The organism is Luteibacter sp. UNC138MFCol5.1 (assembly GCF_900110505.1).
Taxonomy (GTDB): domain Bacteria; phylum Pseudomonadota; class Gammaproteobacteria; order Xanthomonadales; family Rhodanobacteraceae; genus Luteibacter.
The window spans coordinates 63,950-112,071 of sequence record NZ_FODZ01000007.1; the positions used below are offsets into that span (position 1 = coordinate 63,950).

Here is a 48,122-nt window from a genome sequence, read left to right on the forward strand (position 1 = left end):
AGGAGCGCGCCCTGCGCGCGACAGCTTCTCGCGGAGAGCACCAGGCCCTGCGGCTCACGGCCTCAAAACATGTCGCGCGCAGGGCGCGCTCCTACGGACCGGCCGGACGATATACCGCCCCCTCCCAAAAACCCGATATCTTTCAAACGGCTTCCCGATTACTATCCGCGCCGTGACGACAGGCGTTTTCAGGGGAACGGGATGTCGGAAGGGAAATCGGGGGCACTCGTCGATCGGCGTTTCGTGGCCGAGATGGACGCGTTGCAGCGTTTCGGGCGGGTGGAAAAAGAAGCCCAGCTCGGCGATGCGGACGCTCAGTACCGCCTCGCGCAGATGTACGCCGCGGGCGATCACGTCGAGCAGGACTACGCGCGCGCCACGCAATGGTTCCGCCGTGCGGCGGAGCAAGGACACGTCGAAAGCCAGTGCCGCCTCGCCGCGCACTTCGCGGAAGGGCTCGGCGTTCCGCGCGATCCCTTCGAAGCCGCGGGGTGGTATCGCCGCGCCGCCGACACGGGCTCCGCCGAAGCGCAGTGCGCGCTCGGCATGCTGCATGCGCGTGGCCACGGCGTCGTCGCGGATCGCCAGGAGGCCCTGCGCTGGTGGGGTCTGGCGGCCGACCAGGGGCACGTGCAGGCCTGCGTGAACCTTGGTGTATCGCATTACTTCGGACGTGGCGTTCCGCGCGACGCCGAACTCGCCTTCGCGTTCTACACGAAGGCGATCGAGCGCGGCGACCCCGGAGCACGTGGCTATGCCGACGCGCTGTGCAGCGTCGCGCACATGTATTGCGACGGCATCGGGGTGCCACGCGACACCACCATGGGGGCGCATCACTACCGGCGCGCGGCGGAGATGGGCAACGGCACGGCGCAGTTCGCGCTCGCCAAGCTCTATCTCGAAGCCAGCGCGCAGCCCGAGGATCGCGAGCAGGCCCGTCACTGGTTCGCGCGCGCGGCGGAGCAGGGCGACAGCGAAGCGCGTCGTATGCTCGCCGAGCTCGAAGCGCTCCCCGTCGAGACCGACGCGACGCCGGAACGCATCGCACAGATCGGCCCACAGGACGCTTCCGCGCAGTTCCTCCTCGGCCAGCGGCTCGCCTCCGGCGACGGCGTGGCACGGAACGATCGCGAAGCCGTGCGCTGGCTGGCGCTCGCCGCCGAGCGCCATCACGTCGCCGCCCAGTACGCGCTGGCCACGATGATCGACGCCGGCCGTGGCGTGCCCCGCCGGATCGACGAGGTGGTGCGGCTGCTGCGCAGCGCGGCGGGCGCCGGCCATGCCGACGCCCAGTTCGACCTCGGCCTCCTCCACGAGCGCGGGGACGGCGTGCCGCGCAATCCCTCGATCGCCCGGGCCTGGTACCGCAAGGCGGCGGCGCGCGGCCACCTGAAGGCGCTGCGCAAACTGGAGAAGCGGTCGTGGTGGCGGTTCTGGTGAAGCGGGGGTCGCAATAACCTGCGCCCGTGACTTCCGGCGCTTTCCCGCGCGCGGCACGAGGACGACCATCGGCGGATGACCGCCGGGCGGATGTCCGCCGGGGTCCGTACATAGGGCAACCCGCATGCGTAAATCCCTCGTCAGCGCGATCGCTTTCGCGCTCGCCGGCTTCTCCCTCGCCACCGTCGCCGCACCCGCGAACGACACGGCCGAGCTCGCCACTACCCAGCTTCCGCGTACCGTGCGGCCGACGCATTACGACGTGGCCGTGGTGCCGCATGCGGACAAGCTCGCGTTCGACGGCAAGGTGTCCATCGCGATCGACGTGCTGCAGCCGACGCCGTCGATCACGCTCAACGCGATGAACATGACGTTCGCCAACGTCTCGCTCGCCGCCGCGAAGGGCAAGGCGTCGTTCGCCGCGCCGAAGGTCGCCGTCGACGCCGACGCGCAGACCGCGACGTTCATCTTCGACCACGCGATCCCCGCCGGCAGCTACGTGCTGACGATGGATTACACGGGCAAGATCGGCACGCAGGCCAACGGCCTGTTCGCCATCGACTACGACACCAAGGCCGACGGCAAGAAGCGCGCCCTGTACACGCAGTTCGAGAACTCCGACGCGCGCCGCTTCATCCCTTCGTGGGACGAGCCGGCGTACAAGGCCACGTTCACGCTTTCCGCCACGGTGCCCGCCAGCCAGATGGCCGTGAGCAACATGCCGGTGGCGTCGAAGAAGGACATCGGCAACGGGCTGGCGAAGGTCACTTTCCAGCCGTCGCCGAAGATGTCGACGTACCTGCTGTTCTTCGGGCTCGGCGAGTTCGATCGCGCCACGACGAAGAGCGATGGCGTGGAGATCGGCGTCATCACGCAGAAGGGCCTGACGTCGCAGGCGCAGTTCACGCTCGACACCGGCAAGGCCGTGCTGCAGGAGTACAACGCGTACTTCGGCGTGCCGTACCCGCTGCCGAAGCTCGACAACATCGCCTCGCCGGGCCAGAGCCAGTTCTTCTCGGCGATGGAGAACTGGGGCGCGATCTACACCTTCGAGTACGCGCTGCTGCTGGATCCCACGATTTCCACGCAGTCCGACAAGCAGGAAGTGTTCAACACCGCGGCGCACGAAATGGCGCACCAGTGGTTCGGCGACCTCGTGACCATGCGCTGGTGGGACGACCTCTGGCTCAACGAAGGCTTCGCGTCGTGGCTCGCCTCGCGCACCACCGAGCGCCTGCATCCGGAATGGCACACCAACCTCGAAGCCGTGTTCACGCGCGAGGGCGCGATGTCGCGCGACGCCGTGGCGACCACGCATCCGGTCGTGCAGCACGTGGCGACGGTGGAGCAGGCCAGCCAGGCATTCGACTCCATCACCTACTCGAAGGGCGAGTCGGTGATCCGCATGCTCGAGGCCTATGTCGGAGCCGACAAGTGGCAGAAGGGCGTGCAGGCGTACATCAAGGCGCACGCGTATTCGAACACCGTCTCGGACGATCTGTGGAAGGCGATCGACGCCGCCGCCGGCATGCCGGTGAGCACCGTCGCCCACGACTTCACGCTGCAGCCGGGCATCCCGCTGGTGCGCGTCGAGTCCGTGTCGTGCGCGAACGGTTCCACGACGCTGAAGCTCTCGCAGGGTGAGTTCACCCGCGACCGCCCGGACAAGAAGCCGCTGTCGTGGCACGTGCCGGTGATCGCGAAGACGGTCGGTGGCGCCACGTCGTCGACCCTGCTGGAGAACGGCGCCGGTTCGCTCACGGTGGCCGGCTGCGCCCCCGTGCTCGTCAACGCGGGGCAGACGGGTTACTACCGCACGCTCTACGCACCGGCGCAGATCAAGGCGCTGCAGGGCGCATTCGCGAAGCTCGATCCCATCGACCAGCTCGGCGTCACGGCCGACGTCTGGGCGCTGGGCATGGGCGGCCTGCAGCCGGCGTCGGACGTGCTGGACCTGATCAAGGCCGCGCCGCTGGACGCCACACCGCTGCTGTGGGACGGCATCGCCAGCGACTTCTCCACGCTGGACGATTATTACGAGGGCGATGCGGCGCGTCAGGCCGCGCTGCGCAAGTACGCGATCTCGCGTCTCGCGCCGAAGTTCGCGCAGCTGGGCTGGGAAGCGAAGCCGGGTGAGGAAGCGCCGGTGGCGATCCTGCGTGCGCACCTGATCGGCACGCTGTCGCACCTGGGCGATGCGAACGTGATCGCCGAGGCACGTCGTCGCTATGCGAGCGACACGATGTCGCCGGAGCTGCGCAAGTCGATCCTCGCCGTCGTCGCCGCGCATGCGGATGGCGCGACGTGGGACAAGCTGCACGCGGCGGCGAAGGCCGAGAAGACGCCGCTGGTGAAGGATCGTCTGTACGCCTTGCTGGCCACGCCGTCGGACGAGGCACTGGCGAAGCGTGCGCTGGAACTGGCGCTGACCGACGAGCCGGGCGCGACGAACAGCGCGGCGATGATCTCCGCCGCGGCGCGTGCCCACCCCGAGCTCGCGTTCGACTTCGCCGTGGCGCACAAGGACAAGGTCGACCAGTTCGTGGATTCGACCTCGGCCGCGCGCTACTACCCGATGCTGGCCGGCGGTTCGCTGCAGCTGTCGACGATCGACAAGATCAAGGCGTTCGCCGACAAGTACATCGCACCGACCTCGCGTCGCGACGCGGAGACGAGCATCGCCAACATCCGCTACCGCGCGATGGTCCGCAAGGACCGCCTGCCGGCCGTGGATGCGTGGCTGAAGAAGAACGGTTGACGGGTGCCTGAAACGAAGCCGCCGGTCGCGAGGCCGGCGGCTTTCGTGTATCTGGCCGCGCTACGCGCGGATCGCCGATACGATCGGCTCCCACCCTCCGGTAGCCATCTTGCGGAGTGTGGGAGCCGATCGCATCGGCGATCCCGCGCAGCGGGCACCCTCGCGACAAGCTATCGACCGAAGGGGTGGGAGCCGATCGCATCGGCGATCCCGCGCAGCGGGCACCCTCGCGACAAGCTATCTACCGAAGGGTGGGAGCCGATCGTATCGGCGATCCCGCGCAGCGGGCACCCTCGCGACAAGCTATCTACCGAAGGGTGGGAGCCGATCGCATCGGCGATCCCGCGCGCAGCGCGGCCCGGTCGCGCTACGTCAGCCGGCCGCGGCGCACGCCGCGACGAGCGCTTCGCGGAAGCACGGCACATCGACCAGTCGCGCGGCCAGCGTGCCCTTGAACACGTCGCCCGATCCGCAGGTCGGCACACGGTAGAGCTCCGACTCGTCGCCGTGCCGGTCGGCACCGTGCGAGACCAGGCAGCTCTTGTCCAGCGACACCACGACCGTCCCCGCGCACAAGCGACGGGCGAGCGCGTTGATCGTCGTATCGTCCATGCTCGTCACCGCCTGCGCCGTGATGTCGATCGACAGGAAACGCCCGCACACGCGAGCGAACTCGTAGACGTCGAGCAACAGCACGTCGGTGCTGGCGAACTCGCGGACCGAAAGGCCAGGCGGCAGCGGGCCCGGATCCAGCACACGAAGGATGCGCTTCTCGCCGGCCATTTCGAGCGTGGCGGCGACGGCGTCGATGTTCGCCTCGGTCGAGACGAGCAGCACCTTCGCTCCCTCGAAGAGATCGGACTGCGCGGCGATGAAGCCGGCATCGAGCCGGTCGTTCGCGCCGGACGACAGCACGGACATGACCTGGCCCTTCGGATCGACGACCAGCGCGGTACGGCCGGTGCGCACGCCGGACACCACCTGCCAGCGGGCCACGACGTTGAGCGGCAGGCCGGAGGGATCGATGGTGTCGTCGCCGATGGCGGCGATGAGGCCGGTGGCCACGCCGGCGTGCGCCGCGGCGACCGCCTGATGAAAGGCCTTACCGCCAGGACGCCGTTCGAACGCGCTGGCGTACGCCGGCTCGCCCGCGCGGGGAAGGCGTGGCGTCTGCCAGCGCTCTTCCTCGCTGTAGCCACCGACGACCAGCAGGCGCGCCGCGGTCATCCGGTCAGAAGCGTTCGAGCACGCCGGCGATGGTCGCCGTCATGAACGTCGCGATCGAGCCGCCCAGCACGGCGCGCAGGCCGAGGCGGGCGAGGTCGCCACGACGGTTCGGGGCGAGGCCGCCGATGCCGCCGATCTGGATGGCGATGGAGGAGAAGTTGGCGAAACCGCAGAGCGCGTACGTGGCGATCAGGCGGCTTTCCGGCAGCAGGTCGGGCAGGTGGCGCGCGAGGTCGGCGTAGGCGACGAACTCGTTGATGACCACCTTCTGGCCGATGAAGCTGCCGACCAGCGTGGCGTCCTGCCACGGCACGCCGATGAGCCACGCGACGGGCGCGAGCACCCAGCCGAAGATCGTTTCGAGGCTGAGCGCGACCGGATGGCCGGCGCTGGCGGTGAGCCACGCGTTGATGCTGTGCTCGCCACCGATCGTGCCGGCCCACTGCACCGGGCCGTTGATCAGGGCGATCAGCGCGATGAAGGCCAGCAGCATGGCGCCGACGTTCATGGCGAGCTTGAGGCCGTCGCCCGCGCCGGTGGCCGCCGCGTCGATGACGTTGGCGGTGGTCTTCTCGACCTCGATCTTGACCGTGCCGCGCGTCAGCGGCTCCTGCGTCTCGGGGACGAGGATCTTGGCCAGCACCATCGTGGCCGGCGCGGCCATCACGCTCGCGGTGAGCAGGTGCTTCGCGTAGAACATGCGCTGCGCGGGATCGTCGCCGCCCAGCATCGCCACGTACGCCGCCATGACGGAACCGGCGATGTGCGCCATGCCGCCGATCATGACGGTCATGAGCTCGGCCTGCGTCATGCGCTCGATGTACGGCTTGATGGTCAGCGGCGCTTCGGTCTGGCCGATGAACACGCTCGCGCAGACGCTGGTGGTTTCCGCGCCGGAGACGCGCATCACCTTGGTGATGACCCAGGCCATGCCCTTGACGATCTGCTGCATCACGCCGAGGTGGTACAGCACGCCGGTGAGGGCGGCGAAGAAGACGATGGTCGGCAGCACCTTCACCGCGAAGATCACGCCGAACTTCTCGCTGTCGAGCAGGCTGCCGAAGATGAAGCGCGAACCGACGTCCACGTAATCGAGCAGGCGCACGAAGCCGGTGGCGATCGCGTCGAACACGTCGCGACCCAGCGGCACCTTCAGCACGATGGCGGCGAAGGCGATCTGCAACAGCACGCCGGTGGCGACGAGCTTCCAGTCGACCACGCGCTTGTTGTTGGAGAAGCAGAACGCGATGCCGACAAGCACCGCCAGACCGAACAGGCCAAACAGAACATGGCCCAGCAAACCCAGCATCGTGACGTACCCCTTGGGAGGCCGGGGGTAGCCCCGTGACCGCTTTAAAAAACGCGAGGTTACGGGAGGTGGCCTTATGGGGCAAGTTCGGATGTGTACGAGGCGGCACGGCCCCTCTCCGTCGCCCCGGCGGGACGGTAGGATAAGGACCGATGAACCTCTTCCTCACCATCGCCCTCGTGCAGATCGTGGCCCTGGTCACCCCGGGCCCCGATTTCTTCTTCGTATCCCAGCTGGCCGCCAGCCGGTCGCGGCGCGAGGCGCTCGCCGGCGTGATCGGGATCGCCCTCGGCGTCGCCGTGTGGGCGGCGCTGGCGCTCCTGGGTCTGCAGATCCTGCTGCACCGGCTGGCCTGGCTGGAGCGGGGCATCGCCATCGCCGGCGGCGCGTACCTGTGCTGGATGGGCTTCCAGATGCTCCGGGCGTCGTGGAAGGCGAAGGCCGACGCGGCCGCGCCCGTGGTCGACGTTCGCGGGTCCAGTCCGGGACGCGCGCTGATGCGCGGGCTGGCCACCAACCTCGCCAACCCCAAGGCCGCGATCTACTTCGCGTCCATCTTCTCGGCGTTCGTGGGCGACGGCATGGGCGCCGCGGCGCGCTGGGGCCTCTGGGCGATGGTCACCGTCGAGACCTTCCTCTGGTTCGCCATCGTGGCGGGGATCTTCGCGCTGCCCGCCATGCGCCGGGGCTACGTGCGGGCCAGCCGCTGGATCGACGGCGGTGCCGGCGCGATCTTCGTGCTGTTCGGGCTGCACCTCGTCTTCGGGCGCCGCGCCGCTTAACCCTTGTCGAGGTTCCGGGTGACCTGCGCGAGACTGGCCGCCAGCACGGCCGGCTGATCGACGCCCTCGAGCGCCGCGCGGGCGAGATCGGCGACGAGGGCGCGGACGCGTTCGGCCATGCGCTTGCCGGCCGGCGTCAGGGCGATGTCCACCAGGCGCCGGTCGGACTCGTTGCGCTCGCGGCGCATCAGGCCGCGCTCGATGCCGGCATCCACCGCGTGCGTTACCGTGCTGGCGTTGACGCCGCATGCGACCGCCAGCTCGGTGGAGATCATGCTGCCGCGGAGGGCGAGCAGCAGGAGCATGTCGCTCTGCAGGGCGGTGAGCCCGAACTCGCGCTGGGCGCGTTTGCCCACGGTGTCGCGCAGCCGGGAGCCGGCCAGCATCAGGTCCCGGCCCAGACCGAGGGCCGTCGTCGTGTCTTCCGATCCCATCTCAGTCGGCCGCCCTGCGCCAGGCACCGGGCGGCATGCCGACGGTGCGCGTGAAAACCCGGGTGAAGTGGCTCTGTTCCGCGAAACCGCAGGCCAGGGCGATGTCCGCCAGCGACAGCGTGGTGTCGCGCAGGAGCTGGCGGGCGCGTTCGATGCGGCGGTCGAGAAGCCAGCGGTGCGGCGGCTTGCCCAGGCTGCGGCGGAACGCGCGGGAAAAGTGATTGACGGACAGGCCGCACGCGTCCGCCACGTCCGACACCGGGAACGACTGGTCGAGCCGCTCGTCCATGTAGGCGACCGCGCGTCGCTCCTGCCAGGTCGCCAGGCCGCCGCGCGGGGCGCCGGTCTCCTCGGGCCCGGTCGGCAGGCTGAGGATCGCCCTCAGCGCGAGCGCCACGTGGGCGAGCAGCGGGGCGTTCGGGGCCTCGGCACGCAGGCTGTCGAACAGCACCTGGGCGAGCGTGCGCACGGCCGGGGGATGGTCGCTGTCCATCGAGCCTTCCGCCTGACCGTGGAAGAGGATCGCCCCGCCGCCGACGCCATCCGACGCGCAGGCGGTGCGATAGACCAGAAGCAGGTCGTCGGCCGCGTCGTCGAGCGCGATCTCGGTGAGCTGGGAGCGGCCGCGCAGGTCGTCGACCAGCCGCAGCCCGCCCTGGCGGTCGTCACGGTCGACGGCGGCGGAGCGCTGCGCGAGGTCGACGATCACCGTGGAAAGGGTGCGGCGGTATGTACTTGGGCAGGACGATTCGGCGCGGTACATGGGCCGATCCTTTTCGGGTATCGGAGGGCGGGACAAGGATTGCGCATGCAAGTATCGGCATCCACCCCCATAAGAGGTAGACCGTCCTCCGACAACACCGCGGTGCCTAAAACGCCCACCTCAGGATGGCCGCGATCACGGCGACGACCACCACGATCACGACGACGTGCCGCAGGTACGGGCCGCCTGAAACACCACCGTCATAACTGGCGTCGTCGTAATCGTGCGACGCGTCGCGGGGATGGCGGACGAACGGGAGGCGGAGGCGTTTGCGGGGTTTTCCGGGCATGGCAGTGTGGCTACGTCAGGGTGGGAGCGCGTTCACGCGCGAATGGTGCTCGCCGCGAGGACGTTCGCGCGTGAACGCGCTCCCACCCCAAGGCAGGCCGCCACCGTCGTCATGGGGACGCCACGCGCGAGGTATTCCTGAGTTCTTCGAGGATCTCGGGCCCGCGCACGTCGATGTGGTCGAGGTTGTTCACGTAGAAACGCACGAAGGGTTTTTCGGCATCCTTCGGCATCCAGGGCCTCGCCCAGACGAACACCACGCAATAGCCGTCCGACTCGGCGATCAGCTTGTCGAGACGCGCACGCAGGAGACGGCGCACCGGATACGCGTCGATCTCCTTCGCCGTGAGGGTGATGGTGGGACGCAGCTCCGCATCGTCGTGGCGGAAAGGACGCGAGAAACGCAGGTAATAGCCGCCTTCCTTCGTCGCCCGAAGCGAGGCGGTGCCCCACCACACGGCACGCGTGCCGAGCAGGTCGGCGACCTTCTGCCGGTAGACGTTTCGGAAGAGGGCTTCGTAGGTCTGCGTCTCGCCGCCGATCTCGACGGTGGCCTCGTCCAGGTCGTTGTCGCGGCGATGTTCGAGGAACTTCTGTACGAGCGAGGAGAGGCGGTAGTAGTGGCTCGCGCGCGGCCTCGATACCGTGCCGGCCGACGGAACCGCGCGCCGCGCCGGTGAGGCGACCGCGTCGGCCCGCGGCGTCGCTGCCGGCGCGCGGAAATGATCCGCGGGGCGTTCGGCTTCGAACACGTCGGGTCGCTTTTCCGCTTTCGATTCGCCGCGACCGTGCGCGACTTCGCAGGTGTCGGCGTGATCTTCGAGCCGGTACGAACGAAAGTAGGGACGGATGCGCAGGTTCTGCTCGGGCTTGTCCAGGCAGGCGCAGATCAGCGGCGCGGAACATCCGCTGCCGACGCACGTGAATCGCGCATCGCGGTCGAGCAGGTCGGCCCAGTGGAGCTCATAGGCGCGCTCGGCGGTGATGCGTTCGTCGTGCCCGGCGGTGAAAGCTTCTTCGATCGACACGTGGGCATCCGGCATCCCTGTTGGCGCCCACTGTAGCGCGATCAGAACGAGCCGAAACCCCGCGCCGGTTCCAGGCCCATGTCGAGCTTCACGCCGCGCAGGAACGCGAGCACTTCCTCGTAACGACCCAGCGCCACCAGCGCCTCGGCGGTGCGCATGCCGAGCGTCGCGATCGGATCGTCGCGGTACCAGGCGATGCGCGCGGCCTCGTCGGGCTCGACGCGCGCGGCTTCGCGCAACACGTGCCAGGCGTGCGACTTGCGCGGGGTCCTCTCGATCGGGGAACGAATATCGACAATCCGGGCGTATGACATGCAACTAACCTCGAGTGGCGGCGGTGGATCGCCCACACGTGCTCTAGACGACAAACGTGCCTAACTTTCCTGTCCCTACCCTTTCCGATACGGAGTGACCGTCCCATGGCCAAAGTCCTCGTTCTGTATTACTCGTCGTACGGCCACATCGAGACCATGGCCCATGCCGTCGCCGATGGTGCGCGCAATGCCGGTGCCACCGTCGATGTGAAGCGTGTCCCGGAGACCGCGCCCGACGAGGTCGTGCGCAATGCCCATTTCAAGACCGACCAGTCCGCGCCCGTCGCCCGCGTCGAGGAACTCGAAAACTACGACGCGATCATCGTCGGAACCGGTACCCGCTTCGGTCGCATGACGTCGCAGATGGCGGCGTTCTTCGACCAGGCGGGCCCGTTGTGGCAGCGTGGCGCGCTCAACGGAAAACTCGGTGGCGCTTTCAGTTCGACGGCGACCCAGCACGGCGGCCAGGAGACCACCCTGTTCTCGATCATCACGAACCTGTTGCATCTGGGCATGATCCCGGTCGGTCTGCCGTACAGCTTCACGGGCCTTACGAAGATGGATGAGATCACGGGCGGAACGCCTTACGGCGCGACCACCCTTGCCGGTACCGACGGGTCCAGGCAGCCCAGCGAGAACGAACTCGCCGGCGCCAGGTTCCAGGGCAAGCACATCGCCGAAGTGGCCGCGAAGCTCTTCGGCTGATCCGTCAGGCTTCCTGCCAGCGCGACCGCCGCCAGTGGCTGGGGCTCTGCCCCACCAGGCGGCGGAACAGGTTGCACAGGTGCGCCTGGTCGGAGAGGCCGCAGGCCAGGGCGATCTGGCTCAGCGGTTCGCGGGTCTGCAGCATCAGGGTCTGCGCGCGCTCCACGCGACGACGCATGATGTACGCATGCGGGGGATCGCCGAAGGAGTCCTTGAAGGCACGGCAGAAGTAACTGCTGGACAGGCCGGCGATGGACGCCAGCTGGTCGATCGTGATCGAGAAACCGAGGTTCTCGTCCACGTGGGCCGCGACGCGGCGCGCCTGCCAGGGCGCCAGGCCCGCGCCGACCCGGCGGCGGGGGGCGGCGGCGGGCGTGAGGGCGGGGGAGGCGGCCGGCTCACGTTCCAGCAGCGCGGCCGCACGGGCGACGCAGGCACGGGTCGTGGCGAGGTCGGATTCGGCCGCGGTCAGGGCCTGCTCGAGCAGGCGCGTGACGCTGGATTCATCGTCGACGGTGGGAAGGGGGAAGGAGGCCATGCCGTGCATGGCATCGGAGGCGCGGGCGCTCCCCGTTCCGGCATAAGCATTCGTTTCGTATCGCATCGCGTCTGCTCCACGGAGGGTGGCTCATGGGCGGGTTTGCCCATGTCGGCAGACTATTCGCGAAGAGGGGGTGGGCTGAATTCTACATAGGATGAGGGCAGGCCATACCAAAGGATTAATGGAGGGTTTGTATATTTCTTGTAGCGACCAGCCGTAACGGTCAAAAACCATCACCGGCGTGCAAGACTCTCGCTACGCGAAACCGGAACACTTCGTGCCGATTCCGTACAAGACACCCATCGACCGGACCCACATGACGATGTCGCGATTCCGGCACATGCAGAGCCAGGCGTACGTCCCCGCCACCCGCCCACGGCGGCTGGCGTCCGGCCTGCTGATGGGCGCCAGCGGCCTGCTCGCGCTGGCCGTCTTTCTCGTGGACACCTTCACGCCCCTGCAGAGCGCCGTGGCGGTCGTCTACGTGGTCGTCGTGCTGCTCGTCGCGGCCAGCGGCAGCCGCCGCGCCATTCTGGGCGCGACCATCGGTTGCCTCCTGCTCACCACGATCGCGTACGTGCGCGTCCACGGCATGCCGGCCCTCGACGCCCCGATGCTGCGCTGCGCCGTCAGCCTCGGGGCCATCGGCAGCACGGGCTGGCTCTCCCTGCGCAACCGCGAGCGCCTGATCACCATCGCCGGCCAGGCCCGCCTGATCGAGCTCACCCACGATTCGATCTTCGTCCGCGACATGGACGACGTGATCGTGCTCTGGAACGGCGGTGCGGAACAGCTCTATGGCTGGACCGCGCAGGAGGCCCTGGGTCGGCGCGCGAGCGACCTGCTCGGCACGGCGTTCCCCGGCGACCGGGTGGAGGCCGACGCCGCCCTGTTCGGGGCCGGACGCTGGGAAGGCGAGGTGTTCCAGCGCCATCGCGACGGCCGCATCGTGATCGTGGAAGCGCGCTGCGCCCTGTTGCGCGACGAACTCGGCAAGCCGCGCATGATCCTCGAAGCGGGTACCGACGTCACGGAACGGCGCGCGGCCGCGGCGGCCCTCGCCGAGAGCGAGCGCCGTTACCGCAGTATGTTCGAGACCGCCCGCTTCTCCTTCTGGGAAGAGGACTACTCGCGCGTGATGGATCGCGTGGACGAACTGCGTGCGCAGGGCGTCACCGACATGACCCAGTACATCGAGGCGCACCCCGAGTTCGTGGCGGAGGCCTGCGCCCTGACCTACGTGACCGACGTCAACGCGGCCACCGTGCGCATGCTCGGCGCCCGTCGACGCGAGGACCTGATCGGTCCGCTCGATCGCATCCTGCCGGCGTCCGAGCGCACGTTCGCGGGCGTGCTGCTGAAGATCCTCGAGGGCGGCGGCGTCGCCGAGGGCGAAACCCATCTGATCAACCTGCGCGGGGAGCGGCTCACGGTGCTCTTCGCGCTGAACATGCCGCTGGGGCCGACCCGCTACGACCGCGTGCTGGTCAGCGTCGTCGACATCACCGACCGCAAGCGCACCGAGCGCGCGCTGATCGCCATGCAGGCCGAGCTGGCGCAGGCGGCGCGCGTCACGGCGCTGGGTGAAATGAGCGCCTCCATCGCACACGAGGTGAACCAGCCGCTGGCGGCCATCGTCACGCATGGCGAGGCCAGCCTGCGCTGGCTGCGCCGCCCGCAACCGGACATCGGCGAGGCCTGCGAGGCCATCGATCGCGTGGTGCGCGATGCGCGGCGCGCAAGCGAGGTGGTGCACCGCGTGCGCAGTCTCGCGAGCAAGGAGCCGCGCCAGCACGTCCGCTTCGATCTCGCCGCGCTGGTGGAAGAATGCGCGCAGCTGCTCGATGGTGACATCGCGCTGCATCGCATCGCCCTGCGCGTCGACATCGCCCGCGACGCGCCGCTTCCCCACGGCGACCGCGTGCAGCTTCAACAGGTGGTGGTCAACCTGATGGCCAACGCCATCCGGGCGATGTCGGAGGTCGCCGGCAAGCGCCTCCTGACGGTGCGCGCCCGCGCCGACGCCGTCGACGGCCTGCTGGTGGAAGTGGAAGACAGCGGCACCGGCATCCCCGAGCACATCGCCCCGCACCTGTTCGATGCGTTCGTCACCACGCGCGGCGACGGCATGGGCATGGGGCTCGCGATCTGTCGTTCCACGGTAGAATCCCACGGCGGTCGCCTGTGGGCGACCAATCGTCCCGGTGGCGGGGCGACCTTTCATTTCACGTTACCGCTGACGGAGGCGGAGGAGGCCCGCGCATGACTGGCGTACCCGTCGCCAACGCCGCTCGCACACCCATCGTCTGCATCGTCGACGACGATGCCTCCGTGCGCGAAGCGCTCGCCTCCCTGTTCCGTTCCGTGGGTCTCACCGTCGCGGCGTTCGGAAGCACGGCCGATTTTCTCGCGCGCGAGAACGCCGACGCGCCCGGTTGCCTCGTGCTCGACGTGCGCCTGCCCGGCGTGAGTGGCCTCGATTTCCAGGCCCAGCTCGCCGCCATGGAAAACCGTCTGCCAGTGATCTTCATGACCGGCCATGGCGACATTCCGATGTCGGTGCGCGCGATGAAGGCCGGCGCGCTCGATTTCCTGGCAAAGCCGTTTCGCGACCAGGACATGCTCGACGCCGTCACCAGCGCGATCGAGCGCGATGCGGCGGATCGTCGCGGGGCCGATGCGCTCGCAACGCTGCGCAGCGCCTATGCCTCTCTCACGCCGCGCGAGCGGGAGGTCATGACCCACGTCACGGCCGGTCTCATGAACAAGCAAGTGGGCGGCCTGCTGGGGCTTTCCGAGATCACGGTGAAGATCCACCGTGGCAACGTCATGCGCAAAATGGGCGCGAAATCCCTCGCGGAACTGGTGAAACAGGCGGAAGCGCTCGCCGCGAACCCTTGATACCAGCGGCCCCGCGCGCAACGCAAACCTCCGTATGATTCCCATCCCCCATCCGGGGGCGCACTGTATCGACGGCAGGTCGGGCACATACCCGGCGAGGAATTCAGGTTGGCCGCTAACAGGATCGTGGCGATCGTGGACGACGACGAAGCCGTGCGGACGGCCACCGTCAGTCTGGTGCGCTCGCTGGGACACAAGGTACGGAGTTTTGCTTCGGCCGAGGAGTTCCTCAGCCATGGCGACGACGAAGGTGTCGATTGCCTGGTGACCGACGTCCACATGCCCGGCATGGACGGCTTCGTCCTGTACAACCGCCTGGTGGAGCGCGGTCGCACCTATCCGGTCGTGTTCGTCACGGGGTTCCTCGACGAAAGCACGCGCGCGAACATCCTCGCCGCGGGCGCCTTTTGCTACCTCGGCAAACCCTTCAGTGGCGACCAGCTGGTCGATTGCCTGCAAAGGGCGCTCGGGGAGTCGCCGCACTAGCGCGAGCGCCGGCCTTTTGTCACCGGGGTTTGCTACGCTCCGGCCCCATGACCCTGACCCTCTTCCTGATCCTCATCGTCATCGGCCTCGTCCTTGTCGCGCGGCGCCGCATCCGGGGAGGCATGGTCCTCTCGCTGCTCGCGCTGGCGTGGCTGCTGTTCGCCGGTTGCGGACCGCTCACGGGGATGCTCCTCGGTCATCTTCAATCCGGTTTCGCACCCGACGTCGCGCAGTGGGGTCGGAAGAACGCGATCATCCTGCTTGGCGCGGGCACGGTGCGCAGCGGGGCCGGCGCGGTGGAGCCCAGCCTCTACGCCAACGGGCGCATCCTGCGCGCGGCGGAACTCTACCGGGCCTGCAAGGCGACGGGCGCGGAGTGTAAGGTGGAGGTCAGCGGCGGCGATGCGATGAAGCTCAAGCAGGCGGAAGCCGACGTCTACGCCATCACGCTCGACCGCCTGGGGCTGCCGCGCGAGGATCTGATCCTCGAGGCCAACAGCATGAACACGTTCCAGAACGCGCAGAACAGCAAGCCGCTGTTGATGGCGTATGGCGCGGACAAGGTGGTGATCGTTTCGTCGGGCGTGCACCTGAAGCGCGCGCTGCTTTACTTCGCGCACTTCGGCATCCGTGGCGAGCCGGTGCGGGCCGATTATGTCAACGCGCGTTACGACTGGCTGCCGAGCTCGGAAAACCTCTCGTTCGCGGACTTCGCGATCCACGAATACGTCGGCGTGTGGCGCTACCACTTCTACAACGCCATGGGCTGGAACGCGCCGAAGATTCCTGAAGATAACGCAACCACGCAGACACCTCGCTAACAATTGGCGTTTTATGCTGTTCAACCGTCCAGCACGGACCTTTCAATCAAGGAGTCGCCCGTGAAGTCACGCACCATCCTCGCCGCCCTGCTGGCCGCCGCTTCCGTCATGCCGGTCGCCGCGTTCGCGCAGCAGGCCGCGCCCGCTCCGGCCGCGAATCCCGCCAGCCAGATCCCGGCGTCGGACAAGCAGGCGATCCAGAACTACAACCTGACCGAAGACGTGTTCAACCGCATCGTGAAGGTGTCGCAGGAAGCCAAGGCCCAGGGCATCCGCCCGAAGGATGCCAAGACCGACTTCTCGAAGATCCATTCGCTCGACGATCTCGCCAAGCAGGTGACCGATTCGGATCCGCGCATCGCGCCGCTGATCCAGAAGAACGGCTTCACGCCGCGTGAGTTCCTGCTCGCGAACCTCGCGGTCACCAATGCGGCTATCGCGTCTGAAGCGAAGAACAATCCGCAGATGGCCGCCTATGTCGACCAGTCGAAGGTCAACAAGCAGAACGTCGCGTTCTACGAAGCGCACAAGGCGCAGATCAACGCGCTGATGAACGAAGACGCCCAGGGCGGCGCGCAGTAAGCACCCCCACCGGTCCGCTCCTGAGTTGGAGCGGACCTGGCCGCGACAGCTTCTCGCGAAAGCGCAACAGGCCCCGACCGGCACCTTGGGCTGTTGGAGCGGACCTGGCCGCGACAGCTTGTCGCGAAAGCGCAACAGGCCCTACCCCGCGAAAGGTTGGTAGAGCGGACCCGGCCCGCTCCTGAATCGTGGGAGCGGACCTGGCCGCGACAACTTCTCGCGAAAGCGCAACAGGCCCTGTAGCTTCCGGCCCCAAACCATGTCGCGGCCAGGGCCGCTCCTACAGGGTCGGCGAGGTGTGTAAAGTCGCCTCCATGACCCCCTCCCGCGCCACCCCTTGGCTCCCCGCGCTCGCCGTCCTCGGTTCCGTCACATCGTTGTGTATCGGCACTTCGTTCGCGAAGAAGCTGTTCCCCCTGATTGGTGCGGAAGGCACGTCGGCCCTTCGCGTCGGGTTTTCCGCGCTCGTTCTTCTGGCTTTTTGGCGGCCATGGCGCTGGCCATTGACGCGCCGCGATGCCGCGTCCGTGATTCGCTACGGCCTCACGCTCGGCGCGATGAACCTGATGTTCTATCTCGCGTTGCGGACGATTCCGTTCGGCATCGCCGTGGCGATCGAATTCAGCGGCCCGCTCGCCGTGGCCATGTGGTCGTCACGCCGTCCCGTCGATTTCGTCTGGCTCGCGTCCGCCATCGTCGGCCTCGCGATGCTTCTCCCGCTGGGCCACGGCAGCACGCTGGATCCGACCGGTGTCGCGTTCGCCCTCGGCGCCGCGTTCTGCTGGGCGCTCTACATCATCTTCGGCAAGCAGGCCGGCCATCTCCACGCCGGCCACTCCGTATCGCTTGGCCTCGTCGCCGCGAGCCTGATCGTCGTGCCCTATGGGGTCGCGCACGCCGGGGCGAGCCTGCTCGATCCCGCCATCCTCGCCGTCGGCCTCGGCGTCGCCATCGTGTCCAGCGCGATCCCCATGTCGCTGGAAATGATGGCCCTGAAGCGGTTGCCGAGCGAAACCTTCGGGATCATGGTCAGCCTGGAACCGGCCGTGGCCTCGTTCCTCGCCATGCTGCTCCTGGGCGAGCGCCTTACCGCTTACCAGTGGCTGGCCATCGGTTTCATCGTGCTGGCATCGATCGGCAGCACGGTGACGGCGCGGAGGTCATCCGCGCCGTCGGTCGAACTTGCCGGTTGAAACGCGGCTCGCATGTAGAGAGCCGGTACGGCTACCAGGTGCGACGGATACCGAAGGTGCCAGCGACACGGCGATAGTTCCGCGCGCCGAAACGTGTTTCGACATCGCCCCAGAAGCGCCAGCCGCTGTGGCGGAGGAACGTGACGCCGAGCTTCAGCGCGTACGCGTTGCGCGGGACGCCGCCGGTGAACGTTTCGCCACCAAGCTGCGTCGCGTCGAGGCGGCCCAGTCGACGCAGCCAGTTCGCTGTGAGGTACGGCGAGGCCACATGTCCGCCGGGCGTTTGCCAGCGAGCGGCGCTGCGCAATCCGATGCGGCCGGTGACGCCGCTGGCGTGTCTCGGACTCACGCGCGCCCCATTGGCTTCGGTATGGACACCGCCGTTGAGGCGTGTCGCGACGATCTGCGCCTGTGGCTCGATGTACGCGTCGGTGTCCTTCGTCAGGGTCGCGCGCCACCGGTGACCGCCTTCGATGCTGCCACTTACGGTGTTGCTGTCGTAGTTCTCAACCGGAAGCCCGCTGCCTTCGACCCGTTCGTTGAAGCGCGCGAACCGTGTCCAGCCGCGAATGTAGCTGCCGGCCTCGGTGCGCAGTCCTCCGTAGATGCCGCCGGCGGCGCCGCGCACACGGCCCTTGGCGGTGTAGCCGGTCACGAGCGAGGTACCGCTGGTGTTCGCCTGACCGACAGCTCCCATGACGCCGACGTACGCCTGAGTGGACTCGCCGCCGCGCCATACGTCGGCGCCGAGCGTCAGTTCGTTCGACGCCGTGGTCGTGGTGATCTGATCGCGGAAATCGAAGGTGGTGTGGTTGCGCTCGAAGCGCGCCCATGCCGCGCCACGTGACACATCGGGCTCATCGTCTTCGCCCGCGCCGGGGCCTGCCTGGAACATCTCGAGCACCGCGGTCTGGTTCGCTCGATAGGTGCCCGTCTCGGGGCGGAGAAGGGGGACACTGGGCGGCACGACCGGCGGCGCGATCGGGTCGTCGTCATCGCCTTCTTCGGGGTCGACGACCTGCTCCGGGACGGCGGAACGCAGGTACCAGTTACCGTCATCCGGCTGGCTCACCGAGCCCTTGTGCAGGAAGTATTCGTTCGCGCCGCCAACGACGCGGCCGGCGAGGGTGAAGGTGCCATCGGATGCCCCATCGACGCGCACGACGGGGATCCCTTCGGCGTTGTAAGCGCCGTTACCGCCGAGGGGCGCGATCGCGAGGCGCGTCGTTCCCGATGCGTTGCCCTGGACGTGGACGAGATCCGATGCGGAAGTGTCGTCGCCGAGCCACGTGCGCAGATGGATCAGGCCGTTGCGTCCTTCGTAGTTGCCGGTGATGGTCAGCGTGGAAACGCTGCCCGCGCCGGGCGATGCGAACGCCACCACGCCGTTGTCGTTGCGGAGCGCGCCGATCACGCTGTCCCCGGTGACGCGCCAGGTGCCGCCGTTTTCGACATCGACGTTACGGACGATGGCGGTCGCGCCGGACCAGACCGCGCCGTGGCGGATGGCGACGGACGCCTTCGTCTCATCGGAGGGTGGCCGCGGGTCGTCGGAGAAGCGGATGTCCCCGAAGGCCTGTGCGGTATCGTCGAGCACGATGGTGAACGGCTTGGTCGACGTGGGATCGATGTCGACGAAGGCACCATTGCCGCCCTTCAATACGGCATCGCCGCCGATGCGGACGAGGCTCGGGTCGAGCAGGCCGAGCGCCGCGAACTGTCCGCTTGCGATGCTGCCGCCCTTGATAGTGAGCTTGCCGCCGGTGAGGACGAGCGCGCCGTAGGCGTCTTTGCCAGTCACATGCACGCGCGTGTCGGAGACGCTGACCTCGCCGGCCGCGCTGTACAGGCCATGCCCGTTGGCGCCCGTCGTCTCGATGGACGAGCCCGCGAGAACGATGCGGCCACCCGTTTCCGCCCGGGCACCGTGGGCAAACGAGCCAGCGGTGGTGATGTAGACGGCGGTCGCCTGGAACATCGGAGACATGCCGGGCGCTGCGGCGCCCTTGGCAAGCATGCCGTACGACGAGGTTCCGGTGGTCTTGATCGTGACCCGGTCGACTTCGGCGAAGGCGCCCCGGTTGTCGATACCGGGCGCCGACTTGCCGGAGGTCGCGATGGTCGTCTGGGCGAGCCGGACAGGCCCGGAGCCATCGTAGATGCCGACCGCGGAGGCCCGCTCGCCGAGGGTGGAGAGGTGGCTGCCCTCGACGGTGACGAGGCCCGCGCTGGAATTGACATTGATGGCGTGGGCGTCCGCTCCTTCGGTGCCGATGGTCGTATCGATGGCGACGGCCTGAGCGCCACTTTCGACGTAGATACCGTGGCTTTCGTCGCCCTTGGTCATGATGGTGGCGGCATTGGCGCGCAGACCCGTGCCGTCGCCGCTGCCGACCATGCCCGATGCGTTACCTCCGGACGTGGCGATCGCCGTGCCGTCGATCGTCGCGGTGGCTCCGTCCGTGGCGTCGATGCCGTGTGCGGCATAGCCGGCGGTGACGATGCTCCCTTTCGCGAATCCCGCGATGGCATCGGAGAGCCGCGCGCCCGTGGCGCCGCCTTCCCGGGTCACGATGTCGACATGATCGAAGAGCGAGGGCCGGTTGCTTCCGGTGTTGGCGAGCTTCACCGCGTAGGCGCCGACGCCGTCGGTGGTCAGCCTGGCGTTCGACAGCGAGAGGTAGCTATCGGCGCCGGTGACGTTGATGGCATAGGCGTCCTTGCCGGACGTGGTGAAGCGGACATCGTCCGCCGAGGCCGTGCCGCCGCCCCGGATGATGAGGACGGACTCGGAATCGCCGGACGTCGCGTAGTCGCCGGGATCGATGAGGAGATCGTCGCCTGCGTCGACGATGAAGGGCGGCAGGGCCGCGGTGTCGTCGCCGGCGACGCCGGCGGGTGCAAAAAAAGCCGCCATGCAGGCGGCGAGGAAACGGCGGGGAAGGGGGGTGGGGGTATTCAAAGACAGTCGCTCCATGGCTGGCGGCAGGGGGCGGGGTGCCCGACTGCAACTTCCGGCTGACAGGGTAGGGACTGGCTTCGGAGAGGGGAACGCGATTATTCTGAAAATGTCTGCGAACGCTGTCTGCGCTGCGCCGTCGGACACCGATGTTCCACCCTGCACGTCGCAGCCTTGGGGAATGGCCCGTCCACGGAGGGGTCTTTCAGAGGGGGTGCGTGTTCTTTCTGTCGGCAAGTGCGCCGATTGTCGTGGAAGCTGCGTCGTTTCGGCGCTATGCTCCGCTGCGCTTGCCCAATACATAACAATGAGGAGCCCTACCATGAAGATTGTTTCGATCACTGCCCTGGCTTTCGTCGCTGCCGCCCTGCTGTCGGGCTGCAACAAGTCGGAAGACGCCGCCCCGGCGCCGGCCGCCGCTTCGACCGCCGCCGCGACCGACACGGCTGCGCCGGCCGCCACCGCCGCCGCTCCGGCCGACGCGACCCCGGCTCCGGCCACGACCGCTCCGGCCGCTGCCGGCACGGCTGCTCCGGCTCCGGCTTCGACCGCCGCTTCGGGTCAGTAAGTCGTTCGACGGCCGCCTCCCGGCGGCCGCCGCATGCGAAGAACACCGCTGCCCCGGCAGCGGTGTTTTTTTTGGCCGTCCGAAAGCGCGTGCGCCGGATGGCAGGGGCCATGGCCCTTCCGGCGGGGATGCGGCACGCTAGGGTGGTTCCTTCGTCCCACTGCCACAGGAATCTCCATGCCGCACCGTCCGCTGTTGCCCCTGCTCGCGCTGTCCCTGGCCATCGGCTCCGCCGTCGCCGTTGCCCAGACGGCACCGATGACGCCCGACATCCCCGCGAAGTTCGACGCCCCGACCACCGCCAACGACTACGTCAAGCGCGTGGTCGAGATCCCCATGCGCGACGGGGTGAAACTGCATACGGTGATCGTCATTCCGAAGAACGCGAAGCACGCGCCGATCCTGCTGACGCGCACGCCGTACAACGCGGATGGCCGCGCGGCCCGCAGCGACTCCCCCACGATGCGCGACCTCCTGCCCCAGGGCGACGAGGTGTTCGTCGACGCCGGCTACATCCGCGTGTTCCAGGACGTGCGCGGCAAGTACGGTTCCGAGGGCGACTACGTCATGACCCGGCCGCTGCGCGGGCCGCTCAACGACACGGCAACGGATCACTCCACCGACGCGTGGGACACGATCGACTGGCTGACGAAGAACCTGCCCGAATCCAACGGCAAGGTCGGCATGATCGGCTCCTCGTACGAGGGTTTCACCGTCGTCATGGCGCTGATCGACCCGCATCCGGCCCTCAAGGTCGCCGCACCGGAGAGCCCGATGGTCGACGGCTGGATGGGCGACGACTGGTTCCATTACGGCGCCTTCCGCCAGACCAACTTCGATTACATCGCCGGCCAGAACGCCAAGCGAGGCAAGGGGGCGGCCATTCCGCGCGCAGGTTACGACGACTACGCGAACTTCCTGCAGGCCGGCTCCGCGGGCGACTATGCCCGGGCCGCGGGCCTCGACCAGCTGCCGTACTGGCGCAAGCTGAGCGAGCACCCGGCTTACGACGCGTACTGGGAGGAGCAGGCGCTCGACCGCGAGATGGCGAAGCATCCCCTGAAGGTGCCCACGATGTGGCTGCAGGGCCTGTGGGACCAGGAAGACATGTGGGGCGCCATCCACAGCTACGCGGCGGTGGAACCGAAGGACAAGGGTAACGACAAGAACTACCTGGTCATGGGCCCGTGGCGCCACAGCCAGGTGAATTATGGAGCGGCCTCGCTCGGTGCCCTGAACTTCGATGGCGACACCGCCCTGCAGTTCCGCCGCGACGTGCTTCTGCCGTTCTTCAATCAATACCTGGTGGACGGCGCGCCGAAGGCGAACACGCCGCCCGTGCTGATCTACGACACCGGCGGCAATCACTGGGACCGCTACAAGTCTTGGCCGCAGGCCAAGGGAAGCCGTCCGCTGTACCTCGGCGCCAACGGAAAGTTGTCGTTTGAGGCCCCCGTCGAGGGGGCCGCCCGATTCGACGAGTACGTCTCGGACCCGGCGAAGCCGGTGCCGTATGTGCCCCGCCCGGTGCACTTCGGCGACCGCCAGTCGTGGACGACCTGGCTGGTGCAGGACCAGCGCTTCGTCGACGGCCGTCCGGACGTCCTTACCTACGTCTCCGAGCCGCTCACGGCGCCGCTGAAGCTGGCGGGCGCGCCGCAGGTGAACCTGTACGCCTCGACGAGCGGCACGGACAGCGACTGGGTGGTGAAGCTGATCGACGTCTATCCGCCTTCGGATGCTTCGGAACCGACGATGGGTGGCTACGAACTCGCGATCTCGATGGACATCTTCCGCGGCCGCTATCGCGAGAGTTTCTCGGCGCCGAAGGCCCTGACGCCGAATACCCCGCTGCAGTACCGTTTCGGCCTGCCCACCGTGAACCATACCTTCGAGCCCGGCCATCGGGTGATGGTGCAGGTGCAGTCGTCGTGGTTCCCGCTGTACGACCGCAACCCGCAGACCTACGTGCCGAACATCTTCTTCGCGAAGCCCGAGGACTACCGGAAGGCGACGCAGCAGGTGTGGCACGCGCCGGGCACGGCCAGCAGCATCGAACTGCCGGTGGTGGAAGCGAAGTAGCGGGCACTGCGTTTGCTCCTGTGGGAGCGGCCTTGGCCGCGATGGGTGCTTGCCGCCAGCACCCATCGCGGCCAAGGCCGCTCCCACACAAGCTCTCCACGCCGCCGCCCCTATCCTCGCGACACACCCCGCGTCGAGGATCACCCCATGGCTCGCCCGATCTGGACCGGAACGCTGTCGTTCGGTCTGCTCAACGTCCCCATTCGCCTGATGTCCGGCGAGCGCCGCAACGACATCCATTTCCGCATGCTCGACCAGCGGAGCAACACGCCCGTGCGCTACGAGCGCGTCAACGCGGAGACGGGGGAAGAGGTGCCCTGGAAGGACATCGTCAAGGCGTTCGAGTACCAGAAGGGCAGCTACGTGGTGCTCGAGGAAGAGGACATCAAGAACGCCGCGAGCGACGCGCACGAGACCGTCGAGATCGACAGCTTCGTCGATGGGGCGGACATCTCGCCGCAGTACTTCGAGAAGCCGTATGTACTGCTTCCGTCGAAGAAGGCGGAGAAGGGCTACGTGCTGCTGCGCGAGACGCTGAAGAAGACCGGAAAGGTCGGCATCGCGCGCGTGGTGATCCGCACGAAGGAATACCTCGCGGCCGTGATGCCGCAGGGCAACGCGCTGCTGCTGAACATCCTGCGTTACCAGTCCGAGGTGGTCGACGCCTCCGATTACGAGTTGCCCGACAAGGCGGCGTCCGACTACCGCATCACGTCGCGCGAGATGGAGATGGCGACGGAACTGATCGAATCGATGTCGGGCAAGTGGAAGCCCGAGAGCTACCATGACGAATTCCGCGCGAAGCTTCGCGCCGCGATCGAGAAGCGGCTCAAGAGCAAAGGCGTCACCACCACGGTGGAGGAAGACGAGCGGACGCCGGAGAACGCGACGACCAACGTCGTCGACTTCATGGCGCTGCTGAAGAAGAGCCTCGGCGCGAAGACGCGCACACCGGCGGCGAAGTCCGCCCCCGCGAAGAAAACGGCGACGAAGAAGACCGCGACGAAAAAGACCGCCGCCAAGAAGGCGCCCGCGAAGAAGACCGCGTCACGCAAGGCGCCCGCGAAGCGCCGGGCGGGCTGAGTCGTGACGGGCCTCGTCGTCGGCGGCGTCACCATCACGCATCCCGAAAGGGAGGTGTTCGGCGACGGCGGCCCGACCAAGGGCGACGTCGCCGCCTATTACGAGGCGGTCGCCGCATGGATGCTTCCGGAGCTGCGCGACAGGCCACTCTCGGTGGTGCGCTGTCCGCAGGGTTCGACCGGGCAGTGCTTTTTCCAGAAGCACCATGCGGACTCGCTCGGGCCGGACGTCAAGGCCGTCACGCTCGACGAGAAGGATGGCGAATCGGCACAGTACATCTACGTCGACGACGTGCGGGGCGTACTCGAGCTGGTGCAGATGAACACGCTCGAGTTCCATCCCTGGGGCGCGCGCGTCGACGATCCCGATAAGCCGGATCGCCTGATCTTCGACCTCGATCCGGCGCAGGGCGTGGCCTGGAAGGCGGTGGTCGCCGGTGCGCGCGAGATTCGCGAGCGGCTGTCCGCCGCGGGGCTGGAGAGTTTCGTGCGCAGCTCGGGCGGCAAGGGGCTGCACGTCGTCGCGCCCTTCCGGCGCGGACCGTCGTGGGCGGCGGTGAAAGCGTTCTGCGAGACGCTGGCGGACGACCTCGTGGCGGAGTCGCCCACGCGCTACATCGCGGAGGCGAGCAAGGCGAAGCGCGAGGGCATGATCTTCATCGACTGGCTGCGCAACACGCGAGGTGCGACGAGCGTGACGGGGTGGTCGCTACGCGCGCGCCCCGGCGCGCCCGTGGCGATGCCGCTGCGCTGGGAGGAGATCGCGCGACTGAAGACGGGCGGCGCGTTCGACCTGAAGAAAGCGCTGAAGCGCGCGAAGACGCTGGAAGCGGATCCATGGGAGGGAATCGGCACGCTGAAGCAGGTGTTGCCGAAAGCGCGCTGAGCGCCCAGCATGAGCGAGCCGGGCTCTGTATTTCGCCGCGCGCTTCCGGCCAGGCACGACACGATGGCCTGTAACTGCTCGATTCGAACGGCACCCGCCCGCCTTGCGAACCAGCCGAACGACGGTACGCTGGGCACCACGCGCAAGCCGGTTCGCCGCCGGCACACCAGGGAGGATGCCATGCGCTATGGAAGCTGCGTCAGATCTTTGTTCGTCGTCGGAGCCGCATTCGGATTGTCCGCGCCTGCATCCCCAGCCGATCTGTTCTGCCCGGACGCCGGAGCGATCACAGAGAAAGAAGCTTCGGATCCAGATCTTCCTGGGATCACTGTCATCGCGTACGGCGCGGAAAACGCCGCCGGAAAATGGGAGGGATCGAACCCGACAGGCAAGCTCGGAGATCGCTATAAGTTGTCGTTCCTGGCGGCCACGATCGATAACGGTACGGTGTACTGCGACTACTACGACAGGTATCGGGTCGGGCAATCCGAAGTGCGCATTTCCCTCGTGTCGACGGAGAAATTTGCGCCGACGAACGCAACCTCATGGGCGATGGTCACAGCGGGTGCGAAGACGGTCGCGTACTGCCACGTGACGGCGCCGAACGAGCATCCGGAGACGCCGAAGGAAGCGGCCACACTCTGTCCGTTCAGGAAGTCCTGAGCAGAAAGCGGGTTTCCAGCCCCGCAAAGGACTCGCATCGAACTGAAGTAGGAGCGCACCTTGTGCGCGACAGCCTTTCGCAGGGCGTAACAGGACCTGTTGCGCCCGTCGATGAGGGCTGTCGCGCGCAGGGCGCGCTCCTACTTCTGCATGCGGCGCAGCGACGCCATCACTTCGTAGCACGCGCCCATGGTGTGGTAGTCCGTCTTGCCGGCGGGGCTCTTCTCGTCGTCGTACTTCGTGTTGTCGCGGTGCAGGATGCGATACCACGCGCCGTACTTATGGTCGACGAAGTGTTCCCAGCTGTACGCCCAGATCTTCTCGTACCACTCGTCGTACTTGGCCTCGCCGGTAGATTCGAACAGCAGCTGCGCGGCGCCGAGCGATTCGGCCTGCACCCAGAAATACTTGTCGTCGTCGCACACGTCGCCCTCGGGCGAGAAGCCGTACGCGATGCCGCCGTATTCCTTGTCCCAGGCCTTGTCGAGGGCCTCGTCGAAGAGGTGCTTCGCCGTCGGCACGAGCCACGCCTTATGCTTCGGCGTGCCCTTGGTGTAGCGCTCGAGCATCATGAGCAGCTTCGCCCACTCGGTCTGGTGGCCGGGCTGGAAGCCCCACGGGCGGAACAGGTGCTTCGGGTTGTCGAGGTTGTATTCCCAGTCGATCGTCCAGTTCTCGTGGTAATGCTCCCACACGAGCTTCTGGGGCGTGAGGCCGGCCTGGCGCTGCGTCATGTTCTCGGCGAGCACGAGCGCGCGGTCGAGGAAGCGGTCGTCCTTCGTGGCTTCCCACGCGGCGATCATCGCCTCGGTCATGTGCATGTTCGCGTTCTGGCCGCGGTAACCGGTGAAGTTCCAGTCCTTGTCGGCCTCGTCGCGGTAGAGGCCGTACGACGGCTCCCAGTAGCGCTTCTCGAGCAGGTCCCAGATCTCGTTCTGCCAGCCCTTGGCTTCGTCGAAACCGACCTTCACGCCGCACGAGTAGGCGAGCAGCATGAACGCCAGGCCGTAGCAGTGGTTCATCTGGTCGTCGCGCTTGCCGTCGGCGATCGTCCACGCGTAGCCGCCCGTTTCGGGGTTCAGGTGAACCTCGCGCAGGTACTTGATGCCGTGCATGGTGAGTTCCTTGTCTTCGGGCTTGCCGAACTCGAGGAACGCCATGGCGTGGTTGAACACGAAGCGCGTGCTGGACACGAGGTGACGGTGGGTGCGGTCGTAGACCGAGCCATCGTCCTTGTAGTACTGGAAGAAGCCGCCGGCCGGATCGACCTCGTTGGGCTTGTAGAACGCCATGGTCTTCGCGACGTGGTCGCGCAGGACGTTCACGTCGTGGAAATCGGGGAGGGGAACGGTCGTCATGCGTGCGTCTCCATGAAGGCCTTGACTTCGGCCTGGTCGGGGATGGCGGTGAACGAGCCCTTGCGCGTGGCCGTGATGGCGCCACAGGCGGCGGCGAAACGGATCAGGTCGACGAGGCGACCTTCGTCCGCGATGAGCGTGTCGAAGCGCGCGGGCGTGACGCCTTCGGCGGAGAGACGCGCGAGCAGGCCGCCCACGAAGGCGTCGCCGGCGGCGGTCGTGTCGACGGCGTCGACGCGATAACCCGCGAGCGTGCCGCGCGCGCCGCGCGAGAACCAGCGCATCGGCTCGGCACCGTCGGTGACGAGCAGAAGGCGGGCGTTGCCCTTCCACAGGCGGTCGAGCACGGCGTCGTCGGAACCCGCGCCCGCGTGGATGAACGCGAATTCCTCGGCGCTCAGCTTGATGACGTCGGCCTCGTGCAGCGTTTCCCACAGACGCGGCAGCGGCGCCTCGTCCTTCGGCCACAGCGCGGGGCGCAGGTTCATGTCGAAGCTGACCAGCGCGCCGGCGGCGCGCGCGCGGCGCATGCCCTCGACCGTGGTTTGCGCGATGGCGGCTTCGGTCAGCGAGTTGGAGCAGACGTGGAAGATCGCCAGGTCGTCGAACGCGGACGCGCGGAAGTGTTCCGGACGGAACAGCAGGTCTGCCGCGGGCGGACGGTAGAAGCTGAAGCTGCGGTCGCCCTTCTCGTCGTGCGCGACGAACGCGAGCGCGGTGCGCGCCTCGTCCGTGCGGGCCACGTCGTCCGTGCCGACACCGAGGTCGGTCAGGCTCTTCAGCAGGAAGTCGCCGAACATGTCGCGTGCGAGCATGCCGGCGAAGCGGGCGTTACCACCCAGGCGGGCCGCGGCGACCGCGACGTTGGCCGGCGCGCCGCCGGCGAAAGGAACGAAGGCGGGAGGCTGACCGGCGCCGCCCTGGGGCTGTGCGTGGAAATCGATCAGCGCCTCGCCGAAGCAGAGGATGGAAGACATGCGTACGGCCTGTCCTTGGGGGCGAGGTGGATGGGGAAACGCGACGGCCGGCCTTGCCGGCCGGCCGTCGAGAGGACGAGGTCAGCGCGTGGCGACCGGGAGGTTGCGGATCTTCGAGCCGCTGATGCCGTAGAACACGATGTAGGCGTAGCAGATCAGCGGGATGAAGAACGCGTGCTGCAGGCCGATGCCGTCGGCGATGATGCCCTGGATCCAGGGGATCAGCGCGCCGCCGACGATGGCCATGATGAGCAGGGACGAGGCCTTGCCGGTCAGCGGACCCATGCGCTCGATGCCCAGCGAGAAGATCGTCGGGAACATGATCGAGTTGAACAGGCCGATGACGACGATGCTGTACACCGCGACGGTGCCGGTCGTGACCATCGTGGTGATGACCAGCAGCATGTTGATCAGCGCGAACACGGCCAGCAGCTTGCGCGGCGAGAACTTGGCGAGCAGGGCGGAGCCGATGAAGCGGCCCACCATCGCGCCGCCCCAGTAGAACGCCACGTGGCTGGCGGCGACTTCACCCGACATGTTGCCGATCTCGGGCAGCTGCAGGTAGTTGATCATGAAGCTGCCGATCGACACTTCGCCGCCGACGTAGAAGAAGATGCCGAGCACGCCGAAGAACACGTGCGGGGTCTTCAGGGCGTCCATCAGCGAGTGATGGCTGTCGTCGGCCTTCTCGGTAGTCTCTTCGAGCGCTGGCAGGTTGAACAGGTACACGCCGATGGCGAGCAGCACGAGCACGATGGCCAGGCCGATGTACGGACCCTGCACCGAAGCGGCTTCGTGCGCGCGGTAGGTGACCTGTTCGGCCGCCGAGAGCTTCTCGACGTCGGCGCTCGACTTCACGGCGTTGGACAGGATCAGGACGCCGCCGAAGAACGGGGCGAGGAACGTGCCGAACGAGTTCAGCGCCTGGGCGAGGGTGAGGCGGCTGGACGCCGTCTTCTCGGGACCCAGCAGGGCGACGTACGGGTTGGCGGCGACCTGCAGCACGGTGATGCCCGTGGCCAGGATGAACAGCGCGCCGAGGAAGAAGGCGTACACGCGCAGACCCGCCGCCGGCCAGAACAGGGCGGCGCCGATGCCCGTGACGATGAGGCCGAGGACGATGCCCTTCTTGTAGCCCACGGCGGCGACGATCTTGCCCGCCGGCAGCGACATGATGAAGTAGGCGCCGAAGAAGGTGAGCTGGATGAGCAGCGCCTGCGCGTAGTTGAGCTCGAAAACCGCCTTCAGGTGGGGAATCAGGATGTCATTGAGACACGTGATGAATCCCCACATGAAGAAGATCGTCGACATGACGCCGAGCGCGAGGGGAAAGTAGGTGTAGCGGTTGTCGCCCGCGTTCGTCGAGGACGAGCTGGGCGATGGCGTATATCCGGTGGCCATGGGTTGCTCCAAGTGTCGGTTCAGGGGGAGGACGGCGGGCAGCTGCTTTCGCGGACGACGAGCCGAACCGGCGCGATCGTATAGGCAGTGTCCGTGTCGGGATTGGAAAGTCTGTCGAGGATCAGTTCGGCGCTGCGCCGTCCGAGTCCACGCGGATCCACCGCGATGGTGGTCAGGGGCGGCACGCACACCGAGGCTTCGGCGACGTCGTCGAAGCCGGTCAGGGCGAAATCCTCACCCGGGCGGCGGCCCCGCTTGGTCAGGCCAAGCATAAGCCCGAGCGCCACCGCGTCGTTGTAACAAACCGCCGCCGTCGGGGCCGGGTCGCGGGCGAACAGCGCGCCCGTCTGGCGCGCGGCCTCCAGGCGCGTCGGCGCGCTCTCGACGAGCCAGGCGGGATCCACGGGCAGGCCGGCGTCGCGCATCGCGCCCGCGTAACCGCGGCGGCGCTGCTCCACCGAACTGGACTCCCGGTGGCCGCCGAAGAACGCGATGCGCTGGTGGCCGAGTGCGATGAGATGTTCCGTAGCCAGCCTGGCGCCGTGCTCGTTGTCCATCTCGAGAGTGTCCCAACGATGGGTGCCGTCGTCGTCGGGCAGTTCGCGGTTGAACACGAGCAGGGGCGTGTGCATGCCGACCGCGGTCAGCACCTGCTCGCCTTCGCTGCCTTCGGCGGGGGAGAGGATGATGCCGGCGGGGCCGTGCTCGATCAGGGAATTGAGCACGGCCTGCTGGCGGGCCGGGGACTCGCCGGTATTGCCCAGCAGGGTGACGTAGCCGGCCCGGGCCAGGGCCTCGTCGGCGCCGGCCGCGAATTCCGCGAAGAAAGGGTTGCCCAGGTCGTTGATGACCAGGCCGATGCTGGAGGACGTCCGCCGGCGCAGGTTCGCGGCCGCGCGGTTATAAACGTATCCCTGGCGCTTCAGTTCGGCCTCTACCCGGGCACGGGTGGCGGAGTTCACCAGCGGGCTGCCTCGCAGCACCAGCGAGACCGTCGCCCGCGATACGTCGCAACCCTGGGCGATATCGGCCAGGGTCACCTTGCGGCGCTGCGGGGTAGTCCTCGGCATCTGAACTCCTTCAAACGATCTAAACCGGGCGATCATCGCGCGGCGGGCTTTGGGATGCATCACGCACTGCAACATGCGCGATGGCGCTATCTTTGCTACGTTCGACCTGTTTGTCACGATCCAAATGCTCGTGACCGCCCGAAACGTGCTGACCTGAGGGGATCCACCGATGTCGAGAACCACCCGCCTCCGTCGCGGCCTGCTGGCCACCGCCCTGACCCTCGCCCTGCCGGCCCTGGCCCTGGCGGCCTCCAGCGACAAGGGCGGCGCCTACGCGGCGGTCGACCCGATGATCGGCACGGGCGGTGACGGGCATACGTTCCCCGGCGCCACGGTGCCCTTCGGCATGGTGCAACTGTCGCCGGACACGGCCATGCCGGACGTCAAGCACGGGTACAAGTGGGCCGCCGGCTACCAGTACGGCGACTCGAGCCTGCTCGGTTTCTCCCATACGCACTTCTCCGGCAGTGGCCATTCCGACCTGGGCGACGTGCTCGTCATGCCGATCGCCGGCGACGTGAAGCTGGACCCCGGTTCCCCCGACCAGCCCGGTAGCGGCTATCGCTCGCGGTTCGACCACAAGACCGAGAAGGCCGAGGCAGGTTACTACGCCGTCACGCTGGCCGACTACGACGTGCGGGCGGAGCTGACCGCGGGCACCCGCGTGGGCTGGCATCGTTACACCTTCCCGAAGGGCAAGCCGGCGCACCTCCTGCTCGACCTGCGTCCCAGCATCTACGACTACGACGGCAAGGTGCTGTGGTCCACGCTTCGCGTCCGCGAGGACGGCACCGTGACCGGCGGCCGCACCACGCGCGGCTGGGCGCCGGGCCGCCAGCTCTACTTCGCCATGCGCTTCAACCAGCCGCTGGCCTCGCGCAGCCTGAAGAACCGCGAGGAGAAGATCCCGTACCGCGGCTTCTCCGGCCCGGGCAACCGCGCCGAGGACACCGACGGCATCAGCGGGCGCGCGCTGGAAGGCGTGTTCGACTTCGGCGACCTCGCCAAGCCGCTCGTGGTCAAGGTCGCGATCTCGACCGTGAGCGAGGACAACGCGATCGCCAACCTCGACAAGGACGGCGCAGGCTTCGATTTCGATGCCCGCCGCGCCGAGGCCCGCCAGGCCTGGGAGAAGAACCTCTCGGTGGTCGACGTGCAGGCCCCCGCGCAGACGCGCAAGACCTTCTACACCGCGCTCTACCACGCGATGCTCTCGCCGACCCTGTCGATGGACGTCAACGGCCAGTACCGCGGCCCGGACAACCAGGTGCACACGGCCAAGGGCTTCGATTTCTATTCCACGTGGTCGCTGTGGGACGTCTACCGCGCCCAGCAGCCGCTCATGACCCTGCTCGAGCCGCAGAAGAGCAACGACTTCGTCAGCTCGCTGATCGCCGCCCAGCAGGCCAGCCCGTTCGGCATCCTGCCGATCTGGGCCTATGGCGGCATGGAAACCTGGTGCATGGTCGGCTACCACGCCGTGCCGGTGATCGCCGATGCCTATATGAAGGGCATTCGCGGCTACGACGCCGAGGCCGCGCTGAACGCGATGGTCAAGAGCGCCACCTATGGGCCGTACGGCGGCCTCGACGACTACATGAAGCTCGGCTACGTCGCGATCGACCGCACGCCGGAAGCGGCCTCCAAAACCGTCGAATACGCCTTCGACGACTGGTCGCTGGCGCAGATGGCCAAGGCCATGGGCAAGGACGATGTGGCCGCCACCTTCATGAAGCGCGCGGGCTACTGGAAGAACAGCTTCGACACGAAGACAGGCTTCCTCCGCGCCCGCAAGAGCGACGGCAGCTACCGCGAACCGTTCGATCCGTCGTCGGCGGCGTACGGCAGCGATTACACCGAAGGCAACGCGTGGCAGTACTCCTGGTACGTGCCGCAGGACGTCGCCGGCCTGATCGAGGCGCTGGGCGGTAAGGACGCCTTCGTGAAGAAGCTCGATTCCGTGTTCGACGCCAAGGTCGATCCGAAGTCGTTCGCGCACGTGGAGGACATCACCGGCCTGATCGGCTGGTACGCGCACGGCAACGAGCCGAGCCACCAGGTGGCCTACATGTACGACTATGCCGGCCAGCCCTGGAAGGCGCAGGAGCGCCTCAAGCACATCATGGAGACCCAGTACACGCCGACGCCGACGGGCCTGGTGGGCAACGACGATCTCGGCCAGATGTCGGCCTGGTACATCTTCACCTCCCTGGGCTTCTACCCGGTGGCGCCGGGCAGCAACCAGTACGTGATCGGCCGGCCGTTCGTGGAGAAGGCCACCCTGAACCTCGCCGGCGGCAAGCGTTTCACGGTCTCGGCCGACCACCTCGACGCGAAGCACCCGTACGTCGGCAAGGTCACCCTCAACGGCAAGCCGCTGGACCGCACCTTCATCCGTCACGAGGAAATCGTGGCCGGCGGCGAACTGCGTTTCTCCATGCAGGAGGCGCCGAACAAGGAGTGGGGCACCGGCAACAGCGCGGCGCCGTACTCGATGAGCGACAAGGCGAACTGAGGCGCTCCTTGCCGTCACGGGTCCTTCACGCCCGTTTCGGCATTAAGCACGCCTCCAATCGGACGGGTACGCCGCTCATCTACCTGGAAACAGGTGGAAAAGCGGCGTACCCGTCGTCGTGTCCGAGGTACGTGCCATGAAATTCCAGCGCTGTGCGGCGCTTCACGTTTACAATGAATGTCCTTACAGGGCAGGAATCGTCGCGGGGATGGCCAGGGCATGATCGAACGCATCGGATTGCGCTGGCGACTCGTCGGCCTGCTGGCCGCCGTGCTCGTGATCGTGGCCCTGCCGTACATCGTCACCCGTTCGGCGGCCGAGGATGCCCTCGACTCGCGCGACTGGGTGACCCACACCTCCGAGGTGAAGGCGAGCGTGTATCGCGTGGCGGCCTCCCTCCGCAGCAGCGAAGCGGCGGTCTACGCGCGCATCGCCGGCGCGCCCGACGACCCCGATCTCGACCAGCGTGCACACGCGCCGCGACAGGTCGTTCCCGGGCTGGTGGCGTCGCTCCGCGAGATGACGCGCGACAACCCCGAGCAGATCGCGCGTATCGGTGCGCTCGAATCCATCGCCAGCGGCCGCATGGCGCTGACCGACCAGGCGCTGCAGCGACTGAAGGCTGGTGACAAGAACGGCGCCTTCGCCTCCATGGAGGACGCGCGCCAGCTGTTCCCGGTGCGCGAGCAGATCAAGGAGATCGTGGACGAGGAGACCGGGCTGCTCGAGGCCCGCCGCGCCAGGGCGTCGAGCCTCGCCACCAACAACCGCCTGGTGCTGCTGGTGTCGGCGCTCGCGCAGATCGCGCTGCTCGGCATCGTGGTGGTGGTCTCCGAACGACAGATCGCGATCCGCCTGCGGGCCGAATCGCGCGTGGCCGAAGCCGTGCAGCGATCCCAGCTGATCGTGCAGGCGGTGCGCGAGCCGATCGCGATGCTGGACAAGAACCTGCGCACGCTGCTCGCCAATGCCGCGTTCGCGGAGCTCTACGGCTTCGACCAGGAGCGCGACCAGCGCGTGCCGCTCGACCAGATCGGCGACGGCGCGTGGAAGGATTCGGCGCTGCTCCAGCGACTGGTCGACGTGGTGGCGCGCGATCGCGAGCTATGGGACTACGAGCTCACGCAGCGCACCATGGACGGCGTGGACCGCTTCGTGGTCATCAACGCCCGGCGCATCGAGCAGCCGGACAGCGACGATCCGGCGTTGCTGCTCACGGTGAGCGACATCACCGCGCGCGCGCTCGTCGAGCAGAAGGTCAACGAGCTCAACCGCCAGCTCGAAGGCAAGGTCGAGCAGATTTCCGACGTGAACCGCGAGCTGGAGGCCTTCAGCTACTCCGTATCGCACGATCTTCGCGCCCCGCTGCGTCACATCTCCGGTTTCGCCGGCAAGCTGGAGTCGCAGCTCGGCGACAAGGCCGACGACCGCGTGCGCCACTACATCGACGTGATCAGCAGCTCGTCGCGCCGCATGGCGCAGCTGATCGACGACCTCCTCGTGTTCTCGCGCCTCGGCCGCGGCGCGCTGCGCCTGCAGCCGGTCGACATGCAGTCGCTGGTGGAGGAGGCCCGGGCCCTGGTTGAGTCCGACACCGGTGGCCGCCATATCGAGTGGAAGGTCTCGCCGCTGCCCATCGTGATCGGCGACGAGAACATGCTTCGCACCGTGTGGCAGAACCTGCTCGGCAACGCGGTGAAGTACACCTCCAGCCGCGATCGCGCGCTGATCGAGGTGGAGCTCGCGCGTACCCCGGCGGGCGACTACGAGTTCTCCGTCCGCGACAACGGCGCGGGCTTCGACATGCAGTACGCGGGCAAGCTGTTCGGTGTGTTCCAGCGGCTGCACCGTGCCTCCGAGTTCCCCGGCAACGGCATCGGCCTTGCCAACGTAAGACGTATCATCGCTCGCCATGGAGGGCGTACCTGGGCCGAAGGCGAAACCGGCGTCGGCGCCACCTTCCACTTTTCATTACCGGCCTCGGACGTTCCGGGCGCCAGATTGGGTGATTCATGAACCAGCGCGACCTGCGCACGATCCTCCTCGTCGAAGACTCGATGGCCGACGCCGAAATGGCCATCGACGCGCTGCGCGAGGCCAACCTGGCCAACCCGGTGGTACACGTCGAAGACGGTGTCGACTGCCTCGACTGGCTGCACCGCCGCGGTGCCTACGCGGACCGCACCGAGGGCGACCCGGCCGTGATCCTGCTCGACATCAAGATGCCGCGCATGGACGGCCTCGAGGTGCTCAAGCAACTGCGCTCCGAGGACAAGTGGAAGCGTCTTCCGGTGGTCATCCTGTCGTCCTCGCGCGAGGAGAGCGACCTGGCACGCAGCTGGGACCTCGGCGTCAACGCCTATGTGCTGAAGCCCGTCGACGTGCAGCAGTTCTTCACCGCGGTGCAGACCCTCGGTCATTTCTGGGCGGTGCTCAACCAGCGCCCGGACGGCGAATAACCCGGAGCGACGTCGGAACATGGCTGGGATGGGCGGGCAAGGCCAGAAAGTCAGGATCCTCCAGGTCGAGGACAATCCGCTCGACGCCGAGCTCGTGCTCGGCGAGCTGGAAGACGACGGCATCGACTTCGAAGTGAGGCTCGTGGAAGACGAGGCGGCCTACGCCGCCGCGCTCGACGAGTTCGAACCCGACATCGTGCTGTCCGACCTCAGCCTGCCGGCCTTCAGCGGCGAGCGTGCGCTGCAGGTACTGCGCGAGCGCCGGTCCGATATCCCGTTCATCTTCATCTCGGCCACGCTGGGCGAAGAGGCCGCGATCGAAGCGCTGCGCAACGGCGCCACCGATTACATCCTCAAGCAGAACACCGCCCGCCTCGCGAGCGCGGTGCGCCGCGCGCTCCGCGAAGCCGACGAGCAACGTGCCCGCCAGCGCGCCGAGCAGGAACTCATCCGTGCCCAGCGTTTCGAGAGCCTCGCGTTGCTTGCCGGTGGACTCAGCCACGACCTGCGCAACCTGCTGCAACCGCTGTTGCTCGCGGGCGACACGCTCGAAGACTACGCGGACGATCCGCGCCTCTCGCGCCTGGGCGCGCTCGTGCGCGACTGCGGCCGCCGCGGCCTGGAAATGGTCTCGTCGATGCTCTCGTTCGCGCGTGGCGCCCGCCGCGCGGAGCAGGTGAAGCTCGGCGCGCTGCTCGAGGCGCTCAACCTGCTCCTGCAAGGCAGCGTTCCGCGCACGGTGCGCATGGAAGTCGACGTCATCGATCCCGACGTGGCGTTCGAAGGCAACCACACCGAGCTGCAGCAGTGCCTGCTGAACCTCAGCCTCAATGCCATGCAGGCGATGCCGGACGGCGGCGTGCTGCGCATCGAGACGGATGTCGTCACGCTCGCCGACGATTTCTTCGCCGACGGCGAGGCCTCGGCGGCTGGCCGCTACATTCGCCTGTCGGTCATCGACACGGGGCAGGGCATGCCGCCGGACGTGCTGCAGCGCCTCTTCGAACCGTTCTTCACCACGAAGGAAGCCGGCACCGGCCTCGGCCTGCTCTCGTGCAAGCGCATCGTCGCCAGCCATGACGGACTCATGCGTGTGCGCAGCGCGGTGGGCGAGGGCACGGCATTCCACCTCTACCTGCCGTTGAAAGCGGAGGAGGGCGAGCACCTCGACCCGCAGGTGATGGATGCGAGCCTGCAGGGCGAAGCCGAGCGCGTGCTCGTCGTCGTCGAGGAGGCGGTGCAACTGTCGCTGCTGGTCGACACGCTCGATGCGTACGGCTATCAGGCCGGCGCGAGCCAGAGCGGCACGGCAGCGCTGCAATGGATCGAAGCGCACGGCGTACCCGACCTCGTCGTCATGGACGCCGACATGAATCTGTTCACCGGCGTGCGCACGCTGGCCGCGCTGCTCGAGCATGGTTACAGCCGCGCGGTGCTGCTGCTGGCGCGCCCCGACGCGCCGCCGAACTTCGACGAACTGCCGCAGCTGGATCACCTCTACGTGATCGACAAGCCGGTGCAGTCGCGCGTGCTGCTGCGCAAAGTGCGCGAGGCCCTGGAAGCGAGCGACGTTCCGAAAGCCTGAGGCGTCCCAGGGGCCGTGCCCTCGCACGGCCACAGAAAGTCGCGATTTTCCGATTTCTTCCATAGCCCGTTCGACGATGCCCATTTAGCGTTGCGTTTTCGCAACGGAGCATCGTCATGGATCTCGACATCACCGAGCGCTGGCATCGTCGCCTCGTCTTCGCCTGCCTGTTCGTGCTCGCCACGCTCATGCATCTCCTCGTCGCACTGCTCACGCTCGGCGCACGCACATCGTGCGCGTGGCCGCCGTGTCACGACTCATGGATGTTCCGCGCGTGGTCGTGGTTGTGGAGCGCGCCGATCTTCGTCACACCGTGGGCACGCCTGCCGATCGAGGAGATCGAGTTCGCATGGACGCCGGGGCTGGTGGCTCTGATGGTTCTCAATTCGGTAACGGCAGTCGCGCTGTTGCTCGCGAGTGCGTGCCTGGCCCGGCGTGCCGTTACGACCGTCAGGCGTCGACGCCTCGCAAAGCTCCATGCGGCGTAGCGTTGAATGTCAGATGCGAGGCGAATGGCCGAAATACATCCAGCCTTCGAACGTGAGGCTGGCGCACCAGGTGGCATGGGGGTAGGGAAATACGTAGCTGTGCTGCGGGAAGTCCACGATGTGCGGCATGTGAGGCATGACATCGCGAAGCGTTCCGGTGACGGCGAACGCGATCGGGCCATCGCCTACGACGGCCACAACTTCGTCCATGTCCGAAGCCGACACCGAGCTGCCGATGAACTTCGTGAACACGTTCGCCGCGTCTGGTAGGCCTAATTCGCCACCCTCGATCGCATCCCGGACCCGTCTCCAGTCGAGACGATTCGAAGCAAACGGGAATGCGGCCTCGAGGGCGAGAAGATAGGGGCTGGCATCGTCGACGATGCGAAGGGCCTCGGTGTTGATCGCCGCGTCGAGGCTAACGATGAGCTCTTTTTCAAGCGCGTTATACGACATCAGCGATTCAAACCATCGGTCAGCGATTCCACAGAGCCTGCGTTTCCTTCAAAGAGAAAGTGTTCCTTCTCCTTGCCAGCAAAGGTATTGATATGGGCGACGCTTCGACCATCGTACTCGATGTGGCCACTTAGTGCGCACTTCGGAGGGTAGAGTTATTGCAGTAGAGGCGAAGGCCGGAAATGCAACTCGGTCAGCTCTTCAGTGTTTGAAGGACTCGCGCCTGGCATCTGAAGGAGGGCGAATCGTTGGCGAAAATGCTCCTGTTGACCTGCGTGGCCAGCTCGTCAGAATTGAGGAAATTGAAAGGAAATACCCATTGTGATGACAAATCGCGCCGTACAACGCACCCTGTTGCAGCTGGTGGCTGAAGGTCTGCGGCCCTTCGGCTTCAAGCCGGTGCTCTCGCAGCAAGTCTTCCGGCGGAAAACAGCTCGCGGATGGATTGGCCTGCACTTGGCGTTTATCAATCACGACTCGGATTTCGATGTCACGCTCGATGCGGGCGTGAGATTCGACGCCGTGCAGGATGCCCTGCTCGGAATCGATCGCGAGAGCAAGCAGTCGGCGACGGTAGGTTGTGAGTATGGTCGGCTTACGGGGCAAGGGCAGTTTCGCTGGTCGGTAAGGCAGGTCGGTGATCTCGATGGCGTCGTCGAAGGCCTTCGCGTCGCCAGCGCAACGACGATGATCCCGTTTCTCGAGCGGTATTCCGACATGCCTCGCACGTTGGAAGCGCTGGCGCGGGATGACGAAACGAGTCATTTGCTCTCGCCGATCGATGAGCACCGAAAGCGCATCATTGAGTTCATGCGAACTTGTTGACGGAACTCTGAAGTGGCATGTCCGTGGTGGCTGTAGGGCTTCGCCGGGGGACTTTGGCACTCTCAAGGGTTGACGTAGTCAGCTGGGTTCGAGCGGCGGGTTACATGGATGAGCGAGTGCGTACGCCCTGGCGAACTATGAGCGTATTCAAGGATGCCTCGAAGAAGGATATTGAGAAGTGACATCGACGTACGTACCCCGGAGTGACCTCGAGGCTAGTTTGCTGCGTGGAGACGGCGAGCCCTTGGTCGAAAAGCTCGAACAACTTGTTTCTTGCGGAAAAGCCAGTCTGAACGAGCAACTCTTGCTCGGAATACTTTTGCTTTTCCCGCCGTACGTCGATCCCGAAGGGGCTGTGTCGGTTCTTCGCAATCTGCTTGACGGAGAGCGGGGCTTTGACGCGGCTATCTGGATCGCTTTGACCTGGAAGAGCCAGATGCCGGTGGGCGACAGAGCGTTCGTTGGAATACTGGAAGCCCATGAACGATCACCGGTTGCTCACCACCTGCTTAGTGCGGTCGCATGGTCCGACGGCAATACTGAGTTGGCGCTGCACCATAATCGTATCTCGCGAAAGATCGAACTCTTTCCTTTCAATATCATGCGAGCTCTCAAAATCGACTCCTCGATCAATGCCGAGGAGCAGGCGTATCTGCACAAGGTATTCAAGGATCTGGTGGTGACCCGACATGCGGAACTCGACGAGCCAGTCTGCACGGTCGAGGGTATGATCTCCCGGTACAAGGACAACCAGATCTTCGGATATCGCCTGACATCCATGTTCTGGGAATATGCATTTCCAGATTCCTGAAAGGTCGCGCTGGCCGTTGACGCTATATGGCAAGTTCCGGCCTGAAGCATGCGACTCACGAACGATGGATCCGCGGAAGGAAAACGGAGATGAGTAGCGACCTCGGGACCCTGGGCGAACTGCGCAAGGCGCTACAGGCGATTTGCGGTTCGGATATGCCGTCGCTGGCCGATGTTCGTCGAATCGTCAATCTTCGACATCGGTCTGCCCGCCCGGACGATCCGGCGTTCTTTGCGTTCCGGGCGGCCGCGTCGGAGCTGGATACCGTTCCGGAGAACGCAGTTCGGCACCGCTTCCATGAAGCGATGCTGGCGCGGGAAGATCGTAAGTGCGAGACGTATATGCGTGCTGCGTCCGACGAGTTGAGGCGCAGTGCAGCGACGTTGCTTTCGTGCGACTGGCTCGGTAGCTCACCGGGGCGTTGAGCCGCCAGGCTGCCGCCCGGTTCCATTGCGACGCTTCGCGAGTACCCTTCGCGCGCCAGTGCGCTTCCCACACCGCATTGCTCAGATGATTGCCGCGGAGACGTGGGCGCTTACGCGGATCGCCGATGCGATCGGCTCCCACCCTTCGGTGGGGAGTCGTCGACGGGCGAACCTCGCACCGGTCAGCAGCGATCGTTATGCGCTTCCATTCGCTTGTGGCGTATCCGGTTGAACGGTCGGCCGAATCGCTGCGGCGCACGCTCGACCATGGCGCCCGATCCGGCGCTACCATCGGTGCATCGTCGGTCGCAAGGAAGCGAACATGAAGAAGGGCAAGTCTTTCCGCTCCGGGGCGGCGTCGGAAGCTCGCGCCGCCGGCCATATCGAACAACAGTTCGTCATGCCGGTTCCCAACTCCAGGGCCATGAGGAACGCTCCGGTCGTGTGCTCGTCGGCCGACGGTCGGCTGTACGTGGCCGACGCCGAGGCGTCCGAGCGAACGGCGGTCTATGTCGCACGCATGAAGACCGATGGATCACTGGATCCGTCGTTTGGATCGTTCGACGGGCTGGCGATCGTGTCTCTCGACATCTCCGGGGGCGGAGTGACGGCGCTCTTGCCAACGAGCGATGGTGGGGTCATCGCCGTGGTGCGGGCAGGCACGAATATCGATCTGAGTATCGGGTTGGTCCGCTTCCGGTCGGACGGCGCGCTCGATCCGACCTTCGGCCAGGGCGGGAAGATCGTTCATCGTATCCCTCCGCCCGCCGCGCGGGATGGCGAGAAGGTGGCGGCTGGCCCGGTTTCTGCCAAAGTCGCGTCATACAACCAGGGGTTTTATTGTCTGATTGCTTCGGACGGGCCCTTCTACGCCGTGATCCGTTGCACGGCCGACGGCCAGCTGGATACGGCCTTCGCCGGAATGGGTTATCTGACGAACGGTGCATTCTTCAGTGACGAATGGGGTGCGTACGACATGGTGGTCGCTCCCGATGGAAGGGTAACGCTGGTCGGGCAGCACAACGATCACGCCGCACCGGTCCGCATCGTTTTCTGGCGCCTCCTGGCGGACGGCCAGCCAGACATCACTTTCGGAGAGGCCGGATACGCGTATTTCGGCGCCGCCGATATCGATATCGGTGGCGACGCGCTGGAGAGGGCGGTACTCGTGAGCCTCGAACGGCTTGGCGATGGCGGTCTTCTGGCTGGAGGGTATGTGCGACGGACGCGGGGCGGGAGCGCGTCCTACAGATCCGGGCTTCTGCTTCGTCTGGATTCGGCCGGTCGTCCTTCGCCCGACTTCAACAACGGGCGATGGAAGGTCGTGACGGACCGGAATGACGCCACCGCCGATCTCGCTTTCGGACGCGTGGCCGTCGATCTGGATGGGAGGTTGTATGCGGGTGGCGCCGTTGCCCGACCGGCTTCAGGCAGCGAGTTATGGTTGGGCCGTTTTCAGGAGGATGGGGCTCTGGATCCAGGGTTCGCCAACGACGGCATCGTGACGTTCAAGGGCGGCGAGTCACACCTGAACTACATGACGCATCTTTCCATCGATGTCGCAGGGAAGGTCCTTTGCGGATCGGCTGGCGGCCCGGACCATCACGTCAGCTCGATGAGGGCGTTCGTGTCCGTGATCGGTAGCTGAGGACGTCGCTCCTGATGCTCGTGGGCGCCGCCGGAGCACCCACGAGCCATCGAGCTCGTCGGGCAATCCGTCGCGAGCACCCTTCGCGCGCTAGCGCGCTTCCCACAGTGGCGTGGCTTCGATCACTGCACAGGCGTCGATCAATCGATGCCGAGCTTCTTCAGCTTGTAGCGCAGCGCGCGGAAGGTGATGCCGAGTTTCTTGGCGGTCGCGGTCTTGTTGTAGCGGGACTCTTCGAGGGCCTTGATGATCGTGTCGCGTTCGATGTTGGAGATGTAATCCTCCAGCGAGCCGTCGGTGGCGGCGACGCGCGCGGCTTGCGGCGCCTGCGCCGTGGCTTCGGCGAGAACCGGCTGTGCCGGTGCGCTCGTGGTGGCCGGTGCGCGCTGCGGCAGCATCAGGTCGTCGGCTTCGATGGTGTCGCCTTCGCACATCGCCATCGCGCGTTCGAGGATATTCTCCAGCTCGCGCACGTTGCCTGGGAAGTGGTAGGCCTCGAGCGCCGCGAGGGCTTCGGGCTTGAGCTTGCCGGGCGCGCCGCCGGATTCGGTCGCGAGCTGGCGCAGCACGAATTCCGCCAGGCGGGGCACGTCGCCGCGGCGTTCGCGCAGGGGCGGCACGCGCAGTTCGATGACGTTGATGCGGTAGAAGAGGTCCTGGCGGAAAAGACCCTGCTCGACGAGCGCGGCGAGGTTCTTGTGCGTGGCGGACAGGATGCGCACGTCGACCGGGATTTCGTCGCGGCCGCCGATGGGGCGCACGGCCTTTTCCTGGATGGCGCGCAGCAGCTTCACCTGCATGTGCAGGGGAAGCTCGGCGACTTCGTCGAGGAAGAGCGTGCCGCCCTGCGCCGCCTGAAAGAGGCCTTCCTTGTCGGCGTGGGCGCCGGTGAAGCTGCCCTTGCGGTGGCCGAAGAACTCGCTTTCCATCAACTCGGACGGGATGGCGCCGCAGTTGACCGGCACGAAGGCGCCGGCCGAACGGGGACCCAGTTCGTGGATCAGGCGCGCGACCAGCTCCTTGCCGACACCGGATTCGCCGGCGATGTAGACCGGCGCCTGGTTGCGGGCGAGCTTGGCGATCTTGCCGCGGACTTCGGTCATCGCCGGGGAGTCGCCGATGAGACGGTCGGCGCCGGGCGAAACCTTGGCTCCGGCATCGGCCTTGCGTTCCTCGGACAGGCGCAGCGCCGTGCGCACGAGGCGGCGCAGCAGGTGGATGTCCACCGGCTTGGAGACGAAGTCGAAGGCGCCGGCCTTCAGCGCGTTCACCGCCGCGTCGACGTTGCCGTACGCGGTGATCATCGCCACGGGCATGTCCGGGAAATTCGACGCGATGAGCTCGATGATCTCCTGGCCGCTGCCATCGGGCAGGCGCATGTCGGTGAAGCACAGGTCGTATCGCCGTGCCGCCAGTGCGCTCCGCGCTTCGTTGACGCTCCCCACGGCGTCGACGTCGAGTTCCATTCGACCGAGTGTGATGGTCAGCAACTCGCGGATGTCCCGCTCGTCGTCGATGACCAGAACGGTCTGCTTGCTCATTGGGTCCGAGAGGTTCGGTGAAGGGTCCAAATGTACCCGCCCGGGGGGCGGACGCATAGGGCGGCCGTCACGCGCTGGCCGCCACGGGTGCCGACGCGGCGGTGCGCGCGGGCGGCGTCAGGCTGATGCGGAAGCAGCTGCCGCCGCCCGCCACGCGCACGTATTCGAGCGCAGCCTGGTTCGCCTCGGCCATCTGGCGGGCGAGGTAGAGGCCCAGTCCCGTGCCGTATTCGTGCGTGGTGAAGAAGGGCTCGAAGATCTGCGCGGCCACCTTCGGCGGGATGCCGGGGCCGCGGTCGATCACTTCGAGGATGGGAATGCCGGCATCCGAATGCCGCGCCACCAGCATCACGCGGGCCGGCTCGCCGGGCAGGCGGCCGTAGCGCAGGGCGTTCTGCACGAGGTTCCAGATCACCTGCTGCAGGTGTTGCGGATCGGCGACGGCGGCGACCGGCTCGCTGCCGGACACGGCCCGGAGGATGTCCGCGCCGAGGTCGTTGCCCTGGCGGTATTCGGTGACGAAGTGATGCACCCAGCGGCCGAGGTCGAGGGTCTCCGGTCGCGAGCGTTCGCGGCGCGAGAGCTGCAGGATGTTCTCGATGATCTCGTTGAGGCGCGAGCAGTGGTTGTTGATGATCTCGACCATGCGCAGGTCGGCGTCGTTGAGGTCGGTCGACTCCGCCAGCAGCTGCGCCGAGTAATGGATCGCCGCCAGCGGATTGCGGATTTCGTGGGCGATCGAGGCGGAAAGCCGTCCCAGCGAACTCAGCGTGAGCTCCTCCGCGCGTCGCGAGACGAGCGACGTGTCGTCGAGGAAGATCAGTACGTGGGAATCGTCGTTCGGCGCGAGGCGCGAGAAGCGCGGCACCACTTCGGGCGTGCCGTCGGCCAGCATCGTGGCGCTCTCGTCGAGCTTGCCCGAGGTGCGCCAGTGGTACAGGCGCCGCGACAGCTCGGGCGCGAGCGTGCCGAGGTCGCGCTGGTCGGCGGACGGGTTGCCCATCAGCATCCACGCGGACTCGTTGAGCTGGTGGATGCGGTTGCCTTCGTCCACCAGCAGCACGCCCGTCTTCATGCGGCGGATGATCAGTTCGTTGACCTGCGACAGGTTGGCCAGGTCGATGCCGCGCTGCTCCGCCAGGGCCTCCGAGGCGCGGATGTTGCGGCCGAGGACATAGCAGAGCGAGGCGCAGGCGAAGTACGCCGCGCCGAAGAGGCCGTACTCGGCGTATTCGCGGTCGGAGGTGCCCGAGTCCACGAAGTCGAAGACGGAGTGGCCCAGCATGCCCAGCGTGGCGAGCGCGGCGAAGAACATCGACAGCCGGAACGGCAGCAGCAGGGCGCCCGTGGCGATGTTGACGGCGAGCATCATCGCCACGCCCATCCGCACGTCGTGCATGAGGACCAGCGCGCAAAGCGCGGCGAGGATGTCGAGGGTCAGTCCGACCGAGACCGTGAGCACCGGCCGGTGCAGCGTCTGCCGGGTGCGGGCCACCATCACCAGGGCCGCCAGCAGGTAGGCCATCGCGAAGAGGCGGGCGATCAGCGGCTCGGGGAGGGCGGGCCACTCCATGTGGCCGGGGCGGAAGGCCAGCGCGGTGTAGACGGCGGCCTGGCCCAGCCGGAAGTAATTGAAAAAGAAGAGTTCGTGGCGGGGCGCCCCCTGGCGCGCGCTGGCTCGTGCCGTCATCGTCGTCGCGGGCGTGGACACCTTGCTGCTTCTCCGCCGATGGCCCCCCGAGGGCCGTGGATGACCGCCAGTATAGGGGGCCTTGGCACCCCGGCAAGCCGTCCGGGCGACGCTCCCGGCCCGTCCCTCCGCGGCCCGATGCGGCACCGCCCCTTTCCATCCGGGGCGCCTTCCGGGAAAATACGCGGCCGTATTGCGTGAATCGCGCGCATTCGACCGTTTCCCCCTCCCCGTGCAGGCCTCACGGCCGGCACGCTTTCACACGCTTCTCCCGTTCGCTCGAGGTATCGAATGAATTTCCACGAGTACCAGGCTAAAGAACTGTTCGCGAAGTACGGCATCGCCGTGCCGCCGGGCAAGGTTGCCAACTCTCCCGACGCCGCCGTCGACGCCGCCAAGCACCTGGGCGGTACGCAGTGGATGGTCAAGGCCCAGATCCATGCCGGTGGCCGCGGCAAGGCCGGTGGCGTCAAGTTCTGCCGCAGCCTCGACGACGTCCGCGCCGCCGCCAAGGGCATGCTCGGCACGAACATGGAAACCTACCAGTCGGCCGGCCGCGCGCTGCCCGTGAACCTGGTCCTTGTCACCGACGCGACCGACATCGCGAAGGAACTGTATCTCTCGATCCTCACCGATCGCGACACCAAGTCGATCTCGTTCATCGCCTCGAAGCACGGCGGCGTCGACATCGAGCAGGTCGCGCACGACACGCCGGAAGACATCCACACGATCGTCGTGGATTACGTCGAAGGCCTGCAGCCGTACCAGTGCCGCGACCTCGGGTTCAAGATGGACCTGAATCCGAAGCAGGTCGGCCAGCTCGTCAAGATCATGCTGGGCCTGTACAAGCTCTTCAACGAGAAGGACCTCTCGCTGGTCGAGCTGAACCCGCTCGCGATCCTCGAAGACGGCAACCTCGCCGCCCTCGACGGCAAGGTGAACTCCGACGACAACGCCGAGTTCCGTCACGCCGACCTGGCCGCCATGCGCGACCTCACGCAGGAAGACGCCGCCGAAGCGGCCGCCGTCCAGCACAACCTCAACTACGTCACGATGGACGGCACGATCGGCTGCATGGTCAACGGTGCCGGTCTCGCGATGGCGACGATGGACGTGATCAAGCTGGCGGGCGGCGAGCCGGCCAACTTCCTCGACGTCGGCGGCGGCGCCACCAAGGAGCGCGTCACCGAGGCGTTCAAGCTCATCCTCTCGTCCGACAAGGTCAAGGCCATCCTGGTCAACATCTTCGGCGGCATCGTGCGTTGCGACCTGATCGCCGAAGGCATCATCGCGGCCGTGAAGGAAGTGGGCCTGAAGATTCCGGTGGTGGTGCGCCTGCAGGGCACCAATGTCGAGAAGGGCCGCGAACTGCTGGCCAACTCGGGCCTGGCGATCACGCCGGCCGACGATCTGAACGACGCGGCCCAGAAAGCCGTGGCTGCCGCGGGCTGAGGAGCGAAGCAACATGAGCGTCCTGATCAACAAGAACACCAAGGTCCTCGTCCAGGGCTTCACCGGACAGCAGGGTACCTTCCACGCCGAGCAGGCGATCGATTACGGCACCCAGATCGTCGGTGGCGTGACCCCGGGCAAGGGCGGCACCGAGCACATCGGCAAGCCGGTCTTCAACACGGTGCGTGACGCGGTCGACCAGACCGGCGCCGACGCCTCGGTCATCTTCGTGCCGCCGCCGTTCGCGGCCGACTCGATCCTCGAAGCCATCGACGGTGGCATCAAGGTCATCGTCGCGATCACGGAAGGCATCCCCGTGCTCGACATGATGCGCGTGAAGAACGTGCTGAAGTCGCACCCGGACGTCGTCCTGGTCGGTCCGAACTGCCCCGGCGTCATCACCCCGGGCGAGTGCAAGATCGGCATCATGCCGGGCCACATCCACAAGCCGGGCAAGGTCGGCATCGTTTCGCGCTCGGGCACGCTCACGTATGAAGCGGTGTTCCAGACCACGAACGAAGGCCTCGGCCAGTCCACCTGCATCGGCATCGGTGGCGACCCGATCAACGGCCTGAACTTCATCGACTGCCTGAAGCTCTTCCAGGACGATCCGCAGACCGAGGGCATCATCATGGTCGGCGAGATCGGCGGCAGCGCCGAGGAAGACGCGGCCGAGTTCATCTCGCAGTACGTCAAGAAGCCGGTGGTGTCGTTCATCGCCGGTGCGTCGGCCCCTCCGGGCAAGCGCATGGGCCACGCCGGCGCCATCATCTCGGGCGGCAAGGGCACGGCGGAAGCCAAGTTCGCCGCGCTGGAGAAGGCGGGCGTGACCACGGTCAAGTCCCCGGCCGACCTCGGCAAGACCCTCGCCGGCCTGATGAAGTAATCGCGCTTCCCGCTTCGGCGGGGCGTGTGCGACACGAAAAAGCCGCGGCCTCCGGGTCGCGGCTTTTTTCTTTTCCGCGCATGTCGATTCGGGGCGAGCTCGTTCGTCGTGGACAATGAGGGCTCCTCCTCGCTGAAGGAACATCCCATGTCCGGCACCGTCCGCCTGCTCCGCGTCTTCACCGCCCCCGCCGAGCGCGTCTACCGCGCCTTCCTCGATCCGGCCGCGAACGCCAAGTGGCTGCCGCCGGATGGCTTCACCTGCACCGTGCACGAACTGGACGCGAAGGTCGGCGGCAGGTACCGCATGACCTTCACCAACTTCTCGACGGGCGGCGGCCACAGCTTCGGCGGCACGTACCTCGAACTCGTGCCCAACGAGCGCATCGTGCACGACGACCGCTTCGACGATCCGAACCTGCCGGGCACGATGAAGACGACCATCACGTTGCGCGCGGTGTCGTGCGGCACGGAAATCGACATCGTGCAGGAGGGCATCCCCGACATGATCCCGCCCGAGCAGTGCTATCTCGGCTGGCAGGAATCGCTGACGCTGCTGGAGCGGTTGGTGGAGGTGACGATTCCGGAGTAGGGCACAGTCCGGCACGGTTCGGAGAGCGTCGCCAAGAACCGCGGCCCGGGCCGCCGTTCTTCCTACACACCGAAACCGTGCCTTTTCAGAATCGTCGTGTTCTCACGTGGCGATGCGCCACCCAGACTCCTT

Annotated in this window: 42 protein-coding genes; 26 read left to right on the forward strand and 16 right to left on the reverse strand. The window is 66.9% G+C overall.

What is annotated here, in order from left to right:
* Positions 1–201: 201 nt before the first annotated feature.
* Both BMY69_RS17245 and BMY69_RS17250 read left to right on the forward strand, forming a co-directional pair.
* Positions 202–1,440 (forward strand): tetratricopeptide repeat protein, encoded by a 1,239-nt coding sequence (locus BMY69_RS17245; RefSeq protein ID WP_177191209.1) that lies wholly within the window; start codon positions 202–204, stop codon positions 1,438–1,440.
* Between the two features lie 124 nt (positions 1,441–1,564).
* The gene (locus BMY69_RS17250) at positions 1,565–4,198 is read left to right on the forward strand and encodes a M1 family metallopeptidase (RefSeq protein ID WP_090180610.1); all 2,634 of its coding nucleotides are present in this window, start codon (positions 1,565–1,567) and stop codon (positions 4,196–4,198) included.
* Positions 4,199–4,570: 372 nt separating this feature from the next.
* Here the strand turns inward: BMY69_RS17250 and BMY69_RS17255 are convergent, their stop codons facing one another.
* A complete protein-coding gene (locus BMY69_RS17255; protein WP_090180613.1) occupies positions 4,571–5,425 on the reverse strand; it encodes a PfkB family carbohydrate kinase in 855 nt (284 codons plus the stop codon).
* Positions 5,426–5,429: 4 nt separating this feature from the next.
* Complete coding sequence (locus BMY69_RS17260) at positions 5,430–6,734, reverse strand: NupC/NupG family nucleoside CNT transporter (RefSeq protein WP_090055292.1); 1,305 nt, start codon at positions 6,732–6,734, stop codon at positions 5,430–5,432.
* A 152-nt stretch (positions 6,735–6,886) separates the two neighbouring features.
* On the opposite strand from BMY69_RS17260, the gene rhtC reads away from it, so the two are divergent.
* Positions 6,887–7,516, forward strand: coding sequence for a threonine export protein RhtC (gene rhtC, locus BMY69_RS17265; protein WP_090055291.1), 630 nt, complete (start codon positions 6,887–6,889; stop codon positions 7,514–7,516).
* Here the strand turns inward: rhtC and BMY69_RS17270 are convergent.
* The 5 genes from BMY69_RS17270 to BMY69_RS17290 all read right to left on the reverse strand — a co-directional run bounded on the left by BMY69_RS17270 (position 7,513) and on the right by BMY69_RS17290 (position 10,343).
* Positions 7,513–7,950, reverse strand: coding sequence for a MarR family winged helix-turn-helix transcriptional regulator (locus BMY69_RS17270; RefSeq protein ID WP_090180616.1), 438 nt, complete (start codon positions 7,948–7,950; stop codon positions 7,513–7,515). The two genes, rhtC and BMY69_RS17270, sit on opposite strands and share 4 nt — an antisense overlap.
* 1 nt (position 7,951) lies before the next feature.
* On the reverse strand, positions 7,952–8,713 hold the full coding sequence (locus tag BMY69_RS19780) for a helix-turn-helix domain-containing protein (protein WP_090180618.1): 762 nt from the start codon (positions 8,711–8,713) through the stop codon (positions 7,952–7,954).
* A gap of 106 nt (positions 8,714–8,819) precedes the next feature.
* Complete coding sequence (locus BMY69_RS17280; RefSeq protein ID WP_090180621.1) at positions 8,820–9,002, reverse strand: hypothetical protein; 183 nt, start codon at positions 9,000–9,002, stop codon at positions 8,820–8,822.
* A 109-nt stretch (positions 9,003–9,111) separates the two neighbouring features.
* Positions 9,112–10,029, reverse strand: a complete 918-nt coding sequence (locus BMY69_RS17285) for a hypothetical protein (protein WP_090180624.1) — start codon at positions 10,027–10,029, stop codon at positions 9,112–9,114.
* A 41-nt stretch (positions 10,030–10,070) separates the two neighbouring features.
* Complete coding sequence (locus tag BMY69_RS17290) at positions 10,071–10,343, reverse strand: hypothetical protein (protein WP_090180628.1); 273 nt, start codon at positions 10,341–10,343, stop codon at positions 10,071–10,073.
* Between the two features lie 105 nt (positions 10,344–10,448).
* Between BMY69_RS17290 and wrbA the strand changes: the two genes are divergently transcribed.
* Positions 10,449–11,048 carry an NAD(P)H:quinone oxidoreductase gene (wrbA, locus tag BMY69_RS17295; protein WP_090180631.1) on the forward strand — a complete coding sequence of 200 codons (600 nt, stop codon included), beginning with the start codon at positions 10,449–10,451 and terminating at the stop codon, positions 11,046–11,048.
* 4 nt (positions 11,049–11,052) lie between these two features.
* Here wrbA and BMY69_RS17300 read toward each other — a convergent pair whose 3' ends face one another.
* Positions 11,053–11,652: a helix-turn-helix domain-containing protein gene (locus BMY69_RS17300; protein WP_090180634.1), complete on the reverse strand. Its 600-nt coding sequence runs from the start codon at positions 11,650–11,652 to the stop codon at positions 11,053–11,055.
* A gap of 178 nt (positions 11,653–11,830) precedes the next feature.
* On the opposite strand from BMY69_RS17300, the gene BMY69_RS17305 reads away from it, so the two are divergent.
* The 6 genes from BMY69_RS17305 to BMY69_RS17330 all read left to right on the forward strand — a co-directional run bounded on the left by BMY69_RS17305 (position 11,831) and on the right by BMY69_RS17330 (position 17,572).
* Positions 11,831–13,855: a PAS domain-containing sensor histidine kinase gene (locus BMY69_RS17305; protein ID WP_143070507.1), complete on the forward strand. Its 2,025-nt coding sequence runs from the start codon at positions 11,831–11,833 to the stop codon at positions 13,853–13,855.
* The gene (locus BMY69_RS17310; RefSeq protein WP_090055276.1) at positions 13,852–14,490 is read left to right on the forward strand and encodes a response regulator transcription factor; all 639 of its coding nucleotides are present in this window, start codon (positions 13,852–13,854) and stop codon (positions 14,488–14,490) included. The genes BMY69_RS17305 and BMY69_RS17310 overlap by 4 nt, the downstream gene beginning before the upstream one ends.
* 108 nt (positions 14,491–14,598) lie before the next feature.
* Positions 14,599–14,976 (forward strand): response regulator transcription factor, encoded by a 378-nt coding sequence (locus BMY69_RS17315; RefSeq protein WP_090180639.1) that lies wholly within the window; start codon positions 14,599–14,601, stop codon positions 14,974–14,976.
* Positions 14,977–15,029: 53 nt separating this feature from the next.
* Positions 15,030–15,797 carry a YdcF family protein gene (locus tag BMY69_RS17320; protein ID WP_218143219.1) on the forward strand — a complete coding sequence of 256 codons (768 nt, stop codon included), beginning with the start codon at positions 15,030–15,032 and terminating at the stop codon, positions 15,795–15,797.
* Positions 15,798–15,857: 60 nt separating this feature from the next.
* The gene (locus tag BMY69_RS17325) at positions 15,858–16,379 is read left to right on the forward strand and encodes a hypothetical protein (RefSeq protein ID WP_090180645.1); all 522 of its coding nucleotides are present in this window, start codon (positions 15,858–15,860) and stop codon (positions 16,377–16,379) included.
* A 314-nt stretch (positions 16,380–16,693) separates the two neighbouring features.
* Positions 16,694–17,572 (forward strand): EamA family transporter, encoded by an 879-nt coding sequence (locus BMY69_RS17330; protein WP_090180648.1) that lies wholly within the window; start codon positions 16,694–16,696, stop codon positions 17,570–17,572.
* Between the two features lie 31 nt (positions 17,573–17,603).
* Here BMY69_RS17330 and BMY69_RS17335 read toward each other — a convergent pair whose 3' ends face one another.
* Complete coding sequence (locus BMY69_RS17335; RefSeq protein WP_177191210.1) at positions 17,604–21,056, reverse strand: autotransporter family protein; 3,453 nt, start codon at positions 21,054–21,056, stop codon at positions 17,604–17,606.
* Positions 21,057–21,276: 220 nt separating this feature from the next.
* On the opposite strand from BMY69_RS17335, the gene BMY69_RS17345 reads away from it, so the two are divergent.
* From BMY69_RS17345 to BMY69_RS19440, 4 genes are all read left to right on the forward strand, one after another.
* Positions 21,277–23,181, forward strand: coding sequence for a CocE/NonD family hydrolase (locus BMY69_RS17345; RefSeq protein WP_090180658.1), 1,905 nt, complete (start codon positions 21,277–21,279; stop codon positions 23,179–23,181).
* Positions 23,182–23,328: 147 nt separating this feature from the next.
* Complete coding sequence (locus tag BMY69_RS17350) at positions 23,329–24,264, forward strand: non-homologous end joining protein Ku (protein WP_090180661.1); 936 nt, start codon at positions 23,329–23,331, stop codon at positions 24,262–24,264.
* A 3-nt stretch (positions 24,265–24,267) separates the two neighbouring features.
* Positions 24,268–25,149, forward strand: coding sequence for a non-homologous end-joining DNA ligase (gene ligD / locus BMY69_RS17355; RefSeq protein WP_090180664.1), 882 nt, complete (start codon positions 24,268–24,270; stop codon positions 25,147–25,149).
* A gap of 9 nt (positions 25,150–25,158) precedes the next feature.
* Positions 25,159–25,812, forward strand: a complete 654-nt coding sequence (locus BMY69_RS19440) for a hypothetical protein (RefSeq protein WP_143070509.1) — start codon at positions 25,159–25,161, stop codon at positions 25,810–25,812.
* A 140-nt stretch (positions 25,813–25,952) separates the two neighbouring features.
* Here the strand turns inward: BMY69_RS19440 and BMY69_RS17365 are convergent, their stop codons facing one another.
* From BMY69_RS17365 to BMY69_RS17380, 4 genes are all read right to left on the reverse strand, one after another.
* Positions 25,953–27,170 (reverse strand): AGE family epimerase/isomerase, encoded by a 1,218-nt coding sequence (locus BMY69_RS17365; protein WP_090180669.1) that lies wholly within the window; start codon positions 27,168–27,170, stop codon positions 25,953–25,955.
* Positions 27,167–28,147 (reverse strand): carbohydrate kinase family protein, encoded by a 981-nt coding sequence (locus tag BMY69_RS17370; protein ID WP_090055259.1) that lies wholly within the window; start codon positions 28,145–28,147, stop codon positions 27,167–27,169. Before BMY69_RS17370 ends, BMY69_RS17365 begins: the two co-directional genes overlap by 4 nt.
* Before the next feature lie 81 nt (positions 28,148–28,228).
* The gene (fucP, locus tag BMY69_RS17375; protein ID WP_254779286.1) at positions 28,229–29,458 is read right to left on the reverse strand and encodes an L-fucose:H+ symporter permease; all 1,230 of its coding nucleotides are present in this window, start codon (positions 29,456–29,458) and stop codon (positions 28,229–28,231) included.
* Between the two features lie 110 nt (positions 29,459–29,568).
* Positions 29,569–30,618: a LacI family DNA-binding transcriptional regulator gene (locus BMY69_RS17380; RefSeq protein WP_090055256.1), complete on the reverse strand. Its 1,050-nt coding sequence runs from the start codon at positions 30,616–30,618 to the stop codon at positions 29,569–29,571.
* Between the two features lie 169 nt (positions 30,619–30,787).
* Between BMY69_RS17380 and BMY69_RS17385 the strand changes: the two genes are divergently transcribed.
* From BMY69_RS17385 to BMY69_RS17405, 5 genes are all read left to right on the forward strand, one after another.
* The gene (locus BMY69_RS17385; RefSeq protein WP_090180672.1) at positions 30,788–33,133 is read left to right on the forward strand and encodes a GH92 family glycosyl hydrolase; all 2,346 of its coding nucleotides are present in this window, start codon (positions 30,788–30,790) and stop codon (positions 33,131–33,133) included.
* A gap of 219 nt (positions 33,134–33,352) precedes the next feature.
* A complete protein-coding gene (locus BMY69_RS17390; protein WP_090180675.1) occupies positions 33,353–35,149 on the forward strand; it encodes a sensor histidine kinase in 1,797 nt (598 codons plus the stop codon).
* Positions 35,146–35,592: a response regulator gene (locus tag BMY69_RS17395; RefSeq protein ID WP_090055250.1), complete on the forward strand. Its 447-nt coding sequence runs from the start codon at positions 35,146–35,148 to the stop codon at positions 35,590–35,592. The genes BMY69_RS17390 and BMY69_RS17395 overlap by 4 nt, the downstream gene beginning before the upstream one ends.
* 19 nt (positions 35,593–35,611) lie before the next feature.
* Positions 35,612–37,177 carry a response regulator gene (locus BMY69_RS17400; RefSeq protein ID WP_255364599.1) on the forward strand — a complete coding sequence of 522 codons (1,566 nt, stop codon included), beginning with the start codon at positions 35,612–35,614 and terminating at the stop codon, positions 37,175–37,177.
* 116 nt (positions 37,178–37,293) lie between these two features.
* Positions 37,294–37,665 (forward strand): hypothetical protein, encoded by a 372-nt coding sequence (locus BMY69_RS17405; protein ID WP_090180681.1) that lies wholly within the window; start codon positions 37,294–37,296, stop codon positions 37,663–37,665.
* A gap of 9 nt (positions 37,666–37,674) precedes the next feature.
* Here BMY69_RS17405 and BMY69_RS17410 read toward each other — a convergent pair whose 3' ends face one another.
* Positions 37,675–38,121, reverse strand: coding sequence for a hypothetical protein (locus tag BMY69_RS17410; protein WP_090180683.1), 447 nt, complete (start codon positions 38,119–38,121; stop codon positions 37,675–37,677).
* Positions 38,122–38,445: 324 nt separating this feature from the next.
* Here BMY69_RS17410 and BMY69_RS17415 point away from each other — a divergent pair, with 324 nt between their 5' ends.
* The 4 genes from BMY69_RS17415 to BMY69_RS17430 all read left to right on the forward strand — a co-directional run bounded on the left by BMY69_RS17415 (position 38,446) and on the right by BMY69_RS17430 (position 41,830).
* Positions 38,446–38,946, forward strand: coding sequence for a hypothetical protein (locus BMY69_RS17415; RefSeq protein WP_090180686.1), 501 nt, complete (start codon positions 38,446–38,448; stop codon positions 38,944–38,946).
* Between the two features lie 178 nt (positions 38,947–39,124).
* Positions 39,125–39,757, forward strand: coding sequence for a hypothetical protein (locus BMY69_RS17420; protein ID WP_090180689.1), 633 nt, complete (start codon positions 39,125–39,127; stop codon positions 39,755–39,757).
* Between the two features lie 89 nt (positions 39,758–39,846).
* Entirely contained in the window at positions 39,847–40,182 is a 336-nt protein-coding gene (locus BMY69_RS17425; RefSeq protein WP_090180691.1) for a hypothetical protein, read from the forward strand.
* Between the two features lie 322 nt (positions 40,183–40,504).
* Entirely contained in the window at positions 40,505–41,830 is a 1,326-nt protein-coding gene (locus BMY69_RS17430) for an NHL repeat-containing protein (RefSeq protein WP_090180694.1), read from the forward strand.
* Positions 41,831–41,970: 140 nt separating this feature from the next.
* Here the strand turns inward: BMY69_RS17430 and BMY69_RS17435 are convergent, their stop codons facing one another.
* Positions 41,971–43,371, reverse strand: coding sequence for a sigma-54-dependent transcriptional regulator (locus BMY69_RS17435; RefSeq protein WP_090180696.1), 1,401 nt, complete (start codon positions 43,369–43,371; stop codon positions 41,971–41,973).
* A 67-nt stretch (positions 43,372–43,438) separates the two neighbouring features.
* Complete coding sequence (locus BMY69_RS17440) at positions 43,439–45,061, reverse strand: sensor histidine kinase (RefSeq protein WP_090055240.1); 1,623 nt, start codon at positions 45,059–45,061, stop codon at positions 43,439–43,441.
* A 291-nt stretch (positions 45,062–45,352) separates the two neighbouring features.
* Between BMY69_RS17440 and sucC the strand changes: the two genes are divergently transcribed.
* The 3 genes from sucC (at position 45,353) to BMY69_RS17455 (ending at position 47,990) form a co-directional block, all read left to right on the forward strand.
* Positions 45,353–46,513: an ADP-forming succinate--CoA ligase subunit beta gene (gene sucC / locus BMY69_RS17445; protein WP_090055239.1), complete on the forward strand. Its 1,161-nt coding sequence runs from the start codon at positions 45,353–45,355 to the stop codon at positions 46,511–46,513.
* A gap of 13 nt (positions 46,514–46,526) precedes the next feature.
* Positions 46,527–47,399, forward strand: a complete 873-nt coding sequence (sucD, locus tag BMY69_RS17450) for a succinate--CoA ligase subunit alpha (protein ID WP_090055237.1) — start codon at positions 46,527–46,529, stop codon at positions 47,397–47,399.
* Between the two features lie 147 nt (positions 47,400–47,546).
* Complete coding sequence (locus BMY69_RS17455) at positions 47,547–47,990, forward strand: SRPBCC family protein (RefSeq protein ID WP_090180698.1); 444 nt, start codon at positions 47,547–47,549, stop codon at positions 47,988–47,990.
* Positions 47,991–48,122 lie beyond the last annotated feature (132 nt).

Excerpts from the sequence above, each read along its gene's own strand:
- BMY69_RS17405 (WP_090180681.1), top strand. The coding sequence starts at position 37,294 with ATGGATCTCGACATCACCGAGCGCTGGCATCGTCGCCTCGTCTTCGCC.
- BMY69_RS17395 (WP_090055250.1), top strand. The coding sequence starts at position 35,146 with ATGAACCAGCGCGACCTGCGCACGATCCTCCTCGTCGAAGACTCGATG.
- BMY69_RS17280 (WP_090180621.1), bottom strand. The coding sequence starts at position 9,002 with ATGCCCGGAAAACCCCGCAAACGCCTCCGCCTCCCGTTCGTCCGCCAT.
- BMY69_RS17345 (WP_090180658.1), top strand. The coding sequence starts at position 21,277 with ATGCCGCACCGTCCGCTGTTGCCCCTGCTCGCGCTGTCCCTGGCCATC.
- BMY69_RS17370 (WP_090055259.1), bottom strand. The coding sequence starts at position 28,147 with ATGTCTTCCATCCTCTGCTTCGGCGAGGCGCTGATCGATTTCCACGCA.
- BMY69_RS17270 (WP_090180616.1), bottom strand. The coding sequence starts at position 7,950 with ATGGGATCGGAAGACACGACGACGGCCCTCGGTCTGGGCCGGGACCTG.
- BMY69_RS17290 (WP_090180628.1), bottom strand. The coding sequence starts at position 10,343 with ATGTCATACGCCCGGATTGTCGATATTCGTTCCCCGATCGAGAGGACC.
- BMY69_RS17250 (WP_090180610.1), top strand. The coding sequence starts at position 1,565 with ATGCGTAAATCCCTCGTCAGCGCGATCGCTTTCGCGCTCGCCGGCTTC.
- BMY69_RS19780 (WP_090180618.1), bottom strand. The coding sequence starts at position 8,713 with ATGTACCGCGCCGAATCGTCCTGCCCAAGTACATACCGCCGCACCCTT.
- BMY69_RS17365 (WP_090180669.1), bottom strand. The coding sequence starts at position 27,170 with ATGACGACCGTTCCCCTCCCCGATTTCCACGACGTGAACGTCCTGCGC.
- BMY69_RS17390 (WP_090180675.1), top strand. The coding sequence starts at position 33,353 with ATGATCGAACGCATCGGATTGCGCTGGCGACTCGTCGGCCTGCTGGCC.
- BMY69_RS17435 (WP_090180696.1), bottom strand. The coding sequence starts at position 43,371 with ATGAGCAAGCAGACCGTTCTGGTCATCGACGACGAGCGGGACATCCGC.
- BMY69_RS17415 (WP_090180686.1), top strand. The coding sequence starts at position 38,446 with ATGACAAATCGCGCCGTACAACGCACCCTGTTGCAGCTGGTGGCTGAA.
- sucC (WP_090055239.1), top strand. The coding sequence starts at position 45,353 with ATGAATTTCCACGAGTACCAGGCTAAAGAACTGTTCGCGAAGTACGGC.
- BMY69_RS17255 (WP_090180613.1), bottom strand. The coding sequence starts at position 5,425 with ATGACCGCGGCGCGCCTGCTGGTCGTCGGTGGCTACAGCGAGGAAGAG.
- BMY69_RS17330 (WP_090180648.1), top strand. The coding sequence starts at position 16,694 with ATGACCCCCTCCCGCGCCACCCCTTGGCTCCCCGCGCTCGCCGTCCTC.
- BMY69_RS17440 (WP_090055240.1), bottom strand. The coding sequence starts at position 45,061 with ATGACGGCACGAGCCAGCGCGCGCCAGGGGGCGCCCCGCCACGAACTC.
- BMY69_RS17380 (WP_090055256.1), bottom strand. The coding sequence starts at position 30,618 with ATGCCGAGGACTACCCCGCAGCGCCGCAAGGTGACCCTGGCCGATATC.
- BMY69_RS17350 (WP_090180661.1), top strand. The coding sequence starts at position 23,329 with ATGGCTCGCCCGATCTGGACCGGAACGCTGTCGTTCGGTCTGCTCAAC.
- BMY69_RS17385 (WP_090180672.1), top strand. The coding sequence starts at position 30,788 with ATGTCGAGAACCACCCGCCTCCGTCGCGGCCTGCTGGCCACCGCCCTG.
- rhtC (WP_090055291.1), top strand. The coding sequence starts at position 6,887 with ATGAACCTCTTCCTCACCATCGCCCTCGTGCAGATCGTGGCCCTGGTC.
- wrbA (WP_090180631.1), top strand. The coding sequence starts at position 10,449 with ATGGCCAAAGTCCTCGTTCTGTATTACTCGTCGTACGGCCACATCGAG.
- BMY69_RS17310 (WP_090055276.1), top strand. The coding sequence starts at position 13,852 with ATGACTGGCGTACCCGTCGCCAACGCCGCTCGCACACCCATCGTCTGC.
- BMY69_RS17260 (WP_090055292.1), bottom strand. The coding sequence starts at position 6,734 with ATGCTGGGTTTGCTGGGCCATGTTCTGTTTGGCCTGTTCGGTCTGGCG.
- BMY69_RS19440 (WP_143070509.1), top strand. The coding sequence starts at position 25,159 with ATGAGCGAGCCGGGCTCTGTATTTCGCCGCGCGCTTCCGGCCAGGCAC.
- BMY69_RS17400 (WP_255364599.1), top strand. The coding sequence starts at position 35,612 with ATGGCTGGGATGGGCGGGCAAGGCCAGAAAGTCAGGATCCTCCAGGTC.
- fucP (WP_254779286.1), bottom strand. The coding sequence starts at position 29,458 with ATGTCGACGATCTTCTTCATGTGGGGATTCATCACGTGTCTCAATGAC.
- BMY69_RS17425 (WP_090180691.1), top strand. The coding sequence starts at position 39,847 with ATGAGTAGCGACCTCGGGACCCTGGGCGAACTGCGCAAGGCGCTACAG.
- BMY69_RS17430 (WP_090180694.1), top strand. The coding sequence starts at position 40,505 with ATGAAGAAGGGCAAGTCTTTCCGCTCCGGGGCGGCGTCGGAAGCTCGC.
- BMY69_RS17410 (WP_090180683.1), bottom strand. The coding sequence starts at position 38,121 with ATGTCGTATAACGCGCTTGAAAAAGAGCTCATCGTTAGCCTCGACGCG.
- sucD (WP_090055237.1), top strand. The coding sequence starts at position 46,527 with ATGAGCGTCCTGATCAACAAGAACACCAAGGTCCTCGTCCAGGGCTTC.
- BMY69_RS17455 (WP_090180698.1), top strand. The coding sequence starts at position 47,547 with ATGTCCGGCACCGTCCGCCTGCTCCGCGTCTTCACCGCCCCCGCCGAG.
- BMY69_RS17245 (WP_177191209.1), top strand. The coding sequence starts at position 202 with ATGTCGGAAGGGAAATCGGGGGCACTCGTCGATCGGCGTTTCGTGGCC.
- BMY69_RS17300 (WP_090180634.1), bottom strand. The coding sequence starts at position 11,652 with ATGCGATACGAAACGAATGCTTATGCCGGAACGGGGAGCGCCCGCGCC.